This is a genomic window from Sphingomonas panacisoli (assembly GCF_007859635.1).
Taxonomy (GTDB): Bacteria; Pseudomonadota; Alphaproteobacteria; order Sphingomonadales; family Sphingomonadaceae; genus Sphingomonas; species Sphingomonas panacisoli.
This window is the reverse complement of record NZ_CP042306.1, coordinates 2,850,548-2,906,028: the sequence shown is the minus strand read 5'-3', so window position 1 is coordinate 2,906,028 and position 55,481 is coordinate 2,850,548. Positions and strand designations below refer to the sequence as shown.

General features: G+C 66.4%; 52 protein-coding genes, 1 tRNA gene and 1 pseudogene (1 of these 54 cut by a window edge). 21 read left to right on the top strand and 33 right to left on the bottom strand.

The features are described 5' to 3' along the window. Positions 1 to 334: 334 nt before the first annotated feature. The 4 genes from FPZ24_RS14465 to FPZ24_RS14450 form a co-directional block, all read right to left on the bottom strand. Positions 335 to 1,216, bottom strand: a complete 882-nt coding sequence (locus tag FPZ24_RS14465) for an OmpA family protein (protein WP_146573142.1) — start codon at positions 1,214 to 1,216, stop codon at positions 335 to 337. A gap of 284 nt (positions 1,217 to 1,500) precedes the next feature. Next, on the bottom strand, positions 1,501 to 2,043 hold the full coding sequence (locus tag FPZ24_RS14460; RefSeq protein ID WP_146573140.1) for a SixA phosphatase family protein: 543 nt from the start codon (positions 2,041 to 2,043) through the stop codon (positions 1,501 to 1,503). Next, complete coding sequence (locus tag FPZ24_RS14455; protein WP_146573138.1) at positions 2,040 to 4,736, bottom strand: ATP-dependent DNA helicase; 2,697 nt, start codon at positions 4,734 to 4,736, stop codon at positions 2,040 to 2,042. The genes FPZ24_RS14460 and FPZ24_RS14455 overlap by 4 nt, the downstream gene beginning before the upstream one ends. A gap of 70 nt (positions 4,737 to 4,806) precedes the next feature. After that, positions 4,807 to 5,298: a TM2 domain-containing protein gene (locus FPZ24_RS14450; protein WP_240047492.1), complete on the bottom strand. Its 492-nt coding sequence runs from the start codon at positions 5,296 to 5,298 to the stop codon at positions 4,807 to 4,809. A 114-nt stretch (positions 5,299 to 5,412) separates the two neighbouring features. Between FPZ24_RS14450 and FPZ24_RS14445 the strand changes: the two genes are divergently transcribed. Together FPZ24_RS14445 and nhaA are read left to right on the top strand one after the other, a co-directional pair. After that, on the top strand, positions 5,413 to 6,987 hold the full coding sequence (locus FPZ24_RS14445) for a lysine--tRNA ligase (protein ID WP_146573136.1): 1,575 nt from the start codon (positions 5,413 to 5,415) through the stop codon (positions 6,985 to 6,987). 121 nt (positions 6,988 to 7,108) lie between these two features. Beyond that, positions 7,109 to 8,275, top strand: a complete 1,167-nt coding sequence (gene nhaA, locus FPZ24_RS14440; protein WP_146573134.1) for a Na+/H+ antiporter NhaA — start codon at positions 7,109 to 7,111, stop codon at positions 8,273 to 8,275. A 212-nt stretch (positions 8,276 to 8,487) separates the two neighbouring features. Here the strand turns inward: nhaA and FPZ24_RS14435 are convergent, their stop codons facing one another. The 3 genes from FPZ24_RS14435 to sucC all read right to left on the bottom strand — a co-directional run bounded on the left by FPZ24_RS14435 (position 8,488) and on the right by sucC (position 11,496). Further along, positions 8,488 to 9,417, bottom strand: a complete 930-nt coding sequence (locus tag FPZ24_RS14435; protein ID WP_146573132.1) for an electron transfer flavoprotein subunit alpha/FixB family protein — start codon at positions 9,415 to 9,417, stop codon at positions 8,488 to 8,490. Next, positions 9,414 to 10,160 (bottom strand): electron transfer flavoprotein subunit beta/FixA family protein, encoded by a 747-nt coding sequence (locus FPZ24_RS14430; protein WP_146573130.1) that lies wholly within the window; start codon positions 10,158 to 10,160, stop codon positions 9,414 to 9,416. Before FPZ24_RS14430 ends, FPZ24_RS14435 begins: the two co-directional genes overlap by 4 nt. A 136-nt stretch (positions 10,161 to 10,296) precedes the next feature. Beyond that, a complete protein-coding gene (gene sucC, locus FPZ24_RS14425; protein ID WP_146573129.1) occupies positions 10,297 to 11,496 on the bottom strand; it encodes an ADP-forming succinate--CoA ligase subunit beta in 1,200 nt (399 codons plus the stop codon). Between the two features lie 112 nt (positions 11,497 to 11,608). Between sucC and FPZ24_RS14420 the strand changes: the two genes are divergently transcribed. From FPZ24_RS14420 to FPZ24_RS14410, 3 genes are all read left to right on the top strand, one after another. Continuing rightward, complete coding sequence (locus FPZ24_RS14420; protein ID WP_146573127.1) at positions 11,609 to 12,121, top strand: sterol desaturase family protein; 513 nt, start codon at positions 11,609 to 11,611, stop codon at positions 12,119 to 12,121. Then, positions 12,118 to 12,867: a sulfite exporter TauE/SafE family protein gene (locus FPZ24_RS14415; RefSeq protein WP_146573125.1), complete on the top strand. Its 750-nt coding sequence runs from the start codon at positions 12,118 to 12,120 to the stop codon at positions 12,865 to 12,867. The genes FPZ24_RS14420 and FPZ24_RS14415 overlap by 4 nt, the downstream gene beginning before the upstream one ends. A 74-nt stretch (positions 12,868 to 12,941) precedes the next feature. Then, complete coding sequence (locus FPZ24_RS14410; protein WP_146573123.1) at positions 12,942 to 13,277, top strand: PilZ domain-containing protein; 336 nt, start codon at positions 12,942 to 12,944, stop codon at positions 13,275 to 13,277. On the opposite strand, the gene FPZ24_RS14405 is transcribed toward FPZ24_RS14410, so the two are convergent. The 3 genes from FPZ24_RS14405 to FPZ24_RS14395 form a co-directional block, all read right to left on the bottom strand. Next, the gene (locus FPZ24_RS14405) at positions 13,274 to 14,209 is read right to left on the bottom strand and encodes a ribose-phosphate pyrophosphokinase (protein ID WP_146573121.1); all 936 of its coding nucleotides are present in this window, start codon (positions 14,207 to 14,209) and stop codon (positions 13,274 to 13,276) included. The genes FPZ24_RS14410 and FPZ24_RS14405 overlap by 4 nt on opposite strands. A gap of 244 nt (positions 14,210 to 14,453) precedes the next feature. Continuing rightward, a tRNA-Leu gene (locus FPZ24_RS14400) sits at positions 14,454 to 14,540 on the bottom strand. Positions 14,541 to 14,630: 90 nt separating this feature from the next. Then, positions 14,631 to 15,326, bottom strand: coding sequence for a zinc-ribbon domain-containing protein (locus FPZ24_RS14395; protein WP_146573119.1), 696 nt, complete (start codon positions 15,324 to 15,326; stop codon positions 14,631 to 14,633). Between the two features lie 120 nt (positions 15,327 to 15,446). Here FPZ24_RS14395 and ftsE point away from each other — a divergent pair, with 120 nt between their 5' ends. From ftsE to FPZ24_RS14375, 4 genes are read left to right on the top strand one after another with little or no spacing between them, the layout of a single operon-like run. After that, positions 15,447 to 16,157, top strand: a complete 711-nt coding sequence (gene ftsE / locus FPZ24_RS14390) for a cell division ATP-binding protein FtsE (RefSeq protein WP_146573117.1) — start codon at positions 15,447 to 15,449, stop codon at positions 16,155 to 16,157. Further along, entirely contained in the window at positions 16,154 to 17,047 is an 894-nt protein-coding gene (locus tag FPZ24_RS14385; RefSeq protein ID WP_146573114.1) for a cell division protein FtsX, read from the top strand. The genes ftsE and FPZ24_RS14385 overlap by 4 nt, the downstream gene beginning before the upstream one ends. Further along, positions 17,047 to 17,583: a YdcF family protein gene (locus FPZ24_RS14380; protein WP_420853405.1), complete on the top strand. Its 537-nt coding sequence runs from the start codon at positions 17,047 to 17,049 to the stop codon at positions 17,581 to 17,583. The genes FPZ24_RS14385 and FPZ24_RS14380 overlap by 1 nt, the downstream gene beginning before the upstream one ends. Then, positions 17,580 to 18,269, top strand: coding sequence for a lysophospholipid acyltransferase family protein (locus FPZ24_RS14375; protein ID WP_146573110.1), 690 nt, complete (start codon positions 17,580 to 17,582; stop codon positions 18,267 to 18,269). Before FPZ24_RS14380 ends, FPZ24_RS14375 begins: the two co-directional genes overlap by 4 nt. 252 nt (positions 18,270 to 18,521) lie before the next feature. On the opposite strand, the gene FPZ24_RS14370 is transcribed toward FPZ24_RS14375, so the two are convergent. After that, complete coding sequence (locus tag FPZ24_RS14370) at positions 18,522 to 19,430, bottom strand: prephenate/arogenate dehydrogenase family protein (RefSeq protein WP_146573108.1); 909 nt, start codon at positions 19,428 to 19,430, stop codon at positions 18,522 to 18,524. Then, a complete protein-coding gene (gene hisC, locus FPZ24_RS14365) occupies positions 19,430 to 20,530 on the bottom strand; it encodes a histidinol-phosphate transaminase (RefSeq protein WP_146573106.1) in 1,101 nt (366 codons plus the stop codon). Before hisC ends, FPZ24_RS14370 begins: the two co-directional genes overlap by 1 nt. Before the next feature lie 64 nt (positions 20,531 to 20,594). Between hisC and FPZ24_RS14360 the strand changes: the two genes are divergently transcribed. The 5 genes from FPZ24_RS14360 (at position 20,595) to FPZ24_RS14340 (ending at position 25,002) form a co-directional block, all read left to right on the top strand. Then, entirely contained in the window at positions 20,595 to 22,166 is a 1,572-nt protein-coding gene (locus tag FPZ24_RS14360) for a flavin monoamine oxidase family protein (protein WP_146573104.1), read from the top strand. Between the two features lie 200 nt (positions 22,167 to 22,366). Beyond that, entirely contained in the window at positions 22,367 to 23,470 is a 1,104-nt protein-coding gene (gene metX, locus FPZ24_RS14355; protein WP_146573101.1) for a homoserine O-acetyltransferase MetX, read from the top strand. Further along, a complete protein-coding gene (locus FPZ24_RS14350; RefSeq protein ID WP_146573099.1) occupies positions 23,467 to 23,898 on the top strand; it encodes a GNAT family N-acetyltransferase in 432 nt (143 codons plus the stop codon). The genes metX and FPZ24_RS14350 overlap by 4 nt, the downstream gene beginning before the upstream one ends. Beyond that, on the top strand, positions 23,895 to 24,482 hold the full coding sequence (gene metW / locus FPZ24_RS14345; protein ID WP_146573097.1) for a methionine biosynthesis protein MetW: 588 nt from the start codon (positions 23,895 to 23,897) through the stop codon (positions 24,480 to 24,482). The genes FPZ24_RS14350 and metW overlap by 4 nt, the downstream gene beginning before the upstream one ends. A 109-nt stretch (positions 24,483 to 24,591) precedes the next feature. Continuing rightward, on the top strand, positions 24,592 to 25,002 hold the full coding sequence (locus FPZ24_RS14340; RefSeq protein ID WP_146573095.1) for a response regulator: 411 nt from the start codon (positions 24,592 to 24,594) through the stop codon (positions 25,000 to 25,002). Here the strand turns inward: FPZ24_RS14340 and FPZ24_RS14335 are convergent. From FPZ24_RS14335 to FPZ24_RS14310, 6 genes are all read right to left on the bottom strand, one after another. Next, a complete protein-coding gene (locus FPZ24_RS14335) occupies positions 24,989 to 26,527 on the bottom strand; it encodes a PAS domain-containing protein (protein WP_240047490.1) in 1,539 nt (512 codons plus the stop codon). The genes FPZ24_RS14340 and FPZ24_RS14335 overlap by 14 nt on opposite strands. Before the next feature lie 36 nt (positions 26,528 to 26,563). Beyond that, on the bottom strand, positions 26,564 to 27,100 hold the full coding sequence (gene ssb, locus FPZ24_RS14330; RefSeq protein WP_146573093.1) for a single-stranded DNA-binding protein: 537 nt from the start codon (positions 27,098 to 27,100) through the stop codon (positions 26,564 to 26,566). Between the two features lie 14 nt (positions 27,101 to 27,114). After that, positions 27,115 to 28,974 carry a ferrous iron transporter B gene (gene feoB, locus FPZ24_RS14325; RefSeq protein WP_146573091.1) on the bottom strand — a complete coding sequence of 620 codons (1,860 nt, stop codon included), beginning with the start codon at positions 28,972 to 28,974 and terminating at the stop codon, positions 27,115 to 27,117. Further along, the gene (locus FPZ24_RS14320; protein WP_146573089.1) at positions 28,974 to 29,234 is read right to left on the bottom strand and encodes a FeoA family protein; all 261 of its coding nucleotides are present in this window, start codon (positions 29,232 to 29,234) and stop codon (positions 28,974 to 28,976) included. The genes feoB and FPZ24_RS14320 overlap by 1 nt, the downstream gene beginning before the upstream one ends. Before the next feature lie 38 nt (positions 29,235 to 29,272). After that, the gene (locus tag FPZ24_RS14315; protein WP_420853404.1) at positions 29,273 to 29,824 is read right to left on the bottom strand and encodes a COQ9 family protein; all 552 of its coding nucleotides are present in this window, start codon (positions 29,822 to 29,824) and stop codon (positions 29,273 to 29,275) included. Between the two features lie 112 nt (positions 29,825 to 29,936). After that, positions 29,937 to 30,875, bottom strand: a complete 939-nt coding sequence (locus FPZ24_RS14310; RefSeq protein ID WP_146573085.1) for a DMT family transporter — start codon at positions 30,873 to 30,875, stop codon at positions 29,937 to 29,939. A 51-nt stretch (positions 30,876 to 30,926) separates the two neighbouring features. On the opposite strand from FPZ24_RS14310, the gene FPZ24_RS14305 reads away from it, so the two are divergent. Continuing rightward, positions 30,927 to 31,997 carry an alkene reductase gene (locus FPZ24_RS14305; protein WP_146573083.1) on the top strand — a complete coding sequence of 357 codons (1,071 nt, stop codon included), beginning with the start codon at positions 30,927 to 30,929 and terminating at the stop codon, positions 31,995 to 31,997. Positions 31,998 to 32,029: 32 nt separating this feature from the next. Next, positions 32,030 to 32,632, top strand: coding sequence for a DUF4126 domain-containing protein (locus FPZ24_RS14300; protein WP_146573082.1), 603 nt, complete (start codon positions 32,030 to 32,032; stop codon positions 32,630 to 32,632). Here FPZ24_RS14300 and FPZ24_RS14295 read toward each other — a convergent pair. The 8 genes and pseudogenes from FPZ24_RS14295 to FPZ24_RS14265 all read right to left on the bottom strand — a co-directional run bounded on the left by FPZ24_RS14295 (position 32,629) and on the right by FPZ24_RS14265 (position 40,102). Beyond that, positions 32,629 to 33,051, bottom strand: a complete 423-nt coding sequence (locus FPZ24_RS14295) for a glycine zipper 2TM domain-containing protein (RefSeq protein WP_146573080.1) — start codon at positions 33,049 to 33,051, stop codon at positions 32,629 to 32,631. The genes FPZ24_RS14300 and FPZ24_RS14295 overlap by 4 nt on opposite strands. Before the next feature lie 80 nt (positions 33,052 to 33,131). Continuing rightward, positions 33,132 to 33,485 (bottom strand): hypothetical protein, encoded by a 354-nt coding sequence (locus FPZ24_RS14290; protein ID WP_146573078.1) that lies wholly within the window; start codon positions 33,483 to 33,485, stop codon positions 33,132 to 33,134. A 176-nt stretch (positions 33,486 to 33,661) separates the two neighbouring features. After that, entirely contained in the window at positions 33,662 to 33,838 is a 177-nt protein-coding gene (locus tag FPZ24_RS17275) for a hypothetical protein (protein WP_186728884.1), read from the bottom strand. A 172-nt stretch (positions 33,839 to 34,010) separates the two neighbouring features. Beyond that, positions 34,011 to 34,448 (bottom strand): hypothetical protein, encoded by a 438-nt coding sequence (locus tag FPZ24_RS14285; RefSeq protein WP_146573076.1) that lies wholly within the window; start codon positions 34,446 to 34,448, stop codon positions 34,011 to 34,013. A 176-nt stretch (positions 34,449 to 34,624) separates the two neighbouring features. Continuing rightward, on the bottom strand, positions 34,625 to 35,977 hold the full coding sequence (locus FPZ24_RS14280) for an AAA family ATPase (RefSeq protein ID WP_146573074.1): 1,353 nt from the start codon (positions 35,975 to 35,977) through the stop codon (positions 34,625 to 34,627). Between the two features lies 1 nt (position 35,978). Then, positions 35,979 to 36,431: an AAA family ATPase gene (locus FPZ24_RS14275; RefSeq protein ID WP_146573072.1), complete on the bottom strand. Its 453-nt coding sequence runs from the start codon at positions 36,429 to 36,431 to the stop codon at positions 35,979 to 35,981. Positions 36,432 to 36,439: 8 nt separating this feature from the next. After that, positions 36,440 to 39,474, bottom strand: a pseudogene (uvrA, locus tag FPZ24_RS14270) (excinuclease ABC subunit UvrA). 112 nt (positions 39,475 to 39,586) lie between these two features. Next, a complete protein-coding gene (locus FPZ24_RS14265) occupies positions 39,587 to 40,102 on the bottom strand; it encodes a PilZ domain-containing protein (RefSeq protein ID WP_146573070.1) in 516 nt (171 codons plus the stop codon). Between the two features lie 168 nt (positions 40,103 to 40,270). On the opposite strand from FPZ24_RS14265, the gene FPZ24_RS14260 reads away from it, so the two are divergent. Further along, a complete protein-coding gene (locus FPZ24_RS14260; protein ID WP_146573068.1) occupies positions 40,271 to 41,071 on the top strand; it encodes a hypothetical protein in 801 nt (266 codons plus the stop codon). A gap of 11 nt (positions 41,072 to 41,082) precedes the next feature. Here FPZ24_RS14260 and FPZ24_RS14255 read toward each other — a convergent pair whose 3' ends face one another. Next, the gene (locus tag FPZ24_RS14255) at positions 41,083 to 42,642 is read right to left on the bottom strand and encodes a LytR/AlgR family response regulator transcription factor (protein ID WP_146573066.1); all 1,560 of its coding nucleotides are present in this window, start codon (positions 42,640 to 42,642) and stop codon (positions 41,083 to 41,085) included. Between the two features lie 77 nt (positions 42,643 to 42,719). Between FPZ24_RS14255 and FPZ24_RS14250 the strand changes: the two genes are divergently transcribed. After that, complete coding sequence (locus FPZ24_RS14250) at positions 42,720 to 44,048, top strand: serine hydrolase domain-containing protein (RefSeq protein ID WP_146573064.1); 1,329 nt, start codon at positions 42,720 to 42,722, stop codon at positions 44,046 to 44,048. Between the two features lie 126 nt (positions 44,049 to 44,174). Here the strand turns inward: FPZ24_RS14250 and yczR are convergent, their stop codons facing one another. After that, on the bottom strand, positions 44,175 to 45,629 hold the full coding sequence (yczR, locus tag FPZ24_RS14245) for a MocR-like transcription factor YczR (protein WP_146573062.1): 1,455 nt from the start codon (positions 45,627 to 45,629) through the stop codon (positions 44,175 to 44,177). A 73-nt stretch (positions 45,630 to 45,702) separates the two neighbouring features. On the opposite strand from yczR, the gene FPZ24_RS14240 reads away from it, so the two are divergent. The 3 genes from FPZ24_RS14240 (at position 45,703) to FPZ24_RS14230 (ending at position 49,476) form a co-directional block, all read left to right on the top strand. Then, on the top strand, positions 45,703 to 47,067 hold the full coding sequence (locus FPZ24_RS14240) for a pyridoxal phosphate-dependent decarboxylase family protein (RefSeq protein WP_146573060.1): 1,365 nt from the start codon (positions 45,703 to 45,705) through the stop codon (positions 47,065 to 47,067). A 190-nt stretch (positions 47,068 to 47,257) separates the two neighbouring features. Further along, entirely contained in the window at positions 47,258 to 49,012 is a 1,755-nt protein-coding gene (locus FPZ24_RS17355; RefSeq protein ID WP_205012843.1) for a hypothetical protein, read from the top strand. After that, positions 49,009 to 49,476, top strand: coding sequence for a GFA family protein (locus tag FPZ24_RS14230; RefSeq protein WP_146573058.1), 468 nt, complete (start codon positions 49,009 to 49,011; stop codon positions 49,474 to 49,476). The genes FPZ24_RS17355 and FPZ24_RS14230 overlap by 4 nt, the downstream gene beginning before the upstream one ends. Positions 49,477 to 49,490: 14 nt before the next feature. Here the strand turns inward: FPZ24_RS14230 and FPZ24_RS14225 are convergent, their stop codons facing one another. The 5 genes from FPZ24_RS14225 to FPZ24_RS14205 all read right to left on the bottom strand — a co-directional run. Further along, positions 49,491 to 50,402 (bottom strand): hypothetical protein, encoded by a 912-nt coding sequence (locus tag FPZ24_RS14225; protein WP_146573056.1) that lies wholly within the window; start codon positions 50,400 to 50,402, stop codon positions 49,491 to 49,493. A gap of 103 nt (positions 50,403 to 50,505) precedes the next feature. Beyond that, on the bottom strand, positions 50,506 to 51,900 hold the full coding sequence (gene lpdA, locus FPZ24_RS14220; protein ID WP_146573054.1) for a dihydrolipoyl dehydrogenase: 1,395 nt from the start codon (positions 51,898 to 51,900) through the stop codon (positions 50,506 to 50,508). 88 nt (positions 51,901 to 51,988) lie between these two features. After that, positions 51,989 to 52,252, bottom strand: coding sequence for a GIY-YIG nuclease family protein (locus tag FPZ24_RS14215; RefSeq protein ID WP_146574572.1), 264 nt, complete (start codon positions 52,250 to 52,252; stop codon positions 51,989 to 51,991). A gap of 117 nt (positions 52,253 to 52,369) precedes the next feature. Beyond that, positions 52,370 to 53,596 (bottom strand): 2-oxoglutarate dehydrogenase complex dihydrolipoyllysine-residue succinyltransferase, encoded by a 1,227-nt coding sequence (gene odhB / locus FPZ24_RS14210; protein ID WP_146573052.1) that lies wholly within the window; start codon positions 53,594 to 53,596, stop codon positions 52,370 to 52,372. 89 nt (positions 53,597 to 53,685) lie between these two features. Beyond that, positions 53,686 to 55,481 carry the 3' portion of a 2-oxoglutarate dehydrogenase E1 component gene (locus tag FPZ24_RS14205; protein WP_146573050.1) on the bottom strand. Its footprint extends 1,132 nt past the window's final position, so only the last 1,796 of its 2,928 coding nucleotides appear in the window; its start codon lies off the right edge, out of view; its stop codon occupies positions 53,686 to 53,688.

Here is a 55,481-nt window from a genome sequence, read left to right as displayed (position 1 = left end):
ACCGCGTTGTCCGGCCGATCCCGGAAGTCCTGCGCGGTATCGGATTCGATAGTGCAGGCAGACCGGGCCCCCGCGTTCCTGCGAAGGCAGGAACCCAGGGTCGTGCAGCCATAACTATCCTGGACTCCTGCCTTCGCAGGAGCACGGAGATGGGAGCGTCACGATATCAAAGAGCCCGACGACGCTGTCAGGCGAAATCCTACATTGCAAGGATTGGCTGCGATGGCGGGCCGTGACCCGACAATCGCGCAAAAAGAAAAGGGCTCCGGCGTATCCGCCGAAGCCCTTTCGAATTGTCGGAACGCGGGGCAGGCGCGAGGCCCACCCCGTACACTTACATCCCGTCGACGGCCTTGCTGACCATCACGTTCACCGCGACGCGGCGGTTCTGCGCCTTGCCTTCGGGGGTCGAATTGTCCGCCGCGGGATCGGCGGTCGCCATGCCCGTCGGGGTCAGCATGCGATACGGCTTCCAGCCGCACTTCTGCTGCAGATAGTTCACCACCTTGGCGGCGCGCTTCTCGCTGAGCGCCTGATTGGTGTCCTCGCTGCCGGTCGAATCGGTGTAACCGAGAACCAGGAGCAACGAATTGTTGGTCGCCTGCGCCGACGCGGCCGCCGCGCAGAGATCGGCGCGTGCCTGCGGCGACAGGTCGGCCTTGCCGGTGTCGAAGTTCACGTTGGTCGTCGCCTTGACGATGTAATTGTCGATATCGGCGACGCGGCCGCGCAACGCTTCGGTCGCGGCGGTCTGTTCGTCGAAGCGCTGGTCGGTGCCGTTGCGGATCATCGACGCGGTCTTCAGGTCCTTGGTCTTGAGCGTCACCTGGCTCGCCACCAGATTGCTGTCCCATTGGACCGTCTTGACGGTGACCGGCAGGCCGTTGAGCAACTGATCCTGGCCGAGCTTCTTGGTGCTGGCGCCCAGGAAGCCGCCGCTCGACTTGATGCTGGTCGCATCGCTCACGAAGACGATCGTCTTGCCGCCCGCGGTGGTGACCTGCAGCTTGTTGCCCTTGCGCGCCGAAATGAAGCCTTCGATCACGGGGCCGGCCGGCATGCCGGCGAGATCGGCGGGCACGGGGATCGTGTCGGTGATCGTGATGTCGCGGGGTTGCGCCGGGGCGGTCTGCGCGTCCTGCGCATACAGGCTGCCCGATGCCGTCGCGGTGGCGAGCAGGAACAGGATCTTGGAACTTCTGGACATCAAACGCATCGCGTTCTCCTCTCAATAGTGACGCGCCGGGGCTGCGGGGGTCACAGCGGTCTTCCGACGGTCTTTCCGTTTGCCGTGAAACGGCAGGTTGAACTCGGTGTGCCGGCGCCATCAGATAAGCGGCGCGCGGCCATACTCGAACACCCGGAAGGGACCGGGTGTTCTGGCCTACCTTTCACGGGCATTAACGTTCCCGAGGACTCAAGTGCTGTGGGGATGATCGGAGCGCATTGTGCGGCGAGTTGAGCAACTCGCGCCGAATATCTCCGAAACGCGCCGAAGGTTTAGTCGGCGTCCGGACCGAGTCCTGGGTCGAGATCGCGGGGGCGCGTGAACACCGTCAGCGAACATTTGCCCGCTATTATCGCACCCCAGTTTTCGCCGTCGCACGTCATTACCGCGAGACTGGCGGTAGGGAATTTCGTCTCGACTTCGTCACGCAAGCCATCGCCGGCGCGGTCGGGGACGAGCATCAGCACCAGTTCCTCGAGTCCCGGATTGTGGCCGGACATCAGCAGCGTGTCGGCCTCGGCCGGCGCGGCGTGGATCAGGTCGAGCAGCATGCTCGCCGAGGCGAGATAGGCGCGGCGGTCCCATTCGGGTTCGATCGTGCGGCCATAGCCTGCCGACACCTGTTCCAGCGTCTCGACCACGCGCGCGGCCGGGCTGGCGATGGCATGGTCCCAGCTCAGCCCGCGGTCGCGCATGTGCTGGCCCATCGTTCGTGCGGCGCGCTCGCCCTTGGGGTTGAGGCGCCGGTCGAAGTCGCGCGCGCCGTGATCGTCCCAGCCCGATTTGGCGTGGCGGAGGAGGATCAGCGTCTTCATGCGCCGGTTTCTTGCACGACCCGCGTGACGGAAGAAAGACGTGATTGCACGCGCGCGACGGCCTCGTCGAGCGGGACGCGCGCGACGGGCACGCCGGGCGGGAAGGCGGCGAGCAGGCGGCTGGGCATCGCGGCGGACAGCAGGACGAACGCGCCGCGATCGTCGGCGCGGCGGATCAGGCGGCCGAATGCTTGGGCCAGCTTGGCGCGGACCAGGCGGTCGTCGAACGCGGACCCGCCACCGGCGAGGCGACGCGCTGCGTGGAGGACGGTCGGCTTCGCCCAGGGGACGCCCTCCAGGATGACCTGGCGCAGGCTCTCGCCGGGGACGTCGACGCCGTCGCGCAAGGCATCGGTGCCGATCAGCGAGGCGCGCGGCTCGTCGCGGAACATGTCGACCAGGGTGCCGGGGTCGATCGGATCGACATGCTGGGCGTACAGGGGGAGCCCGTCGCGGGCCAGGCGGTCGGCGATCCGGGCGTGGACACCCCGCAACCGCCGGATCGCGGTGAACAGCCCGAGCGTCCCGCCGCCCGCCGCCGCGATCAGACGGGCATAGGCGTTGGCGAGCGCGGCCAAGTCGCCGCGCTTGACGTCGGTGACGATCAGCACCTCGGACTGGCTCGCATAATCGAACGGGCTGGCGACGTCGAAATGCCCGGCGGCGCGGTCGAGATGGGGCACGCCGGCGCGGGCATCGGCGATCTGCCAGTCGGGGTCGCCGCCCTTGAGCGTCGCCGAAGTGACGAGGACCCCGTGCGCGGGTTTGAGCACGGTGGCGGCGAGCGGGCGGGTCGGGTCGAGCCAGCGGCGGTGGAGGCCGATGTCGAACTCACGGCCCTCGATGCGGTCGACCGCGAGCCAATCGACGAAATCGGGATCGGCCGGGCCGCCGATGCGGGCGAGCAGGCTGATCCACGCGCCGACCGTTTCGGTGCGCCACGCGAGCGACGCGACCGCGCCCTCGACTCGCGCGCGGGCCTGGCCGTCGAGCCAGTCGGGGCCTTCCGCCAGCACCGCCTCGAGCCGCTGGCCGAGCGTCATGAGGGGGCGGAGCAGCGCCTCCAACCCTTGCGCGGCGGCAGCGGCGGCTTCGATCAGCGCGGGAAGCGGTTCGGCGAGTTCGGTCTCCAGGCCATAACCCGCATCGCCGTCCTGCGCCGCGCGGGCATAGACCATCCCGCGCGCGGCGCTGAGCAGCTTCTCGACCGCGCCGAAAGGCTCGCCTTCCGCAACGCGCTGCAGCCAGCCGTCGCTGGCCAGCGCGCGCGCCGCCTCGACCGCGTCCTGGATCGCGACGCCGCCCGCTTCGTCATAGCTGGCGACGTCGGACAGCCGCGCCGCCAGGCCCCGTCGTCGTCCGCGCGCGGTGCTTTCGGGGCCGACGATCCAGCGGCGCAACTCGATCGATTCCTGTCCGGTCAGCGCGACGCCGAACATCGCGTCGGCGGCTTCGAACAGGTGATGCCCTTCGTCGAAGACGTAGCGCGTCGGGCGGCTGTTCGCCTCGCGCCCGCGTACGGCGTTGACCATCACCAGCGCGTGGTTGGCGATGACGATGTCGGCCTGCGCGGAGGCGCGGGCGGCGCGTTCGATGAAGCATTTGCGATAGTGCGGACACCCGGCATAGACGCACTCGCCGCGCCGATCGGTCAACGCCGTCGACCCGTTGCGGCGGAAGAGCGTGGGAAGCCAGCCGGGCAAGTCGCCGCCGATCATGTCGCCGTCCGCGCTATACGCCGCCCAGCGCGCGACGAGATGCGCGAGGACGGCGGCGCGGCCGGCGAACCCGCCCTGCAGCGCGTCCTCCAGGTTGAGGAGGCAGAGGTAATTCTCGCGGCCCTTGCGCGTCACGACGCGGCGGCGGCGCTCGGCCGCGTCGGGGATCAATCGCGCGGTTTCGTGATTGAGCTGGCGTTGCAGCGCCTTGGTGAAGGTCGAGATCCACACCGCGCCGCCGGCTTGTTCGGACCACAAGGACGCCGGGGCGAGATAGCCGAGCGTCTTGCCGATCCCGGTGCCCGCCTCGGCCAGCAGCATGTTGGGATTGTCGCGCATCATCCGTGGCGCGAAGGCGGATGCGGCGGCTTCGGCGAAGGCCCGCTGGCCGATGCGTTGCTCGGCGTTGCTGCCGGTCAGGAAAGCCAGACGGTCGGCGATATCGCCGTCGTCGAGCGTGACGGACTTGGGCGCGGGCCGCGGCGCGACCTCATCCCATTCGGGCAGCTTGGAAAACAGCCAGCGTTCGTTTTCTTGCGGTCGCGCGAGGCGATCGGCGAGCAACGGCGCCCAGGGCCAGCGTAGGCGCGCCAGGCTCTGCGCCGCGGTCCAGGCGCCCTCGCGCTCGGGCCAGTCGCCGGCGGGGATGGCGAGCAACGCGCTCGCCGCGTCGCGCAGGAACGCGGCGATGCCCGCCTCGTCCTCGGGCGGCGCCAGCCCCAGCATCCGCGCCAGGCCGCGCGGCGTCGGCGGCAGGAAGGTCGCGGGGCGCAGGAACGCGAACAGCTCCAGCAGATCGAGTCCCGACAGTTCGGCATAGCCCAGCCGCTGGCCCACCAACGGCGCGTTGAGCACGATCATCGGGGTGTCGGCCGCTCGCCGGATCGCTTCGCCCCGCCCGACCGCGCGCGACCCTTCGGCATCGGCGATCCAGACGCCGGCATGGCTGGCGTGAAGGGCGGGGTAGGGGATCACGCCCCATCAAGTAACGCCGTGGAACAGATTGGCAACGGCGATCGCCGCTGCCCCTGGTTTTACCGACGGTTCATAGCGCGCTGGGCGTCTTGCACATGCCGGGGATCAGGAACAGATCGATGAAGCGCCACAGGCCATGCACGATGAGCAGCGGCCCCCAGGTCGAGATGTTATAGGGCTCCGTGAACAGGAACCCGAACCCGAGCAGCCCGGTCGCCGCCTGGAACACGCCCGAACCATAGCGCCCGCAATAGAAGCGATGCGCCGCCAAGGGGCCAGCGAATATCCACAGCACGTACGCGACCAGGATCGATCTGTCCGCTGCCCGTCGGACTGCGGCACCACCATAGCTCACGCCGTCGTCATCGAAGTCCGGTCGCGACGCGAAATCGAACCCGCCGCTCGAGCGTTCCTGCGCCAGGAAAGCGGCGCGTTGCGCGGCGTAGGGATCGTCGGCGACGGGCGGCGAGGCGACGTTGCGCGGCGGCATGCCGTTACCGAACGATGGGGCGGGCGGCGTCGTCGCGCCTGCCGGTACGCCCTTGCGACCGAAACCTTCCATGAAGCCGCTCCCCTTGAGGTTTGGCCGGAAAGGGTAGCGCGAGCGGCTTAAACCGGGGTAAACGCCACCCAGAGCTTGCGCAACGCGCCCCGCTTGGCGAAAGGCTCGGACGTCATGACGAATACCGACCTCCGCTCCGCCGCTTTCGAATCCAAGGCCTGGCCGTACGAAGAAGCGCGCAAGCTGTTGAAGCGCTATCCGGACGGCGCGCCGGCGAAGGGGCATGTCCTGTTCGAGACCGGCTACGGTCCGTCGGGCCTGCCGCATATCGGCACGTTCAACGAAGTGCTGCGCACGACGATGGTGCGCCGCGCGTTCGAGACGCTGTCCGACATCCCGACTCGGCTGATCGCATTCAGCGACGACATGGACGGGCTGCGCAAGGTGCCGGGTAACGTTCCGAACGGCGACATGCTGGCGCGCTATATCGGCAAGCCGTTGACCAAGGTGCCCGATCCGTTCGGCACGCACGATAGCTTCGCCGCGCACAACAATGCGCTGTTGCGCGACTTCCTCGACCGGTACGGGTTCGACTACGAGTTCGTGTCGTCGACCGATTACTACACGTCGGGCAAGTTCGACGACGCATTGCGCGGGGTGCTGCGCAACTACCAGGCGGTGATGGACATCATGCTGCCGACGCTCCGCGCCGAGCGCCAGGCGACCTATTCGCCGGTCCTGCCGATCAGCGCGAAGTCGGGCATCGTGCTCCAGGTACCGGTCGAGGTGGTCGATGCCGAAGCCGGGATCGTGCGGTTCGAGGATGAGGGCGAGACGGTCGAGCAATCGATCCTGTCGGGCGGCGCCAAGCTGCAATGGAAGGTCGACTGGGCGATGCGCTGGGTTGCGCTCGGCGTCGATTATGAGATGGCCGGCAAGGATTTGATCGACTCGGTCATCCAATCGGGCAAGATCACGCGTGCGCTCGGCGGCCGCCCGCCCGAGGGGTTCAATTACGAGATGTTCCTCGACGAAAAGGGCGAGAAGATCTCGAAGACCAAGGGCAATGGTCTCTCGATCGAGGAATGGCTGACCTACGGCCCCGACGAGAGCCTGGCCTTCTACATCTATCGCGAGCCCAAGAAGGCGAAGTCGCTGCACCTCGGGCTGATCCCGCGCGCGGTGGACGATTATTGGCAGTTCCGCGCGAACTATCATGGGCAGGAGGCGAAGGAGCGGCTCGGCAACCCGGTACACCATATCCATAACGGCCAGGTGCCGCAGGATGCGTTGCCGGTGACGTTCGGGCTGCTGCTCAACCTGGTCGGAGTGATGGGCGGCGATGCGACCAAGGACCAGGTCTGGGGGTATCTCGCCAATTATCTGCCCGGCGCGACCGCGGCGGACTATCCCGAGCTCGACAAGCTGATCGGCTATGCGCTGGCCTATGCCCGCGATTTCGTCGCGCCGACGCTGGTGCGGCGCAAGCCGGAGGGCGTCGAGGTCGCGGCGCTCGAGCGGCTCGACACCGATCTTGCGGCGTTGCCCGCAGACGCGAGCGCCGAGGACATCCAGAACATCGTCTACGAGATCGGCAAGAGTGGCGGGTTCGCCGAGCTGCGCGACTGGTTCAAGGCACTGTACGAGACGCTGCTCGGGTCGAGCCAAGGGCCGCGCATGGGCAGCTTCATCGCGCTGTACGGCGTGGCGAATACGCGCAAGCTGATCGCCGAGGCGCTGGCGAAATAAGCGCCGCTTCCAATTGCCGTCACCCTGAACTTGTTTCAGGGTCCATGCGGGCCGAGTGACCCTGGCGAACGGCTCGCATGGATGCTGAAACAAGTTCAGCATGACGGTTTGGAGGATGCAGATGGCAGCACGAGAGCCGCAACCCTCCATCCTCCAACGCTTCCTCCAGGACGAGGCGGCGGGCGGGATCGTCCTCATCGCGGCGGCGGCGCTGGCGATGATCGCCGCCAATTCGCCGTTTGCCGAGGCCTATTTCCACCTGCTCCACGCCGAGACCGGGCCGGTGTTGTCGCCCAAGCTCGGGCCGATGACGGTGCATCTGTGGATCAACGATGCGCTGATGGCAGTGTTCTTCCTGCTGGTCGGACTGGAGATCAAACGCGAACTGGTCGGTGGCGAACTCGCTAGCGCCGAGAAACGCCGTCTGCCGGTGATCGCCGCGGTCGCCGGGATGGCGGTGCCGGCGTTGCTCTACCTCGCCGTCACGGGCGGCGCCACGGAGGTGCGGAGCGGCTGGGCGATTCCGGCGGCGACCGACATCGCCTTCGCGATCGGCGTCCTCGCGCTCGCGGGGCCGCGCGTGCCGGCGTCGCTCAAGTTGTTCCTGACGACGGTCGCGATCGTCGACGACATGGGCGCGGTGGCGATCATCGCCTTGTTCTACACGCACGGCCTGGCGCTCGCGGCGCTCGGTGGGGCGGCGGCGGTTGCGGTGGCGATGGCGACGCTCAACCGGTTTGGCGTGAAGATGCTGTGGCCCTATCTGATCGGGTTCGCCGCGCTCTGGTATCTGGTGCTACTGTCGGGAGTCCACGCGACGATCGCGGGCGTGATCGCGGCGATGACGATCCCCGGCGGCGCGGATGAGAGCTCGCCGCTCCACCGCCTCGAACACGCGCTCAGCCCGTGCGTGGCGTTCGCGATCGTGCCGCTGTTCGGGTTCGCCAATGCCGGCGTGTCGCTCGCCGGGATGAGCCTCGCGACGCTGACGCAGCCACTGGTGCTCGGCATCGCGCTCGCGCTGTTCTTCGGTAAGCAGATCGGCATCTTCGCCGCCGTCCGCCTGGCCGCCGCATCCAGGATCGCACAACCGCCGGAGGGCGCAAGTTGGCGCCAGGTCTATGGCGTCGCATTGCTTTGCGGGATCGGCTTCACGATGAGCCTGTTCATCGGCGGCCTCGCATTCCCGGGCAACGAGGCGATGATCGATCAGGTCAAGATCGGCGTGCTGCTGGGGTCGCTGGCGTCGGCACTGACCGGGTTCGTGGTGTTGAAAACGTCCCCTTGAAGGAACAATCTACAGGCGTCCTGCGTTATTACCTGGCTTGAACGAGAGATTGAGCATTTTGGACGATCGGAAGCCTTGTGCGGATGATCGACCATTGGAGCCCCGCCGCGCCCCGCGCGACGGGGCTTACTCGTTTGTGGCCTCAAGCCTGCCGCAACGAAAAAGGGCGACATCTCGCGATGCCGCCCTTTCGTGCTCGTGTTTAATCGCAATCACAGCTTCTCGGTGAGCTCCGGCACGATCTTGAACAGATCGCCGACCAGGCCGATGTCCGCGACCTGGAAGATCGGGGCGTCCTCGTCCTTGTTGATCGCGATGATCGTCTTGGAGTCCTTCATGCCCGCCAAATGCTGGATCGCACCGGAGATGCCGACCGCGATATAGACTTCGGGGGCGACGATCTTGCCGGTCTGGCCGACCTGATAGTCGTTGGGGACATAGCCCGCATCGACCGCCGCACGGCTCGCGCCAACCGCGGCGCCGAGCTTGTCGGCGAGCGGTTCGATGATCGAGTGGAAGTTCTCGCTGTTCTGCAGCGCGCGGCCGCCCGACACGATGACCTTGGCGCTGGTCAGTTCGGGCCGTTCGAGCTTGGCGATCTCGGCGTTGACGAAGGACGACACGCCCTTGTCGCCGGTCGCCGCGACCTTCTCGATGGTGCCCGATCCGCCCGAAGTGTCGGCCTTGTCGAACGCGGTGCCGCGCACGGTGATGACTTTCTTCGCGTCCTTGGTCTGAACCGTCGCGATCGCGTTGCCGGCGTAGATCGGACGCGTGAACGTGTCGTCGCTTTCGACCGACAGGATGTCGCTGATTTGCATGACGTCGAGCAGGGCGGCGACGCGCGGCGCGATGTTCTTGCCGTTCGACGTGGCGGGCGCGAGGAAGGCGTCGTGGCTGTCCATCAGCGACACGACGAGCGGTGCGACGTTTTCCGCCAGCGCGTGGGCGTACGCCGCGTCGTCGGCGACATGAACCTTGCCGACGCCGGCGATCTTGGCGGCCTCGGCGGCGACGCCGTCGACGCCCTGGCCCGCAACCAGCAGATGGACTTCGCCGAGCTTCGCGGCGGCGGTGACCACGGCGAGCGTGGCGTCCTTGACGGTCTTGCCGTCATGTTCGACCCAGATGAGCGTCTTCATTTCGCGACTCCCATCGCCTTGAGTTTGGCCACGAGTTCGTCTGTGTCGGCGACCTTGACGCCGGCGGTGCGCTTGGGCGGCTCGACGACCTTGAGCGTGGTGAGGCGGGGTGCCACGTCGACGCCATAATCGGCGGGCGTCTTCTGATCGAGCGGTTTCGACTTCGCCTTCATGATGTTGGGCAGCGACGCGTAGCGCGGCTCGTTGAGGCGGAGATCGGTGGTGATGATAGCGGGGAGCGAGAGCTTGTCGGTCTCAGACCCGCCATCGACTTCGCGCGTCACGGTGACGCTGTCGGCGGCGAGTTCGACCTTCGACGCGAAGGTCGCCTGGCCGACGCCGAGCAGGCCCGCCAGCATCTGGCCGGTCTGGTTGTTGTCGTCGTCGATCGCCTGCTTGCCGAGGATGATCAGCTGCGGCTGTTCGGCCTCGACGATCGCCTTCAGCAGCTTGGCGACGCCGAGCGGCTCGACCTTGTCGTCGGTCTGGACCAGGATCGCGCGGTCGGCGCCCATCGCGAGCGCCGTGCGCAGCGTCTCCTGGCACTTCGCCTCGCCGATCGACACCGCGACGATCTCCGTCACGCCCTTGTCCTTCAGGCGGATCGCTTCCTCGACCGCGATCTCGTCGAACGGGTTCATTGACATCTTGACGTTGGCCAGATCGACCCCCGTCCCGTCCGCCTTCACGCGGGGCTTCACGTTGTAATCAAGCACGCGCTTGACCGGCACCAGCACCTTCATCGCATTCTCTCCGTCAAACGAACCATCCCTGGGGAGGCTGGTTCATCGTCGTCCCGGCGGAGGCCGGGACCGGCCAGTGGATAGGGCAACCCTCCCCACCTCGCGGCCCCGGCCACCGCCGGGGCGACGGTTGAATTTAGGCCGCCTTCTTCACCTCGGCCACGATCTTCTGCGCCGCGTCGCCCAGGTCGTTGGCGGCGACGATCGGCAGCCCCGAATTGGCCAATATGTCCTTGCCCTGCTGAACGTTCGTGCCTTCCAGGCGAACCACCAGCGGGACCGAAAGGTTCACTTCCTTCGCCGCCGCGACGATGCCGTCGGCGATGATGTCGCACTTCATGATGCCGCCGAAGATGTTGACCAGAATGCCCTTCACGTTCGGGTCGGCGAGAATGATCTTGAACGCCGCGGTGACCTTTTCCTTCGATGCGCCGCCGCCGACGTCCAGGAAGTTCGCCGGGAACATGCCGTTCAGCTTGATGATGTCCATCGTCGCCATCGCGAGACCGGCGCCGTTGACCATGCAGCCGATATCGCCGTCGAGCTTGATGTACGCGAGGTCGTACTTGCTGGCTTCGAGCTCGGCCGGATCTTCCTCGGTCTCGTCGCGGAGTTCCATCAAATCCTTGTGGCGGAACATCGCGTTGCCGTCGAAGCCGACCTTGGCATCGAGCACCATCAGTTTGCCGTCGTCGGTGACCGCGAGCGGGTTGATCTCGATCTGCTCGGCATCGGTGCCGAGGAACGCGTCGTAGAGCTTCGAGGCGGTCGACGAGGCCTGCTTGGCGAGGTCGCCTTCGAGGCCCAGCGCCGCCGCGACCGCACGGCCGTGGTGCGGCATGAAGCCGGTCGCGGGGTCGATGTCGATCGTGGTGATCTTCTCCGGCGTGTCGTGCGCGACGGTTTCGATGTCCATCCCGCCCTCGGTCGAGACGACCATGCCGATCTGCCCGCTCGCGCGGTTGACGAGCAATGCGAGATAGAATTCCTTCGCGATGTCGACGCCGTCGGTCACGTACAGACGGTTGACCTGCTTGCCATGCTCGCCGGTCTGGATCGTCACCAGCGTGTTGCCGAGCATCTCGGCCGCTGCGGCACGAACGTCGTCGAGCGTCTTGGCGAGCCGCACGCCACCCTTCGCGTCGGGACCGAGTTCCTTGAACTTGCCCTTGCCGCGGCCGCCGGCATGGATTTGCGCCTTCACGACATAGAGCGGCCCGGGCAATTTCTTGGCGGCCTCGACCGCTTCCTCGACCGAGAGCGCGGCGAAGCCCGCGGGGACGGGAACGCCGAACTTGGCGAGCAATTCCTTGGCCTGATATTCGTGAATGTTCATGGGAAGGCTCGGGCCTTTCGAATGATGGGAATGGAAAGGCCTTAAGCACAAGGGGGCGGGCGAATCCACCCCCGCTCGCCTTGCTTCGGCGCAGCGCCTATATGCATCCGCGATGAGTTGGCTTCTTGGTATCGCGATCTTTCTTGCCACCGTGCTGGGCATGGAGGGATTCGCGTACGTCATGCACCGCTGGGTGATGCATGGGCCGGGCTGGTTTCTCCACGCAAGCCACCATCGGCCGCGCACCGGCAATTGGGAGCTCAACGACCTCTACGCGGTGATCTTTGCGGTGCCGTCGATCGTGCTGCTGCTGGGCGGCGTGCAGCTCGGCTGGTGGGTTGGTTGGGCGTGGATCGGGGCGGGGATCGCGGCCTATGGCGCGATCTATTTCGGGTTTCACGACGTCATCGTCCATCGCCGCATCGCGACGCGGTACCTGCCCAAGTCGAACTACATGAAGCGCATCGTTCAGGCGCACCGGCTGCATCATGCGGTCGAGACCAAGCACGGCACGGTCAGCTTCGGATTCCTGTGGGCGCCACGCCCGGAGTTGCTCAAGGCCGAACTCAAGCGCCGCGACCGCGCCGGGGTCCGCAGCCCGCGCATTACAACCGCCGTCGATTGAACGAGTCCGCGCTTTTCTTCGCGCTGGCGATTCCGGCGGTGATCCTGCTCGGCCTGTCGAAGGGCGGGTTCGTCGGGATGGGCGCGCTGTCGCTGCCGATCATGGCGCTGGCGGTGTCGCCGGTGCGCGCGGCGGCGATCCTTTTGCCGGTGCTGATCGTCCAGGACGTGGTCGGCGTCTGGGCGTTCAGGCGGTCGTGGAACGGCTACATTCTTGCCTGGATGCTGCCCGGGTCGGTGATCGGCATCGCGCTCGGCTGGTGGTATGCGGCGAGCGTCTCCGAAGATGCGGTCCTGGGTTTGGTGGGTGCGATTTCAGTCGTGTTCGGACTGTATCGGCTGTGGGTGGAGCGCGGTGGACGGATCGCCGCACCGGCGCGGTCGCCGGGGTGGGTCGGCACGTTGCTCGGAGTCGCATCGGGATTCACCAGCCAGATCGCGCATGCCGGCCAGCCGCCGTATCAGGTCTGGGTGCTGCCGCGCGGGCTCGACCGTGATACGCTGGTGGGGACGACCGCTATATTCTTCGCGGCGACCAACTGGTTGAAAGTGCCGGCTTATTGGAAGCTCGGCCAGTTCACGCAGGCGAATCTGCTCGCCTCGGCCAGTCTGGTGCCGGTCGCGATCGGCTCGACACTGGCGGGCGTCTGGCTGGTGCGGCGCGTGTCGCCGGCACGGTTCTACACGGCGATCTATGTATTGATGGTGCTGGTCGGCGCCAAATTGGTATTCGACGCCCTGATCTAGGTTAACGGGAAAATAGGCATTCAAGTTGCCGTATTTGCGGAAATTTAACGCCTGATCACCCACTATCCGCCGCCATGGACGCGCGTACATTTGGTTTCGATGCCCCGATCGCGAGCCGGGACGACAATCGGCGTCAGCCACGGCTGCCGGTGATCCTGCGCGCGCACCTGCGCAATCGTACCGCCGCGAAGTTCGATATCCGCATCCTCGACATGTCGGTGACGGGCTTCCGCGCGGAGGCGCATTACGGGCTGGACGTGGGCGATCTGGTCTGGGTGACCTTGCCCGGACTGCAGGGGCTCGAGGCCAACGTCGCGTGGCGGCGCAAGGACATTATCGGCGGCCGGTTCCGCCAGCCGCTGCATCCCGCCGTGCTCGATCATTTGATCATGCACGGCTCGCGTTACTAGTCGAACAAGCTCGATACCGAGCTTTCCTCCGCCGTCCGGCGGATCGCCTCGGCGAGCAGCGGCGCGATGGTCAGGTGGCGGACGCTCGACGACTGGCGGATGATGTCGTGATTGCCGATCGAATCGGTGATTACCAGTTCTTCGAGTACCGACCCTTCGACCCGCGCGATCGCGCCGCCGGACAGCACGCCGTGGGTGATGTACGCGACGACGCCCTCGGCACCCGCTTCCTTCAGCGCGGCGGCGGCGTTGCACAGCGTCCCGCCCGAATCGACGATGTCGTCGATCATGATGCAGAAACGGCCCTCGACGTCGCCGATGATGTTCATCACTTCCGATTCGCCGGCGCGCTCGCGGCGCTTGTCGACGATCGCCAGCGGGGCGTTGTTGAGCCGCTTGGCCAGCGCGCGGGCGCGGACCACGCCGCCGACGTCGGGCGAGACCACCATCAGGTTCTTGGTGGCGTAGCGAGCCAGGATGTCCGCCGACATGACGGGGGCGGCGAACAGATTGTCGGTCGGGATGTCGAAGAACCCCTGGATCTGCCCGGCGTGCAGGTCGACCGACAGCACGCGATTGGCGCCGGCTTGGGTGATCAGGTTCGCGACGAGCTTGGCCGAGATCGGCGTGCGCGATCCCGACTTCCGATCCTGTCGGGCATAGCCGAAATAGGGGACGACCGCAGTGATCCGCTTGGCCGACGCGCGACGCAGCGCGTCGATGCAGATCAGCAATTCCATCAAATTGTCGTTGGCGGGATAGCTGGTCGATTGCAGGACGAACACGTCCTCGCCGCGGACATTCTCGTTGATCTCGACGAAGATTTCCTCGTCGGCGAAACGGCGGACCAGCGCGTCGGTCAGCGGGATTTCGAGATAGTCGGCAATCGCCTTGGCCAGCGGCAGGTTGGAATTGCCGGTCATCAATTTCATCGCACGCGCCCCTTCCGATGGTGCGGCTTCCCTTAGGGGTGTCATGGAAGTTTCGCAAAGGGGGAAGGTGAGGGCAGCGGCGCGAAATGAATTCGCGCCGTCGGTCGAGCGGCGGGCTGCCCGCCGTCCGAGCAGAGCACTGTTCGCTCAATAGCTCAGCTATTTCACTGTGCTTTGGCCCTTCGCTTTCGCTCGGGAGTTTTTCGGGAAATCGTCCCCCGGACGATTTCTTCGTCCGAAAAACTGGTGCGGCCGAGAAGACTCGAACTTCCACGGGCTTTCGCCCACAACGACCTCAACGTTGCGCGTCTACCAGTTCCGCCACGGCCGCACGTGTTAGAATTGCCGCCGGACGAGGCCGGTGGCTGGCAGGCGAGCGCCCCTAGCAGTGGCGTTCGGCGATGGCAATGCGGTTGTTATATTAGTTCGCGGGCGAGGCGGCGGTGAAGCTGAGTTTCACCGTTTTCGAACTCGACGGCACGTCGAGCTTCGCGCTGTCGAAGTTCATCGATCCGCCGGGGGGCAGCGTGCGCTGGTCTGGCTTGATCGTCCAGCTGAAGACCAGGCGGTCGGACGCGTCGCGGAGTTCGGCGCGAATGTCGGGGACCGACTGACGCTGCGCGGTCGGGTTCTTCACCTGACCGCCGATCGCGAACAATTCGCTGCCGTTGGGCAAGTCGCGGCGGTCGGGCTTCTTGAGATTGACGAACTTGAGCGGCGTGTCGCCGCCGCCGAGCGGCAGGCCGAGCATCGTCGCGAAATTGGGGAGGTTGCCGAACACTAGGGCGAGCGTCGCGATCAGCATCAGCGCGCCCGCGGTCACCGCGGCGATCGTCCAGCGGCGCGCGGGGTTGCGGCGCGGGCGGAACGGCGGCTCGTGCGCGAACGCGTCGTAATCGTGATCGACGCCGGCATAGGCCGGGGCCGGTTCGGCCTTCGGCACGGTAACCGGCACGGGCGCCGTGACCGGCATTTCGAGTTCGAGCGGCGGCGCGCCGGGCGGTTGCTGGAACCAGCTATGCCGGCAATTGGCGCACCGCACGGTGCGGCCGGTCGCCCCGACGGCGGTGTCGGGGACCAGGTATCGCGTGTGGCATTGGCTGCATTCGAGGATCATGGTGCCGTCCCGAAAGGCCGCGTCCCCTTGGCCCCATTTACCGTTTCCTAAGCATCAGCCCGACTCGCGGCAAGTCTCCTGCCTTGATGTAGCGCAGCGTTACATGCCATTGCTCCCGCGATGGCGAATATCGTGCAGTTCGAGGATGTGGGGCTGCGCTATCCCAACAGCGACGGCGAGACGCTGTCGGGACTGCATTTCACGTTGGTTTCGGGCGGCTTCTATTTCCTGACCGGCGCGAGCGGGGCGGGCAAGACGTCGCTGTTGAAGCTGCTGTACCTCGCACAGCGCCCAACGACGGGGACGATCCGATTGTTCGGCGAGGATGCGGGGACGCTGGCGCGCGTGCGGCTCCCGGGGTTCCGGCGGCGGATCGGCGTGGTGTTTCAGGATTTTCGGCTGGTCCCGCATCTGTCGGTGTTCGACAATATCGCGTTGCCGCTACGGCTGTCGGGTGTCCCCGAAGGCGATATCGATGCGCCGGTGCGCGAGATGCTCGAATGGGTCGGGCTGTCGGAAAAGGGCCAATCGACCCCGCCTACGTTGTCGGGCGGGGAGCAACAGCGCGTCGCGATCGCCCGCGCGGTGATCGGGCGTCCCGAAATCCTGGTCGCCGACGAACCGACCGGCAACGTCGATCCCGACATGGCGGCGCGATTGCTGCATCTGTTCGAATCGCTCAATCGGCTCGGCACGACGGTGGTGGTGGCGACGCACGACTTCCACCTGCTCGGCCGGATTCAGAATGCGCACATGATGCGGTTGGAGGCCGGGCGGCTGATGGATCCGACCGGTGCGCTGCGCAATCCGCCGGCGAGGCCGTCCGCATGAGCGTCGATGTCGTCGCCGGCGCCGCGGACCGCCGCATCCTCGACGAGCGCGGGGGGACGCGCGCGATGACGTGGATCATGGCGATCATGCTGTTCCTGACCGTGCTCGCGGCCGCGCTGGGGCTCGGAATGGTCAACGCGGCGGGGTCGCTTGACCGCCAGCTTGCCGGTCGGCTGACGGTGCAGATCGTCACCGCCGACGCAGCGCAACGCGACCGCGATACGCAGGCCGTGATGACCGCGCTGAACAACATGCCCGCGGTCAAGCGGGCGGTGCCCGTCGATCGCGCACGGCTCGACGAATTGCTCAAGCCTTGGCTGGGCAAGGTGTCGAGCGACGCCGACGTGCCGATCCCGACGTTGATCGACGTCGATATGAGCGTGCCGAGCGAGGAATCGGCGATGCTGGTGGCGAAGGGCGTGCGCGCGGCAGCCACGACTGCGCGAGTCGATTCGCAGTCGCGTTGGCTGTCGCCGGTCGCCAGCTTCATGCGGACGATGATCGCGGGCGCGGCGGCGCTCGTGCTGCTGATGGCGTTGGCGACAACGGCGGTCGTGTTGCTCGCCGCGCGAGCGGGGCTGGAGACGCACCGCGACACGATCGCGATCCTGCACATGCTGGGATCGACCGACGTCCAGGTCGCACGGCTATTCCAGCGCCGCATCGCGCTCGACACCGTCATCGGCGGCGCGATCGGCGCGGTCGCGGCGATGCTGGTGGTCTGGCTGATCGCGCGCGAGGTGAACGGGCTGGGCTCCGACCTGGTCGGCGGCGCGGCGCTGACGCTGCGCGACTGGCTGATCCTGGCGGCGCTGCCGCTGCTGTTCGCGATCGTCGCGACGGGCGCCGCGCGAGTCGCGGTGCTGCGGCGGCTGAGGGTGATGCAATGATCGTCCGGCGGCTGATCGGCTTTCTCGTCCTGGCGTACATCCTGGGCTTTGCGGCGTTCATGCTGATGCTGCCGCGCCCGGTCGACGGCCAGCCGACCGACGCGATCGTCGTGCCGACCGGGGCGCCGGGTCGGATCGACCGCGGGCTCGACCTGATCGCGAAACACCAGGCCAAGCGGATGCTGATCACCGGCGTCGCCCCTAGCGTGCGCCCGATCGAGCTGGCGAAGACCAACCGCGCGCCGATCGCCCTGTTCGCGTGCTGCGTCGATCTCGGCCACGAAGCGGTCGATACGCGGTCGAACGCCAAGGAGACCGCGGACTGGGTCAAGGCACACGGCTACAAGTCGGTGCGGCTGGTGACGTCCGACTGGCACATGGCGCGCGCGGCGATGGAATTGCGCGCGGCGCTCGACGACGACGTGACGATCGTCGCGGACGGGGTGCGGAGCGAAGCGCCGCTCGGGCTGCTGATCGTCGAATACAACAAGCTGTTGCTGCGCCGTATCGCGCTGTGGACCGGGATCGGCGTGTGACGCTGATCCGGAATATCGCGTTCATGATCGTGTTTTACGGCCTGTCGGTGCCGATCGTGCTGATCGTGCCGTTTTCGGCACTGTTCGGGCGGAACGCGCTGATCGCCTATTCGGTCGGCTGGACGCGGTTCCACCGTTGGTGCGCGCGATACCTGCTCGGCGTCCGCTCGCGCTACAAGGGGCCACGGCCGAGCGGACAGGTGTTCTACGCCGCCAAGCATCAATCGATGTTCGAAACGCTCGACCTGATGGTGGAGATGGGGGCGCCCGCCATCATCATGCGCCGCGAGTTCGCCCGCATCCCGATCTGGGGCTGGGCGACGCAGGTCTACGGCATCATCCTGGTCGATCGCGCCGCGTCGGCGACCGCGCTGCGGGCGCTGATGCGCGAGGCGAAGGCGGCGCGCGAAAGCGGGCGGTCGGTGATGATCTTCCCCGAAGGAACACGCGTGAAACCGGGCGAGCAGCCCGAACTCAAATCGGGGTTCGCCGGCCTGTACAAGATGCTCGACCTGCCGGTCGTGCCGATCGCGACCGATGTCGGGCGGCTATGGCCGAAGAAAGGGCTCAAGCGCGCCGGCATCGCGACCTTCCGCTTCGGCGAACCGATTCCGCCCGGCCTGCCGCGAGCCGAGATCGAGGCGCGGGTGCACGAAGCGATCAACGTGCTGGAGCCCCGAAGTTGACAAAGGTTGCACTATAGGCGGCGGTTAGGCCCAAACGCGGCGGGTTGGCCTCCGCGACGCGCCGCTCAGACCCCCTCAGTCATCATGATCGCGACACCGACGCAACACCGACGCGACACCGACGCATCCACAACGCGACCGCTACGCTTCGCCGACGCCCCACTTATGCTCCAGCGAAATAGGAGCTTACGCCACTGCCGACCATGTCAAAGAGCCCGCCGACGCTGACAGGCCAAATCCTACATTGCCAGCCTAATCGTGCGTGCGGCCGAAGTCGGGCGCGGCGTCGTCCTGGCCCTGTTCGATGATCGATCGGCGGACGGCGCGGGTGCGCGTGAACAGATCGAACAATTCGTCGCCCTTGCCCCAGCGGATCGCGCGCTGGAGGGCGGTGAGATCCTCCGAGAAGCGCTGGAGCATGTCGAGCACGGCGTCCTTGTTCGACAGGAACACGTCGCGCCACATCGTCGGGTCGGACGCCGCGATGCGGGTAAAGTCGCGAAAGCCGCCGGCGGAATATTTGATGACTTCGGATCGCGTGACTTCTTCCATGTCGCTCGCGGTTCCGACGATCGTGTAAGCGATCAGGTGCGGCAGATGGCTGGTGATCGCCAGCACGCGGTCGTGATGGTCGGGCGCCATCGTCTCGACCTCGGCGCCCAGCCGCCGCCAGAACTCGGCGACGCGCTCGACCGTCGCCTCGGCGGCGTCCTCGGGCGGAGTCAGGATGCACCAGCGGCCGTGGAACAGGGTGGCGAAGCCTGCTTCCGGGCCGCTGCGTTCGGTGCCGGCAACGGGGTGCGCGGGGATCACCGCGACGCCTGGCAATGCGGCTTGCAGCGCGGCGAGCACGGTCCCCTTCGACGACCCCACGTCGCTGACGACGGCATCGATCGGCAGGTCGAGCGCGATCGAATCCGCCGCGGCGCGCATCGCCCCGACGGGGACGCACAGGATGACGAAATCGGCGTCGGTAACCGCCGCGCCAGGGGTGTCGGTCACGTCGTCGCAGAATCCGAGCGCGGTCGCCGCGGCGCGCACGCCGGGATCGGCGTCGTGGCCGGTCACGCGGACGCTCGGCATATGCGCCTTCACCGCGCGTGCGATCGACGAGCCGATCAGGCCCAATCCGATGATCGTGACGCGCGCGAAGGGCAGCATCAGTCCGCCTTGGCGACCATCGCGCGCAACGCGGCGATTACGCCTCGGCACTCGTCCTCGGTACCGACGGTGATGCGCAGCCCGTGCGGTAAGCCTTGGCCGGGCAGCCAGCGGACGATGTAGCCGGCGTCCATCAGGCCCTTGTACGCGGCCTCCGCGGTCAGCGCGCCTTCGAACAGGACCAGCACGAAATTGGCCTGACTCGGCACCGCGCGCAGACCCGCATTGCCCATCTTGGCGATCTCGGCCGAGAACCATGCGCGCCATTCGGCATTGTGCGCCTTGGTATGCGCGACGAAATCCTGGTCGCCGAGCGCCGCGACCGCCGCCGCCGTCCCGGCAATGGTGATCGAGAAGGGCAGGCGGATGCGGTGCATCGCGGCGATGATCTCCGGCGAAGCATAGCCCCACCCGATCCGCTCGGCGGCGAGGCCGTACATCTTCGAAAAGGTCCGCGTGACCAGCACGTTCGACGCGGTCTCGGCCAGCGCCATCCCGCCGTCCTCGGCATCGCCCTCGATATATTCGGCATAGGCGTGGTCGAGCACGAGCAGGATGTCGTTGCGCAACCCTGCATGGAGCCGCGCGATTTCCTCGCGGCTGGCATAGGTGCCGGTCGGGTTGTTGGGGTTCGCAATGTAGACGATCTTGGTCTTGTCGGTGACGCAGGCCAGGATCGCATCGACGTCGGTAGCATAGTCGTTGTCGGGCGCGATGACCGGCACCGCGCCGACGCGCCGCGCGGCGATCTCATACACCGCGAAACCGTATTTGACGAAGATGACTTCGTCGCCCGGGCCGGCGAAGGCGCCGGCCGCGAGGTGAAGCACCTCGTCCGATCCGTTACCGTAGATGATCCGCGCCGGGTCGAGGCCATGCTTGGCGGCGAGCACCTCGCGCAGTTCGCTGCCGCTCGCATCGGGATAGCGTTCGAGGTTGGTCGATGCGGTCAGGAACGCGTCGCGCGCCTTTTGGCTCGTGCCGAGCGGGTTCTCGTTGGAGGAGAGCTTGGCGACCTTGCGGCCGTCGTCGGTGGTCGAGCGCCCGGGCACATAGGGGGCGATCGCCATGATCCATGGCTTGGGTTCTGGTGCGGACATGCGCGCGGCTATTGCTGGCGGCGCTCGGATTGGCAAGTTATGGCGGACGCAACAGGAGGGGACGATGCGGGGACCGACGGCATTCTGGCAGGCGTTGGAGAAGGCACGCGAGGAGAATCTGAAGGCGGCAGGCGAGGCAGCGCCGGTGCCGGGCAGCGACGGCCAGACTCGGCGCCAGGTGCTGATGGCGTTGGCCGCGACGGCGGCGACCGCCGCTTTGCCGCGACAGGCGCGGGCGCTGACGACCAGCGGTGCGCCGGTGGTGATCATCGGCGGCGGCATCGCGGGACTGTCGGCATTGTGGCAGCTGACCAAGGCTGGGGTCGATGCGCGGCTGTACGAAGCGCGTACGCGGACCGGCGGCCGGATGTACACTGCGAAGGCCAAGGGCCAGCCGGCGATCGAGGTCGGCGGCCAACTCGTCAACACCGATCATGCCGACATGCACGCGCTGTGCAAAGAATTCGGCGTGGCGCTGATCGATCGCAAGGTCGGCGCGTATCGCACGATGATCCTCGACGGCGCGACCGAGGTGCCGCGGGACACGCTCGTCGCCGGACTGCGTGGGATCGCCGGGCAGATCGATGCGGATTCCGCGCGGCTGGACAAGGATTACGAGAAGGTCGCGGCCGAGCTCGATCGGATGTCGTTCACCGGCTATCTCGACAAGCACGCCAAGCTGATCCCCGAGCCCTGGGTGCATCGCCTGATGGAAGCGACCGCGCGCACCGAATATGGCAGCGAGCCGGGCGACTGCTCGGCGCTTGAGCTGGTGTTCAACCTGCCGACGATCGAGGGACAGCGGATCGACGTCCTCTCGCGCAGCGACGAACGCTTCCTGATGGCGGGTGGCAGCTCGTCGCTGATCGAGGCGATGACCGCGCGGCTGGCAAGCCGGATCACGACGTTCCGTCGTGCGACGCGGATCGACCGGATCGGATCGGGCGCGCGCGTGACCTTTTCCAATGGCGAACGGATCCAGGCATCGGCGGTGATCGTCACCGTCCCGATCTCCATCGTCAGCCGCATCGCATTCGGCACGCCGCTGCCGCCGCTGTGGCGCCAATACAATGCCGAGGTCGGGCTGGGCCGCAACGGCAAGGTCCAGGCGGTGACGACCGCGCGGCCATGGGAAGCCTCGGTCGGGCGCGGCGGCGAGGTGTGGCAGACGGATCATGGGGTGGGTTCGTCGCTCGGCTGGGACGGCGGCATTCGGCCGTCGGAGGCTGCGGGCAGCGTGTGGACCTGGTTCACCGGCGGCAACGAAACGCTCGCCGCGGACGCCGCTGATCCGCACGCATTGGCGCTCAAGTTCGCGCGGATGGCGGAGGGCGGGGTCAAGGGCATGGCCGCCGCGACGAGCCCGACGGTGCGGCGGACCAACTGGCACCTCGATCCGTTCACGCGAGGCGCCTACGTGAATTATCGCCCCGGCCAGCTGACCAAGTTCGCGCCGTTGATCTGGACCGAAACCGATGGCGTCGCGTCGCGGCCGATCGACTCCGGGCCGGTGCATTTCGCGGGCGAGCACCTCTCGGATGCGTATCCCGGTTACATGAACGGCGGCGCGCAGACCGGGCGGCTCGCGGCGCAAGCGGTGATGGCGGCGATGGCGCCGGTGCGGAAGGCGGGGTGAGAATATTCCTCCCCAAGCTCGCTTGGGGAGGGGGACCATCGCGCAGCGATGGTGGAGGGGCGTGAGCACAGCGAGCGTGGCACGATCCTCGCCGCTGCGCGGCTGCGGCCCCTCCGTCAGCGCTGCGCGCTGCCACCTCCCCATCTGCGATGGGGAGGATTGAGTTGATGCTCGCCGAATTTCCTCTAACGCCCGCTTCCATGACCGACGATCAGCGCTTCGGCCTGTCGCGCCACGTGAGCTTGCCGGGGCCGCTCCGCCTCGACGGGGGCGTGCTGCTGTCGCCGGTCGATATCGCGTACGAAACCTATGGCGACCCCGCGAGCCCCGCGATCCTGATCTGCCACGCGCTGACCGGCGACCAGCATGTCGCGAGCGAGCATCCCGTCACCGGTAAGCCCGGCTGGTGGGAACGGATGGTCGGTCCGGGCAAGCCGATCGACCCGGCGCGCTATTTCATCGTCTGCGCCAACGTGCTGGGCAGCTGCATGGGGTCGTCGGGACCGGCGACGGTCAATCCGATGACCGCGTGTCCCTATGCGATGGCGTTCCCGGTCATCACGATCCGCGACATGGTGCGCGCGCAGGCGATGCTGCTCGACCATCTCGGCATCGACAGGGTCACGGTCGTGGGCGGATCGATGGGCGGGATGCAGGCGCTAAGCTGGGCGGCGACCTCTCCCGAACGCGTGACCAAGGCGGTGATCATCGCCTCGACCGCCCGCCATACCGCGCAGAACATCGCGTTCCATGAGGTCGGGCGTCAGGCAATCATGGCCGATCCCAAATGGGCGGGCGGCGACTATTACGGCAAGGGCGAGCCGCCCGCGGCCGGCCTCGCGGTCGCGCGGATGGCGGCGCACATCACCTATCTGTCGGAAGCCGGGCTGACCGAGAAATTCGGACGGCGGCTGCAGGCGCGCGAGGCCAAGTCGTTCGGGTTCGACGCGGACTTCCAGGTCGAGAGCTATCTGCGGCACCAGGGGCTGAGCTTCACCGACCGGTTCGACGCCAACAGCTATCTCTACATCACGCGTGCGATGGATTATTTCGATCTCGCCGAGGAGCATGGCGGGCTGCTGGCCAACGCCTTCAAGGGCACCGCGACGCGGTTCGCGTTGGTCAGCTTCGACACCGATTGGCTCTATCCGACCGCGGAGTCGCGGATCATCGTCCATGCCCTCAACGCGGCGGGCGCGGCGGTCAGTTTCGTCGAGCTGACATCGCCGTTCGGCCACGACGCGTTCCTGCTCGACTCGCCCGAACTGAACCGGGTGGTCGACGGTTTCCTGAGGGCGGCATGATCGAGCTCGACGACGACAAGGCGCGGCTGCAGATCGATCGCGTCCATCAATGGCTGGCGTCGAGCTATTGGTCGCCGGGGATCGACCGCGATACGGTCGAGCGCGCGATCTTCGGGTCGCATTGCCTGGGCGCCTATGACGGTGGCGAGCAGGTCGGCTTCGCGCGGATGATCACCGATCACGCGACCTTCGCCTGGCTGGCGGACGTGTGGGTCGAGGAAGAGGTGCGCGGGCAGGGGATCGGGCACAAGCTGGTCGGCTGGTTCCTCGACCATCCCGACTTCCAGGGGCTGCGGCGCATGGCGCTGGTCACCGCCGACGCGCATGGCGTGTATGAGAGCCTGGGGTTCCACACCTTGCTGCGGCCGGAGCGGTACATGGAGCGGCTGTCGTCCGATTTCGCGCAGATGCTGAAGGTCGCGCCATGAGCCTGCGCCCCGACCTCGCGGTGATCGCCGCCAACGTCGCTAAGGGCAGCCGCGTGCTCGATATCGGGTGCGGCGACGGCGCGTTGATGGCGGCGCTGCGTGACGAGAAGCAGGTCGATGCGCGCGGGCTGGAACTCGATGCGGGTGATGTAGCAAGCGCGGTCGGGCGCGGGCTGTCGGTGGTTCAGGGCGACGCCGATGTCGATCTGGCGGGCTATCCCGACCAGAGCTTCGACTATGCGATCCTCAGCCAGACGCTGCAGACGACGCGTGCGCCCGACGTGGTGCTCGAGCATCTCCTGCGGATCGGGCGGCGCGCGTTCGTGTCGTTTCCCAACTTCGCGCACTGGCGCGTGCGGGCCAGCCTGTTGTGGGGCGGGCGGATGCCGGTCACGCGGCTGCTGCCGGTGGCGTGGTATGCGACGCCCAACATTCACCACGTCACGGTCGACGATTTCCGCGCGCTGGTGAAGGAGCGCGGCATCACGGTCGAGGGCGCATGGTTCCTGTCGGGCGACAAGCGTACCAGCGACCTGATGGCGAACTTGCTCGCCGAGCATGCCGTATTTCTACTGCGGCGATGACTGTTGCGCGATGGTCACACGCATGATGAGCGATGTCGTTACCATCCTATATCGACTGGAACAGAATCGGGCAGAGTAGGTTTTTCCAAGCGATACTGATTTGGATTAGCTGGTTTTGCCCACTGCATTGATCGTCGAAGACGAGATCTTCGTCGCTTTAGATTTGGAAAGAATACTCACCGACGCCGGTTACCAGGTGACGGGGATCGCGGCCGACCGCGCGAGTGCGCTCGCGGCGGCGCCGACCGCCCAATTCGCCTTCGTGGACATCAACCTTCGCGACGGACCGACAGGTCCGGAGATCGGCACCGCGCTGGCGCGCGACTATGGCGTGAAGGTCGTGTTCGTGACCGCCAATCCGGGGCAGATCGGATTGCCGTGCGATGCGTTGGGCTATGTCCGCAAGCCGTTCAGCGAGCGCGCGATCCTGACCGCGGCTGCGGTCGCCGCGGGGAAGGAACACGCAGCAGCGGCGAACGACGACCTCGTATTGCTGAACTACGGCGTCAACGACGCCTGAACGCCGCGAGCGGGACCGTCACCGTTACGTCGAGTCCGTCTGCCTTCCAGTCGCGGGCGACCGTCCCGCCGAGCTGACGCACCGCGCTCAATTCCATCAGTTGCGTGCCGAAGCCGCTGCCTCCCGGCGGCGTTACGGCCGGGCCGCCCTGTTCGCGCCAGTCGAGCGTCACCGCTTCGCCGTCGCTGTTCATCGTCACGGTGACCCAGCCGTCGGGAACCGACAGCGCGCCGTACTTGGTCGCGTTGGTCGCGAGTTCGTGGAACAGCAACGCGAGCGGTGTCGCGGAGCGATCGTCGATCGCGACGTCGTCGCCTTTCAACGATACGCGATCCTGCCCGGTGACCTGATACGGTTCGAACAATTCGCCGAGCAGACCGATCAGGCTGTTAGGCTGGTTCGCCGGCATCGAGGCGGGGCTATGCGGACGGACGAAGTCATGCGCGCGGCCGAGCGCGGTGATGCGGTCGCGCAGGTCGCCGGCGATGTCCCTGAACTCCGGGTGCGCGCGCGCCGAGAAGGCGATGAGCCCCGACACCACCGAGAAGATGTTCTTGATGCGGTGGCTCAGCTCCTGGCTGATCACTTCGCGCTCTTCGAGCGTCAATTTCTGTTCGTGGATATCGGTGCAGGTGCCGAACCAGCGGACGATCTTGCCCTCGTCGTCGCGGATCGGGAGCGCGCGGCCCAGCACCCAGCGATAGGTGCCGTCGCGATAGCGCAGGCGATATTCGATCTCGTACGGATCGCCGCTGGTCAGCGACTGCCGCCATCGCGCCCAAGCGCGCTCCTGATCGTCGGGGTGGAACATGCCGTTCCAACCCTCGCCGTCGGTCGATCCGTCGGGCATGCCGGTATATTCGTACCAGCGGGCGTTGAAATAATCGTGATAGCCGTCGGGCAGCGTCGACCACACCATTTGCGGCATCGTATCGGCGAGCGTGCGGAAGCGGGTGTTGCTGTCGGTCAGCGCTATGCGCGCATCGCGTTCGGCATTGCGTGACACTGCGGCATCGCGATTGTCGCGCAGCCGCGCCATGACGTTATCGGCAAGCGTTTCTAAGCCCTGACGTTGCAGATCGGTCAAGCCTTCGGGATGCGGCACGGTATCGATCACGCACAGCGACCCCAACGGAATGCCGTCCTCGGTCACCAGCGGTGCGCCGGCGTAGAACCGGATATTGGTCTCGCCGGTCACCAAGGCATTGCAGGCGAAACGCGGATCGTCGGTCGCGTCGGGGACGACCATGATTTCGTCGCCCAGCATGGCGTGCGCGCAGAAGGACACGTCGCGCGGGGTCTCGGTAATGTCGATGCCGGATCGCGCGATGAAGGTCTGGCGCGTTTCCTCGACCAGGCTGACCAGCGACACCGGGCAGCCGCACAGAGCGGCGGCGAAATCGGTGATCTTCCTGAGCGCCGCCGTGTCGCGCAGCGTCTCCAGCTCGTACGCCGCCATGATCGCGGCGCGCGCCGATTCGTCGACTTTCCAGCCGGAGGCGGTGTGGGTCGGCGGGCTAGTCATGCAGAGGGAACCGATCGGAAACGGTTTCGCTCCCGATCAGAACGGAACGTCGTCGTCGAGGTCGTCCGAATAGCCGCCGCCGAAGCCACCCTTGCCACCGTTGCCGCCACCGCCGCTCGATGCGCCGGCGAACTCGTCGCGACCGCCGCCCGACGATCCGCCCCAATCGTCACGGCCGCTCGACACGTTGCCGCCGCCACCGCCACCGCCGCCCTGGCCGGGTGCGCCGTCGAGCATCGTCAGCACGGCGTTGAAACCCTGCAGCACGATCTCGGTCGAATAGCGGTCCTGGCCCTGCTGATCCTGCCATTTGCGGGTCTGCAACGCGCCCTCGATATAGACCTTGCTGCCCTTGCGCAGATAGCGCTCGGCGACATTGGCGAGGCCTTCGCTGAACACCTTGACGGTGTGCCACTCGGTGCGCTCCTTGCGCTCGCCGGTGTTGCGGTCCTTCCAGTTTTCCGACGTCGCGATGCGCAGTTCGACGACCTTGCCGCCGTTCTGGAAACTGCGGCTTTCGGGGTCACGCCCCAGATTGCCGACGAGAATGACCTTGTTGACGCTGCCCGCCATGTGTTCGCCTTTGCCTAGAGGCCGGCGAGCGTCGCCAGCCAGTATGTGATTCCCGCCATGATGTAGGCGAGGGCAAACAGATAGCCAACCATGAAGGCCGGCCATTTCCACCCGTTTGTTTCTCGCCGGGTGACGGCAATTGTGGAGATGCATTGCGGCGCGAACACGAACCACATCAGGAAAGCGAGGGCGGTCGCGAGGGTCCAGCGCTTGCTGAGCGTCGCCTCCATCTTCGCATCGCTGTCGTCGCCCGACGTGTCGATCGCGTAGACGGTGCCCAACGCCGCGACCGAGACCTCGCGCGCGGCCATCGCCGGGATCAGCGCGAGAACGATGTCGCGGTTGAAACCGATCGGGCGGAACACCGGTTCGATCGTGTTGGCGATGCGCCCCGCCACCGAATAATTGACTTGGCTGACCGGGGAATCCTTGGGTGCTTGCGGGAACGTCAGTAATGCCCACAACACGATCGTCGTGAACGCGATCGTCGTGCCTGCGCGCTTCAGGAATATTTCCGCGCGCGCCCACAGGCCGATCGCGAGGTCGCGGACGTTCGGCAGCTGGTACTTGGGCATCTCCATCATGAAGCCCGACGACGCGCCCTTGGTCACCGTGCGGCGCAACACCAACGCGACGACGAACGCGCCGATCACGCCCATCACATAGAGGCCGAACATCACCAGCCCCTGCAGCCCGACGAACGGCAATACGCGAACGTTCGGAATCAGCGCGCCGATCACCAAAGTATAGACCGGCAGCCGTGCCGAGCAGGTCATCAGCGGCGCGATCAGGATCGTGGTCAGCCGGTCTTTCTCGTCCTCGATCGTCCGCGTCGACATGATGCCCGGCACCGCGCAGGCGAAGCTCGACAGGAGAGGGATGAACGCGCGGCCCGACAGCCCGACGCTGGCCATGACGCGGTCCATCAGGAAGGCGGCGCGGACCATGTAGCCGCTGGCTTCCAGCACCAGGATGAAGAAGAACATGATCAGGATCTGCGGCAGGAACTTCACCACCGCACCGACGCCCGCGATCACGCCATCGGTGATCAGCGAGCGCAGGATCGAATCCGACATCTCCTGCTTCACCAGCCCGGCCAGATCGTCGAACCAGCCGCCGACCATGTCGGCCGGTCCGGCGCCCGCGAAGAATACCGCCTGGAACATCACGAACAGGACGGCGAACAGCAGAAACAGACCCCAGACCGGATGAAGCGCGACCGCATCGAACGTATGCGTCCAGCGCCGCACCGGAGTTTCGGAGATGGTCGCCGCGACCGCGATCTGGCGGGCGCGACGCTGGAGCGTGGCGATGTCGGCGTGGAGCGTCGGATCGCTGCGGCGCAGCGCCACCGCGCCGGGACTGACCAACGCGTCGAGCGCTTCCTTCAGCTCGTCGATCCCGCGTTTGCGCACCGCGACGGTCGGCACCACCGGCACGCCGAGTTCGCGGGCCAGCACGTCGGCGTCGAGCTTGAGCCCATCGCGCTCGGCCATGTCGATCATGTTGAGCGCGATCACCACCGGCAGGCCGAGCGCGATCAGCTGGAGCGTGAAGCGCAAATGATTGTCGAGGTTCGACGCATCGACCACCACGATGATCGCATCGGGCAGCCGCTCGCCCGCCTGCGCGCCGGTGACGACATCGCGCGTCACGCGCTCGTCGGGGCTGGAAGGCTCGAGGCTGTAGGTGCCGGGCAGGTCGAGCAGTTCGACCGGGCGCCCGTCGTTCAGCGTCATCCGCCCCGCGTGACGCTCGACGGTCACGCCGGGATAATTGCCGACCTTCTGCCGCGCACCCGTCAGCGCGTTGAACAGCGCGCTCTTGCCGGCATTGGGGTTGCCGACCAGCGCAACCAGCGGGGCGGGGTGCATTACTCGGCGGGCTGAACGATGGACACGCGAACGGCGCTGGCGACGCGACGGCGCAAGGCGACGGTCATGCGTCCGATGCGGCACGCGATCGGCCCGCCGCCGAGCCGGGCGCGGTGCAGCACTTCGACCCCGACGCCTTCGTCGAACCCGAGTTCGCGCAGGCGTCGTGCTTCGGGAGCGGCGAGCTGGTCCCAGGCGATATCGGCCACGGTCGCGTGAGTGCGCTGGGGGAGCTGTTCGAGGCTGAGCGGAGTCGCCATACCAGTCAGCTAGGCCAACTGCGACTGATTATCAATAACTAGATCGCCGGATAGCGTAGCCGTCCGATGAACCGCGACAGGCTAGGGCGGTGGCTGGTGCGCGCGAGGAACTGGCCCTTGGCCTTTTCGAACGCCATGATCCCCGCGATCCGTCGCGCGAGGAAGGCGCGGGTGTCGGCCTGGCCCTCGCTCTCGTCGTCGAGGAACACGGTCATCGTCGCAGCGTAGACCGCGCCTAGCATCGCGCGCTTGGTATAGTGATTGTAATCCGTCGCGGTATCGCCCGCCGCGCGCCACATCGCGTCCGCCGCGCGCCAGCCGAGCTTGGCGCCGTTGGCGACGTTCTGCGGCATGGCGAGGATGGCGAGCGCGCGGCGCAGCGTCTCGCGGTGCGCGGCGAGCAGGTCGAGCCGGGTTTCGACGAGCGCGGTGATCTTCTCGCGCACCTTCATCGGGCCAAGCTTCTCGGGCGGGAGCGCCGCCGCCATCTCGCGGTCGATATAAGCGAACCACGCATCGATCATCGTCGCCGCATCGGGCAGCGCCAGCAGCGCGACGTCACGGTCCACGCCGAGCGTATCCGCCGCCATGTCGCGCGCCGCGGCCTTCCAGCCGTCGAACGCGGCATTGTCGGCGACCAGCGGCGCCAGCGCCTCGCGAAGTTCCGGGATGGTCGGGTCGGCGGGAAGCGTCATGGCGTGCTTATGCGCCCGCCACGCCTTCGGGGGCAAGCGGCGCCGTGTCCTTGCGCTCGCGCCGGACGAGCACCAGCGCGATCGCCACCGCGACGGCGCCGAGCAGATCCCAGCCGTCGAGCCGCTCGTTGTACCACAGCCAGCCGACGGTCGCGGCGATCACGGGCTGGGTCAGGAGTCCGATCCCGATCACCATCGGCGACAGCTGGCCGAGCGCGAAGGTCATCAGGCCCTGGCCGAATACCTGACTCGCGAGCGCTAGGCCGATGAGCGGCCACCAATCGGTCGGCATGATCTTCTCGCCCAGCGCCCAGGCGAAGATCAGCAGCGGCAGCATGCTCGCCAGCGTCGACATGGTCAGCGCAGGGACCGGCGCCATCGTGTCGCGTGCCTTCGCCATCGCCGCGAAATAGACCGTGTAGAGGATGCCCGCGGTCAGGCAGAGCAGGTCGCCATAGAACTGATCCGCCCGCACTTGCAGCGACCGCCCCATCAACAGCCCCGCGCCGAACAGCGCCAGCAGCAATGCGAACCCCTGACCCTTCGACGGCCACGCCCGCGCGACGAGGAAGCCGTAGATCGGGAAGAACAACGTCGCCGAATTGCCGAACAAGGTGGCGTTGGCGAGCTGCGTCTTCTTGATGCCAATGTGCCAGCTCGCCAAATCGGCGGCGAAGCACAGCCCGCCGATGGCCAGCGCGATCCATACCCCGCGGCTCAATCCCCTGGCCCGCCAGCCGCTGCCGACCGTCACTGCCAGCAGGATCGGCACTGCGAGCGCGATCCGCCAGAAACCGGCGGCGACCGGCCCGACATCGGTCATCCGTACGAACACCGGCCCGAACGCGAGCAGCACGTTGGCGATGACCAATGCCGCGAACGCCAGCGGGTGCGCGGTCACGCTTTGCGCGCTGGAAGCTTTTCTTGGGGCCTCGTCCTGGTGCATGCCGCCCCATAACACCTATCTCGCCCGCGTCATTTACAAAGGGAGGCCCGTTTGCCCACGCTGTTCGATCCCATCCAGCTTGGCGATATTGACGCCAAGAACCGCATCCTGATGGCGCCGCTGACGCGCGGCCGCTCGACCGACGAGCATGTGCCGACCGATATCATGATCGATTACTACACCCAGCGCGCAGGCGCGGGCGTGCTGATCACCGAGGGGACGGGCGTGAGCCGGCTCGGGCTCGGCTGGCCCAACGCGCCGGGGCTGTGGACCGACGCGCAGGTCGAGGCGTGGAAGCCGGTGACGGATTCCGTGCATAAGGCCGGCGGCAGGATCGTCGCGCAGATCTGGCATATGGGGCGCTTGGCGCGGCCCGATGTGACGGGGCTGACCCCGCTGTCGTCGTCGCAGACGCGGGCGCCGTATCACAAGCCGGAGAACCCCTATGCCGAGGCGCGCGCTGCGACGCTCGACGACATCAAGCAGGCGATCGAGGATTACGCCACCGCCGCCCGCGCCGCTATAGCCGCGGGGTTCGACGGGGTGCAGCTGCACGGCGCGAACGGGTACCTGATCGACCAGTTCCTGCGCGACAACACGAACCTGCGCGACGACGATTACGGGGGCTCGCCGGAGAACCGCATCCGCTTCATGAAGGAAGCGGTGTCGGCCGTGATCGCCGAGGTCGGCGCGGGGCGCACCGCGATCCGCCTGTCGCCCAATGGCGAAACGCAAGGGGCGGACGACAGCAACCCCGCGGCGGTATTCGTCCCCGCCGCGAAGGCGCTCAACGACCTCGGTATCGCGTTCCTCGAACTGCGCGAACTGTCGCCCGCCGGCACGTTCGGCGCGTCCGAAGTGCCCAAGCTCAGCCCGAAGATCCGCGAGGTATTCACCGGCCCGCTGATCCTCAATCAGGACTATACGCTGGAGGCGGCGCAGGCGGACGTCGCGAGCGGCTTGGCCGACGGCATCTCGTTCGGGCGCAAGTTCATCTCCAACCCCGATCTGGTCGAACGCTTTCGTACCGGGGCCGAACTGGCGCCGGACAATTTCAAGACCTGGTACACGCCGGGACCGGAAGGGTATTCGGACTATCCGGCGCTTCAGCCCGCCGAGTGACGCCGGCGCGCTAGCCTGATACGCTCGCCGCCATGGACGCGGTCGGGATGATCGGGCTGGCGGCGAGCATCAGCCTGTTGAGCGGATGGCGGTTGTACCTGACCGTCTTCGCGGTCGGGCTGGCGATGCGGTTCGGCTGGGTGCCCGAGCCGGCGCGGCTTCACGGGCTCGACGTGCTGGCCAATTGGTGGGTGATCGGGATCGCAGGTGTCGGCGCGCTGGCCGAATTCTTCGCCGACAAGGTGATGTGGGTCGATAGCGCGTGGGACGCGGTGCACACCTTGGTGCGGCCGGTCGGCGGCGCGTTGCTGGCGCTCGCGATCGTCGATCCCAAGGACGGCGCGTGGCAAGTCGCGGCGCTGCTGCTCGGCGGCGGCGCGGCGTTGCTGACGCATGGCGCCAAGGCGGGGACGCGCGCCGCAGTGAATGTCAGCCCGGAGCCGTTCAGCAACATCGCGGTGTCGAGCGGCGAGGACGTCGTGACCGGCGGATTGCTGGTACTCGTCCTGGCGCATCCCGCGGTCGCGGGCGTCGTAGCGCTGGTGCTGATCGGGCTCGCGGTGTGGGCGATCCTGGCGTTGCGCAAGCTGGTGAGGCGGCTCAGGCCGAAGCCCAAGCCGCCCGCATCAGCTTAACGACAGCGGACGTTGTCCTTGTCCACCGCATTACCCACCGCAGCACCGGCGGCGGCGCCGAGCAGGATGCCGAGCGGCTCCGACCGGCCCGAGGTCAGCGCCGCGCCCAGCGCGCCGCCCGCGATCCCGCCGACGATCAGCCCCGTCGTGCCGTCCGACCGGCGGCAATAATAGCGCCCGTCGCGGCCCTGATAGATGCGGTCGTTGCGGCTCAGCCGGCGCTCGCGATAGCGCTGATTGTCGACATAATAGCGGTCGGCGTCATAGCTGCCATATTGCGGATCGGGCCGGTCGTAATCGTAGTTTCGGTAGCTGCGATAATCGCTCGCATAGCCCGGCCGGCCGCCATCGTCGGCACAAGCGGTCAACCCGGTCATCGCGGCCGCCGCCGCCAGCAACCCCATCGTCACGGTGCGCATGTCATCTCTCCTGTTTGACCCCGTTCGCTCAATGCGCGGGCAGGACAATGGTTGCGCGGACGAATCGATTATCCGGCCGATTATCCGGTGGTCAGTTCCTCGACGCGGCGATCGTCGGCCATGAAGCCCTTGTCGACGCCCGGGGGCGGGCGGAGGCTTTCCCGTTCGCCCGCGGTCGGCGTCGCGGTCGGATCGGGACGGAAAGCGTCGGGCGCGCGGTCGGTGCCGGGGGTGTCGGCGTCGAGCGCCAAATCGGGCGCGTCATGCCCCTCCTTCGCGGGAAAGAAGCGGTCGAGCAGCCCGGCCTTCAGCGCGCCGACCACGGCGGCCGCGCCGACCCCGACGATTGTCGCGGCGCCGATCGCCAGGTTGCGGGTGCGGTGGTCGGGCTTGAAGCGACCGTGGCTGTCGCGGCGCTGGCTGGGGTTGGACATGACGGGTCTCCCGTGGATTGAGGTCTCGTGCTTCAACGGCGCCGCTGCCCGAAGGTTGCGACGGCGTCGCCAAGACCGGCATCCGGCGCGCTGGACCGAGCGTAAGCGGCGCCTAAGGTGACACCAGGGTTACACTAGCGGCGTCGCCCCGGCGCCGACGGAAGGGTAGGCGAAAGTCAGGCCAATCGCGCATCGTCGGCCGGCGCGCGGGCGGCGGGGATGAGCCGTCCGGCCGCCAGATGCGCCAGCCAGTCGCGGACGGCATCGGGCTGGTCGCGATCGGGTGTCGCCAGCGGGCGCACGACGCGGCCGGGATCGAGCGCGATCCGGGTGTGGATGAGGGGACTGGGCATGAGGGCGTCCTTCGATCGGAGGACGGTCCATATATCGCATGGGATCGCTTGTAGGAAAGCACCGGCGGCGACGTGGTTAGCGCGCGCTCATCGCAAGCGAACTAGCCGGGGCCGGCCGGCGGCGCTGCGAGCGCCGACCGACGACGCGGGATTTACTCCCGCGGCGCTGCCCTCAGCCGGTTATCGTGCACTGTTGCTTCTGTCTCCTATGCGCCTTCCACACGCGCTCGGCCTCGCCCTGTTCGCGGATGATCCGCGCCATCGCTTCCCGCTCGGTTTCGCGGGGGCGGGCGGCGGCGAGGCGGCGGGCGAGGTCATCGGTCTGCTCGACCTCGAGCGTCGTGCAGATGCGGTTCCAGCACTTGCGCAGCTCGGTCGTGCGGATGTGGTTGGCCATATATTCGGTCAGCCGCTCGCTGGGCGCGAGCCGACAGGTGCGCCAGACCTCGACGAACACGCGCCGGTCGCGCCCGTCCGACAATTGGTAGAGCATCGCCAGCACGACCCGCAGCGCCGGGGTAGGCTTGGCCGGCGCGGTCGCGCACCCGCGCATCACCTCGTCGAGCGCGACGAGTCCGAGGAAGATGAGCCGGTCGCGGGGGATTCGCATGGGTAGAACGTAGCGAGAACAAGCCCCGGCGGCGAGGTGATTAGCGCAAGCTAATCACGAGCGAACTAGCCGGGGCCGGCCGGCGCGGCGGAGAGCCGCGACCGACGACGCGGCTTTGCCGCGGCGGACCTTTCGCGGCGGGTCCTGGACGTCGCAAACTGGACATCCGCCAGTAGCTAGGGCGGGGTATCACGCAATGCGATTTCAACGATCTTTTTTACAAAATCTTCTAGCTCTGACAACGAATCTGGTGACTGCTCAGCAATCTTTTTCAAAAGACTGATCCCGTCCCGCGTCTTCCTATATTCGACTCGTTTTTCGGTAACTGACGAAAATACGTGTTCCAAAAGTTTCGCGGCATCTACCCGCTTCAACCAGGCAGCGTTCATGAGATCGCCATTCCATTGGCGCGAGGCACCGAAGCGATCTTCGCGACCCGCCATTAAAGCCTCAGCGACAGCGTCCCTGTTTACTGGGCGCCCGTCGAGTTCTTCCAAAACCTCTATAATGGAGGGGACATGGATCAGATAACATTCAAAACAACGCCGAGGGAGAAATCTCAATTTTCTTCGTGATCGTTCTAGCCGGGCTACTTCTCCGTCCGATAGGCGCTCGCGGTCGAGTGCAAACGCCATCCCCTTCAACAACGGCGCTAGTCGCTTTCCAGCGCTTTCATATACTTCCGTGGCCGATCGACTAGCCGAACGACCGGAAAATGCGTCTGTTGCGAACACCGGAGCAAATCCAATTTCTGAACGACTTAGCAGATCACTTCGTCGTGCTATGTACGGGAAACACACCTCTTCGGTTGGCCCTTCCACCCACACAAGTCGTTCATGACCAAAGACGTCCATCATTGAAAAACCAAGAATGGATGAAACTTCCTTGGCGTCTCTGGCTTCCTTTAGTGATATAGAACTAACAGTAGACTTGAAGCCTTCTCGCTTGACTATATAGATTTTCTCCGCGTTACAGCTACCGATAACATCGGCGGAATGCGTTGATATGATATATTGATGATGACTATATTCTGATCGCAGCAAATTTATTAATTTTTTGACTGCTGCAGGATGAAGAAAGGAGTTTATTTCATCGATAACCATTACAGCTTGGTCGCTAGTAACCAGGGCTGTTATTATCGCAAGAAGTTGACCAACACCTGTGCCACTTTCGTTCAAGCCAAATGCCAGTTCTTCATACGTAGCAGACCGCTCCGGCCAAATGAGGATTTCGTCATCATTCTGGCGGCGCGCTACTGTAATTCTGTCAATGCCGCCAAGCACATCTATTGCCAACCTTTCGATCAAATCAAATACAGGTCTTCTAGCTCCTTGCAGGTGCGCTAGCACGGTAGGCAAGTTCCGGGCGTTGGATAAGAGACGCTCGGGAGATTCCCATGGCCCCCTTCCTACGTTCAGTCTTTGAGCGTCAAAGTAGAAGAAATTCTCCGATGCTTGTCCCGAAAATAACTGCGCCAGATTATCCGGCCCGCCTACCCTACTAGAAATCTGAGCTCCTTGCGGCGTCATCTCAATTCGAACTAATTTGATTACTCGGATTTCGGAATTCGGCTATCGATGCTCCTTGGCGCGGAATAGTATCTGCTGATGGTTCGCGACTAAACTCCAATTCAATTGGAGCGTCGGGATTTGACAGAAGCTTTAATAGGCTCGCGCTTTGATGGTCTTCAAAGCTACCAATTGGAAATGTCGGAGAATAATTTAATGAAGAAAACTTATTAAATAATCCAGAAGAAGAAGTCGTTACATCGAATTCAAGATGAGGCTGTTTTAAACCATGTCCCCTGAAAACCTGTATATTCTTATGCGGATTTTGTGATAAAGGAAAACTCAAGCCCTTCAATAAGGCGCTTTTTCCAGAATTATTCTGCCCTATAAATAAATTGATAGCCTTATCTAATTCAATCCAGCCGGAATCCTCAAAAGACGTGAAATTAGTCAGGCGAAATTTAGAAATCCACACGCGTCCCCCTATTCCGCCGCCACAGTCTCCCGTTTGCCGGCAATATTCGCTTCTCTCACCCCCAACAACGGCGCCAGATACCGCCCGGTAAAGCTCCGCGGTTCCTTCGCGACATCCTCCGGCGTGCCGACCGCGACGATCTCGCCGCCCTTGACGCCGCCTTCCGGTCCCAGGTCGATCACCCAGTCGGCGGTCTTGATGACGTCCAAATTGTGCTCGATCACCACCACCGTATTGCCCTGTTCGACCAGCGCGTGGAGCACTTCGAGCAGTTTGCGGACGTCCTCGAAATGCAGGCCGGTGGTGGGCTCGTCGAGGATGTAGAGCGTCTGGCCGGTCGCGCGACGTGACAGTTCCTTGGCGAGCTTCACGCGTTGCGCCTCGCCGCCCGACAAAGTCGTCGCCTGTTGCCCGACCTTGACGTAGCCGAGCCCGACCTCGACCAGCATCGCCATCTTGTCGCGGATGCCGGGGACGGCCTTGAAGAACTCGGCGGCGTCCTCGACCGTCATGTCGAGCACGTCGGCGATCGAGTGGCCCTTGAACTTCACCTCCAGCGTCTCGCGATTGTAGCGCGCGCCGTGGCACACGTCGCACGTGACGTAGACGTCGGGGAGGAAGTGCATCTCGATCTTGAGCACGCCGTCGCCCTGGCACGCCTCGCACCGGCCGCCCTTGACGTTGAAGCTGAAGCGCCCGGGCTTGTAGCCGCGCGCCTGGCTTTCGGGGAGGCCGGCGAACCAGTCGCGGATCTGGGTGAAGGCGCCGGTATAGGTGGCGGGGTTGCTGCGCGGGGTGCGGCCGATCGGCGACTGGTCGATGTCGATGACCTTGTCGAGATGCTGTAGCCCGGCGATCTTCTCATATTTGCCGGCCAGGATGCGCGCGCCGTTCAGTTGCCGCGCGGCGGCGGCGTAGAGCGTGTCGATTGTCAGACTCGACTTGCCGCTGCCCGAGACGCCGGTGATGCAGGTGAAGGTGCCGAGCGGGATGCTGGCCGTCACATCGCGCAGGTTGTTGGCGGTGGCGCCGGTGATGGTGAGCTTCTTGCCGGTGCCGCTGCGGCGGATGAGCGGGACGGGGACCTGGCGGGTGCCGTTGAGATAATCGGCGGTGATGCTGTTCCTGTTCTTCAGCACCTGGTCGAGCGTGCCGTGCGCGACGATCTCCCCGCCGTGCACGCCCGCGCCGGGCCCCATGTCGATGACGTAATCGGCCGTGCGGATCGCGTCCTCGTCATGCTCGACCACCAGCACCGTGTTGCCGAGGTCGCGCAGGCGGCGCAGCGTCTTGAGCAGCATGTCGTTGTCGCGCTGGTGGAGGCCGATCGACGGCTCATCGAGGACGTAGAGCACGCCCGACAGCCCGCTGCCGATCTGCGAGGCCAGGCGGATGCGCTGGCTCTCGCCGCCGGAGAGGGTGCCGCTGGTGCGGTCGAGGTTGAGATAGTCGAGGCCGACGTTGTTCAAGAAGCCGAGCCGTTCGAGGATTTCCTTGAGGATGCGCTCGGCGATTTCCTTCTGCTGGCCGTTGAGGTGGTTGGGCAGGTCCTGGAACCAGGCGAGCGCGTCGACGACCGACAGATGCGTCGCGTAGCTGATGTCGTGCATCGCGACCTTGACCGCGAGCGCCTCGGGCTTGAGGCGGGCGCCGTGGCAGACTTCGCAGGGCTGCGAGCTTTGGTATTTGGAGAGCTCCTCGCGCATCCATGCGCTCTCGGTCTGGAGCAGGCGGCGGTTGAGGTTGCCGATGACGCCCTCGAACGGCTTGCGGACGTCGTACGACTTGCGGCCGTCGATGAAGGTGAGGGTGACGGGCTTGCCCTTGGTGCCGTGGAGGATGATGTCGCGGATGTCCTGCGGCACGTCCTCCCACTTGGTGTCGAGGCTGAAGCCGAATTCGCGCGCCAGGCTGCCGAGGACCTGCATGTAATAGGGCGATGGTGGGTTCGACTTCGCCCAGGGGACGATCGCGCCCTTCTTGATCGTGAGGTCGTGGTTGGGGACGACGAGGTCTTCATCGAAGATCATCTTCTCGCCTAGCCCGTCGCACGCCGGGCAGGCGCCTTGCGGGGCGTTGAAGCTGAACAGCCGCGGTTCGATCTCGGCGATGGTGAAGCCCGAGACGGGGCAGGCGAACTTCTCGCTGAACACGATGCGGTTGGCGGGGACGGATGCGCCCTTCATCGCCCCCCATCCGTCATCCCAGCGAAAGCTGGGATCTCAGGCCGCATCGCGTCATCGCCCGAGACCCCAGCTTGCGCTGGGGTGACGAACTGGGCCGAGGCTTCCTTGACGCGATTGGCGGTCGCCTCCGCCACCGTCGTGTCGACCAGATCGACATAGGCCAGCCCCTCGGCAAGCTTCAGCGCGGTCTCGAAACTGTCCGCCAGCCGCGTCGCCAAGTCCGGCCCGACCACCAGGCGATCGACCACGACCTCGATGTCGTGCTTGTATTTCTTGTCGAGCGCGGGGGCCTCGTCGATCTCGTACAGTTCGCCGTCGATGCGGACGCGCGTAAAGCCCGCCTTCTGCCATTCGGCGAGTTCCTTGCGATACTCGCCCTTGCGCCCGCGCACGACCGGCGCGAGCAGGTACAGCCGCGTCCCCTCGGGCAGCGTCATGACGCGATCGACCATCTGGCTGACCTGTTGCGCTTCGATCGGCAGGCCGGTCGCGGGGGAATAAGGGATGCCGACCCGCGCCCACAGCAGACGCATATAATCGTAGATCTCGGTGACGGTCGCGACGGTCGAGCGCGGGTTACGGCTGGTGGTCTTCTGTTCGATCGAGATGGCGGGCGACAGGCCGTCGATATGATCGACGTCGGGCTTCTGCATCAGCTCGAGGAACTGCCGCGCATAGGCTGACAGCGACTCCACATAGCGCCGCTGCCCCTCGGCATAGATGGTGTCGAACGCGAGCGAGGATTTGCCCGACCCCGACAGCCCGGTGATCACCGTCAGCGTATCGCGCGGGATGTCGATATCGACATGCTTCAGGTTGTGCTCGCGGGCACCCCGAACCGAGATGTGAGTCAGCATAAGCCTAGTTATGTTCCATTGATGTTCCGCTGACAATAGCCGCGGCGAACGCGTGAAATGGGGATGCAGGCATCCCGCTTCAACGCGCGACAATGGAGAAGGTTGGCGCGCGTCAGCGCGCGGCGGCCATCGCGTTGGTGATGCGCTCGGCGGGTTTCGACAAGACGCTGTAGACCGAGCTTGCCGCGATCCACCCGACGAAACCCACGCCGAGTGCGACCACCCCGAACTGGAACAGCCGGGCGAAGGCGCGATTGCGTTCGAGCGAGCGCGCGACCGCGGCATCTTGCTGATAGCGGTCGGCGTGGCGGCGGTCGTTGCGCGGGGCGTTGTCGTTCTGCGCGGGGCCGCCCTGCAGTACCGCGAGGTAGATACGGTCCTGGGTTCGGACGCCGAAGAAGCGGTCCTTCTGCCAAACCGCGCGCCCGATGATCACCGCGCGGCCGCGCCGTATCTCGACATAGGCGCCGGCGCGCGGTGCGTCGTCGGCCGACACGAGCAGGCCGCGTGCGGAAACATTGTGGATGCACGCATCGGACCACGCGGACTCGATCCGCATGCGCGACGGCAGCAATACCGTGGTGCGCGGATCCCGCGCCTTCAGTCCCAATCGGGCGATCATCGCCATCAACACGTTCCTATGTTGCGATGCTCGATCGCGGCCGAGTGGTCCCTTCGACTCCGTCGATGCGGATAAAATGGCACAAAATCAATTAGCTCTTGGTCGTAGCCGGCTCGGGTAACGGAGGCGATGCGCGACGTGGTGTCGTCGCCACGGGTGCGATAGGATCGCGGCATGATCGCCCGGTTCATCCTTCCGCTGCTCCTGCTCGCCGCCGCCGCGCCTGCCGCGCCTGGGCGTGATGTCGCGGGCAATCGAATGCTGGCGCTGGTCGCGGTCAAAGGCCCCGCCTGGTTCGCGGCGAAGGAGGGCGAGCGATCGGCGTTGCGCTGTACCCCCGACCGGCGGCGCTGCATGCGCGTGGTGCAGGCGGACAAGGACTGGGCGGTCGAGATCTATGACGGCGTGCCGACGAAGCCCGAGCCGGCGGTACGGATCGCGATTACCGGCGAGGCGGAGCCCTATTACGTCGCGCCGTGGCAGCACATCGTCGAGGAGGCGAACGGCCATTGGCTGGTCGGGGCGCTGACGACGCAGACGACCGGTTATTCGGGCGGTGGTGCGAGCAACGAGACCCTGACGCTGTACGACCTGGCGCCGGGCGCGAACGCCGATCCGCCGGAAGTGCTGAACACGCTGATCGGCGGCTCGGTGATGATCCACGCCTGTTTCAGCGAGCGGGATATGAAGCAGCGCGCCGGGGCGTGCCATGACCTGTACGAATTCACCTGCGCGCTGACGCTCGATCCCGCTACCCGGAGCGGGCGCCCGCGGTTTCGGCTGGCCACCAAGGCGCGGACCTATCCCGGGTCGCTGATCCGTGCGGACGACAACACGCCCAAGCGGATGACCAAGCGCAACCTCGCCTGGGCACGCGATCCGGCGTGCAGCTATACCCGCACGCTCGCGTGGAACGGCACGACGTACGCCCCCGACCGGCCGGTGCCGGAGTGCAGCGATTATCTGACTTTATAGGCGCGGGGCGGTTACAGCCGCATGTCGGACGGTTGCGGGTTGCGGCCCACACAAGCATCGACCGCCGCCGCAAAGCTGCGACCGACGGGCAGCGTCTTGCCGGTGCTCAGCTGGACCATGCGGCCCGACGCGCCGCGTGCAACGCTGGCGATGTGGACGCGGTTGACTGCGTGACTGCGATGGATGCGCGGAAAGCCCGGCGGTAGCGAGGCGAGCAATCCCGAGAATGTCGAGGAGACGAGCAGGGTGCGGCCATCCGCGAGATGGACTTCGCAATAATCGTCGGCGGCGCTAATCGACAGGATCTGGCCGGGATCGACGCAATGCGTGCGCGCGCCGTCCTTGAGCAGGATCGGCCTGTCCTGCGATTCGAGACTGTGCAGCCGCGCGGACAACCTGGCGGCGTGGCGGCGGACGCGGTTGAAATCGAGCAATTGTTCGACCAGCAAGACGATCAGCGTTCCGGCCACCAGCAGGTACCAGCTCGTGTCGAGGAGCTCGCCCCATTGCGTGACAACCAGCACGAGCGTGGTTCCGGCAATCGCCAGCGCCACCAGCGCGCTGCCGCTGCGTTCTCTGGCAGCGCCGACGGCGGCGCAGATCATTACCGCGACCGCGCCGGCCGTGATCGCACCGAGCGCTCGCCCGTCGAACACGGGTACCAGCACCGCCGAAGCGAGTGCCGCTATCGCTGCCATGCTGACCATCAATCGTCGCCGCGCGGGCCAGAAGCGCCGCGCAGCATAAGCGACGAACAGGACAGAGATCGTCGCGGCAAGCACCGCGATCGCGACGACGCGCGCGAGTTGCCAGGGATAGGGATAGGCGACGAACAACCGTGCGGTCTCGGTCGCGAGCTGAATGCACGCCAGCGCGGCGACGGACGCCAGTATCCGGGCGGCACCGTTGGTGCGGTCCGTCGCGGCCGCAAAGCCGAAATAGGCGAACGCGGCGGCGAGCGTTCCGAACATCAGCAGCGACGGCAAATAGGCGCGAAGCTGCGGATTGTCGCCCGCGCCCGAGGGATCGAGATAAACCAGCCGCACCGGACTATGCACCGGCAGCCATAGATGGTGAAACGACATTCGGATCGACAGCGAATTGACACCGGGCCGGATCAGCGCGGGCGGTATCGCGACAGACGCGACATAATTGCCGGGGACTTCGCCGGCTCGATCCATGGCGGGCGTGCCGTTGCTGCCGATCGGTACGCCGTTCCACCGCACCTCCGAACTGGCCGTTGCGGCGATCCATAACGTCGGCGGGCGCAACGGCGGCAGGGCGCCCGAATCCACGATGATCTGTTGCGACAATATCAGTTCGTCCGACACCGGGCGGATATTCCAGAGCGCGGTTTCGCGGCAGTGCGACCCGTCCGCCGCGCAGACCTGGATCGGCCCCTGGCGCATAGCCGGGGCGGCGTCCGCGGCGACGGCGGGGGTTGCCGCCAGCCAGGTCAGCCAGCACAGCAGCACCACCCACCATCCGGTGCGGGGCCGCGCGCGCGATCGTTCGCCGACGCAGCCGGTCGTTCGCCGATTGGCAATGGAAAAGCGCGTCGCGGCAGGCATGGTGCGGAACGTACCATAGGGAAGCCGCTGGTCGTTGTCGTGCCGAAAGGCGCGTCCGGCAGGCGTGGGGAGGAAATATGAAATTCGTGAAGATCATCGCGCTCGCCCTGATGTCGCAAGCCTGCGCAGTCATGGCGTTCGCGGCGCCCAACAGCATCGAGACGCGGATGGACGCCTTGCTCAACCCCTATGTGGCTTCCGCGCAATTCAACGGCGTGGTCATCGTCACCAAGCAAGGCAAGACGATCTTCGCCAAGGCCTATGGCATGGCCAATTACGAGTTCGGCGTTCCCAATCGTCTCGATACGCGCTTCAAGATCGCGTCGCTGTCCAAGCCGATCACCGATGCCGCGCTGGGCGTTCTGTTGGACGCGGGCAAGATCAGAATGGATACCAAGGTGTCCGAGCTGATCCCCGATTTTCCGCGCGGTAACGAAATCACCGTCCGCCATCTGGTCGAGCATCAATCTGGGGTCGCGCACACCAACAACCTGCCCGAATTCGACAATATCACGCGAATGACGTTGGCGCAGTCGGTCGCGATCCTGAAGACCAAACCGCTCGATTTCACGCCGGGCTCCAAGACCAGCTACAGCAACGGCGGGTTCGACGTGCTCGCAATGATGATGGAACGCGCGGCGGGTATGCCGTTCGAGCAATTGCTGCACAGCGCTGTCCTCGACAAACTGGGGATGCGCGATACCGGCGTCGCCGAGACGTTCAGGATGATCCCGCGACTGGCCGAGGGCTATCAGCCCGGCGACCGGCGTGGCGTGCGTGCCCGGACGCGTTTCTATCCGGTGGAGATGCGGCGGAGCGGCGGTTCGCTCTACTCGACCGCCGGCGACATCGCGACGTTCATGCGCGCGGCCTATGGCGGCACTCTGATCAGCGCCGCGAGCAGGCGCGCGGTGTTCGGCGACGACGCCGTCTTCACGCCGGGTGGTCGTTCGCCGGGTCTTTACTCAGTTACCTACGCAGACCCGGCGCATGACATTTACGTGGTCGCGTTGTCGAACAACTATTCGCCGGTCGATGGGCTGTCGCGCCGGATCTACCGCGCTGTGACCGGAGAGCCGCCGCTTGCAATCAAGCCGATGACGTTAACCGACCGCAAACTCGAGGCCAAGGACGCTGACTATTATGACGGCAGCTTCGTAATCGAGCAGTTCGGCCCGTATTCGCGGATCGGCCTGACGGTGCAGCCCGACGGGCGATTGGTGGCGACAAGCTACTATGGGGAACCGACGATCTTGATCCCGCTAGCGGATGGCGGTTGGTTTTACCCGCTCGTCGACGCGATCTGCAGACCCCAGGGCGAGGCTCGGCTGGAGCGGCTCGACTGCGCCTCGTCGCTCAAGGAGGGCGTCTTCAGCTTCACCGCCACGCGGGTGCCCGCGCCATAGTCGCGACATTCTTTACACATCGAACTTGCATGGCTCGGCGCGACGAGGAAGCGCAAAGCCGAAACGCCCGCATGCGACCTTTATGCGGCCCCACCGCCGATCCTCGTCACGGTCACCGCCGCGCGATCAGACCAGTTCGTCGGCCAGCAGCCACTCCGCCTCCCGTCGTGATGGCGGATCCGCGCGGAGCGTCGCATAACTGCGGGCGAGCCGGGCGATCCCCTCGGTCAGGTCGTCCTCGCTCCGGGTGAACGGCAGGCGCAGAAAGCGGCCGAACGCGCCGCCGACACCGAAGCGCGGGCCTGGCGTGATACGGACGCCGAAGCGTTCCGCGGCAACGGAAAGCGCGATGCTTTCGGCGCGCGGCAGCTCGATCCAGAGCGACACGCCCCCGCGCGGCGGACGCAGCCGCCATTCGGGAAAATCCCGAGCGACCAACGACCGGAGCAGTGCGCATCGGGCGGCGAGCGTCCGCCGACGCGGTTCGAGCGCGGCGTCGCCCCGCGCCAACAGGTCCACGGCGGCAAGCTGTTCGAGCACTGGCGTACCCAGGTCGATCGAGGCGCGTATCCGGGCGATCGCGGAAATGACCGCCGGCTCGGCGCGGATCCAGCCGACGCGCAATCCGCCCCAGAAACTCTTGCCGGTCGACCCCAGCGCGATCGTGCCGCGCGTGCCGAAAGCGGCGAGCGGCGCGGGTGGCGGCGCATCGAACCACAGATCGGCCATGGTCTCGTCGACGATCAGCGGGACGGCGCTTGCCGCGGCTGCGGCGGCGATCGCGGCGCGCGCCGGTGCCTCCATGCACAGGCCGGTGGGGTTGTGGAAATCGGCGATCACATAAGCGAGACGCGGGGCCGTCTGGCTCAGCGTCGCGCGCCACGCCTCCGCGTTCCAGCCCTCGCGTTCGAGCGGGATCGGGACCGGCACGCACGCCGCGCGGCGGATCGCGTCGATCGCGTGCGGGTAACTCGGATGATCGATCACCACGCGGTCGCCCGGCCGCGTCAGCGCACGCAGCACCAGCGCGAAGCCGTGATGCGCGCCGTTGGTGATGAGCACTTGGTCGGCCGTGGTCGGCAGGCCGCGGCGCGCGTATCGCTCCGCCACCGCTGCGCGCAATTCGCCCAGTCCGATCGGCTGGTAGCCGTTGCCGGGCAGATAATAGGCCATGCGTCCCAGCGCCGCGGCATAGGCGGCGTGCACCAGTTCGTTGGCGGCCATCGCCGCGCCGCTGAGATTGATCACGCCGTCGTCGAGGTCGGTCTCGATCGGGCCGGCGGGCCCCGGGTCGGTTTCGCCGGGAACGCGCGTCCAGTTGCCCGCGCCTTGCCGTCCGTCGAGATAACCCTGGTCGCGCAACGTCGCGTAGCACGCGGCGGCGGTCGTCCGGCTGATCCCCAACGCCGCCGCCAGGCTCCGCTCGCCCGGCAATCGCAGCCCCAACGGCAGCCGCCCGTCGAGTATGAGCAGCCGCAGCGCATCGGCAAGGCGGCGGTAGAGGGCCCCGCGCGCAGCGCTTTGGCGCCACCCGGCAAGTTGTAGCGCCAACGCGCCGACGCCGATCCTTCGCGACTCCATAGGGCCAGGATCGCAGAACTGGCCCTTTTTCAAAGGCCAGTTTGGCGGAGACATTTTGACCAAGGAGAAAGCGATGAACGACCATCCCGAACTGGCCGCTGCGGCCGACGCCGCCCTCGCCTATCTGCGCGAACTGCCGGCGCGGCGGGTCGCGCCGGATGCCGACGCCTTGGCCGCGATGGATGCCTATTCGCCGATGCTGCCCGACCAGGGCTGCGCACCCGAAGATGCGGTCCGGGAGCTTGCCGCGCTCGCCGGGCCGGCGACGGTCGCCACGGCGGGACCGCGCTTTTTCGGCTACGTCACGGGCGGCGCCGTGCCGGCGACGGTCGGAGCGAACTGGCTGGCGGCGGCGTGGGACCAGGCGGCGGCGGATTATCGGCTGTCGCCCGCGGCGGTGCGGCTGGAGCAAGTGACCGGCGCATGGCTGCTCGATCTCCTCCGGCTACCCCAGGATTGTGCGGTGAACTATGTCACCGGCACGACGATGGCGAGCTTCGTCGGGTTGGCCGCGGCGCGGAGCGAGATATGCGACCGCCAAGGCTGGGACGTCGCGGCGCTGGGGCTGGCGGGCGCTCCCCCGATCCGCATCGTCGCGGGCGCGGACGCTCACCCGACACTGTTCAAGGCGTTGTCGATGCTGGGGCTGGGAAGCCGGTCCGCGATATTGGTCGACGTGGACGACCAGGGTCGGATGCTGGCCGACGCATTGCCCGAATTGGGGCCGGACACTATCGTCTGCGTCCAGGCGGGCAACGTCAATTCGGGCGGGTTCGATCCGCTCGAGGCGATTTGCGCGAAGGCGTGCGCCGCGGGCGCGTGGGTGCATGTCAACGGCGCTTTCGGCCTGGTCGCCGCGGCGTCGCCCGCGCACGCGACGCAGCTTGCCGGGCACGATCTCGCCGATTCCTGGGCCGTGGACGGGCATAAGTGGCTCAACACGCCCTATGATTGCGGCGTCGCGATCTGCCGGCATCCCAAGGCGCTGCGGCGGGCGTTCGGGTATCAGGCGGCGTATCTGGAGGACGATTTGCGCAACCCGCGCCATCAGATTCCGGAACTGTCGCGGCGCGCCCGATCGTTCGAGATGTGGGCCGCCCTTCGCTCGCTCGGCCGGGAAGGCGTGCGCGACATCGTCGAACGCAATTGCGCTCAGGCGCGGACCATGGCCAGCGGATTGCAGGCGCTGGGGTTGCGGATACTAAACGACGTCGTCCTCAATCAGGTGATCGCGACGACCGGATCGGCCGATCGCGACCGGGCCATCGCCGCCGATGTGACGGCATCGGGCGTGGCGTGGTTCAGCACCACCAACTGGCGAAGGAATACGGCGATCCGGTTCAGCTTCTCGTCCTGGGCGACGCGCGACGAGGATATCGACCTGACCCTGGGCGCGATCGCGGTCGCGCTGGAAAGGACCGCAGAAACGTTCGCCTGACGGCGACGGACGGTCCCATGCCCGTCCGCAATTGACTTGCCCTCGCGATCCGCCACGATGCCGCCCGGGGACGGCCCGTCAGAGGCCGGCTTCGGTCCCGGCAACGGCGGCTGAACGCGCGCGACATTGGGGGTTCATCTCGGATGTGGAACGATCCGCGTCGACGATGACCCGGCTTTTGGGGGTGAGGATGAGCGAGCGTAAACGAGGCTTGGCGGGATCGACGGCGATCGCGGCATTGCTGGCGCTGACAGGGGTGAACGCGACCGCAGCTTCGGCCGCGCCGGCGGCGAAGAAAACCGTGGCGAAGAAGGTTGCAGCGAAGAAACCCGCAAAGAAACCGGTCAAGAAAGCCGCGGCCAAGAAGACCGCGGTGAAGACGGTGATCGTCTACGTCCCGACGCCGGTACCCGCCGCGCCGCCTGCGCCGCCGGCACCCGCCGACTATGACGGCAATCTGGGGTTCGATTCCGCGGCGCCGACCGGCGGGTACGGCGACGTGTCGCGATACCGCTATATCGACGACGCGGATTCGCTGCTCGACACGGTCGGCTCTTCCCCACCCGACTACGCCTTCCGTTTCGACGGAATGGATTGCTGGGCGTGGGAGTTGAGCGGCGGCGACATGGTGCTGGCCGAGCCGGTTGGCGACCATTACCGCTTCTATGCCTTCGGACCGGGCGACCTCTATCCGTTCTACGTCGGCGACGATGCTTATTCGTACGGGTTCGCCGGGCGCGCGCTGGCGGCGGTCTATGACAGCGACGCGCACTTGGTGGCGTGGACCAATGCCGGTTCGATCCCGACCCAGGCCGCGTGGCTGTCCGAGCGCGGGCGCGCGATGAAGGCGTCGGTCGGACGCCGCACGCCGGTGATCGCGTCGGACTGGGCGAACGGCGCCTATTTCTTCAGCGACATCGAATTGCGCTTCGGCGACTGGCGCGGCCAGTCCGGCTGGACGCGCTATCGCACCGGCACGGGGTCGCGCCATCGCCGCGACTGGCGCGCGCGGATCGGCAGCGACGAAGGCAATGTCCGTCGCGACCGCGCCGACCGCTTCGACCAGTGGCGGCGCGACGGCTATCGCGGGACCCCGCCGCAGAACAATGGCGGATGGAGCACGCAGCCCGGCCGCACTCCGGGCAATTGGGGCGGATCGGGCCCGCGGCCCGGCGCCGGCTGGAGCGGCCGGCCGGCCGCTCCGAACGGCAATCCCGGCGTGGTTCCGCCGCCGCCGCCGCGTGGCGATGGCCGGCCGGGCGGGGCAGGGCGCTGGCCCGGTCGCGGCCCGACGCCGCCCGCCACGACCCAGCCGGCAACGCCCACGCCACCCGTCGGCCGCAATCCGTCGAACGGCGGGTGGCGCGGCAATAACGGTCCGGCGGTCACGCCGCCGTCGCCACCACCGGTCGCCAGCAATCCGTTGCCGCCGCCGGTCTATGTCGCGCCGCCCGCGCCGCCGCCTCCCGCGCCGGCGCCGCGGCGTCGGCCGGGCGATACCTGGACGGGCAAGCGCCCCGGCGGCGGGCTCGAGCCGCCGGTGACCGTGGAACCGGTCGAGCAACCGACGCCAAGCGTTGCAGCGCCTGCGCCGATGCCGGAACGGAGCGAGCCGCGGCCGAGCTTCGACGGCGGAAATCGTCCCGGACGCGGTCCCGGCCGGGCGGTGGAGGCGCCCGCTGCCGCACCCCCGCCGCCAGCGCCCGAACCCGTCGCAGCTCCACCGCCGCCGCCTCCGCCGGTCGAAGTAGCGCCGCCGCCGCCGCCTCCGCCGGTCGAAGTAGCGCCGCCCCCGCCGCCTCCGCCACCGGTGGAGGTCGCGCCCCCGCCGCCGCCCCCGCCCCCGCCGCCACCACCGCCGCCACCGCCGCCGCCGCCGCCGCCGCCGCCGCCGGCAGCGGATCAGGGGCAGATCGAGTCCGTGCCCGATGACAAGAAGCAATGAGTGAGGGCGGCTGCGCGTGCGGTGCGGTGCGCTATGCGCTCGGTAGTGCGCCGATGGTGGTGCATTGCTGCCACTGCACCGATTGCCAGACCGAAACCGGCAGCGCTTTCGTGCTCAACGCGGTGATCGAAAGCGATCGCGTCACGCTGCTGAGCGGCGCGCCCGACTATGTCGTGACACCGTCGGCGAGCGGGAAGGGTCAGGAGATCGTCCGCTGCCCCACGTGTAGCGTCGCATTGTGGAGCCATTATGCCGGGTCGGGCCGCGCGACGTCGTTCGTCCGGGTCGGCACGCTCGACGATCCGGGCAGCCAGCCGCCCGACGTGCACATCTTCACGCGGTCGAAGCTGCCCTGGGTCGTGCTGCCGGAGGGCGCGAAGGCGTTCGACGCCTTCTACCCGTCGAGCGAGGGCGTCTGGTCCGACGAAGGCCGCGCGCGGTGGAAGGCGTTGAAGGGCGGCTGACCAAGGCGTCGGCTTCAGTTCTTCACCTTGACGGTGATCCGGCCCATCCCGCGACTTTTGGCGGTCGGCTCGCCTGGCTTGTCTGCCACTTTCGCCGGGATAGCCTGAGGTTTCAGCGCGCCATTCGGTTTTTTGGTCGGCTGCTTGCCGGTGTCGCCCGTTTCACCCGATCCGTTGCCGTCCCCCTCGTCCGGTTTTCCCCAGTTCGGCGCGTTTTCCAGCTGCCCGTTGCGGATCGCGGCCCTGACCATCGTCAGGATGTGCGGCGCTTTGCAGATCGCTTCGTTGTCGAACAATTGCAGCAGGGCTTCGTCGAACGTCTGCGGCTTGATGTCGTCGATCACGCCCTGGCGGTGATCCGCCAGGGTGTTGAGCGTCAGCGTCCGCACGCCGTCCATATTTTCGGCGCCGAACAGAAACCGCTGCTCGTAGATGTTGAGGCCGGCGTTCGTCGCGTTGCTGACCAGCGACAGGATTTCGAGGCGGTCCTTGGTGCGATCGGGATGATCCTTCAGATCGCCGAGCGTCAGCAGGCCGGTGACGATATTCGTGACGGGCGCGACGAGATCGCCGATGACATTGACCCGGCGCTGGTCGCGCGCCGCGCCGTCGAAAAAGTCCTGGCAATTGGCGGTGATCAGCAGGAACCCGCTGCTCAGCATGGCGCCGGCCTTCGTCGCGTTGGTGCGGTCGTTGTACGAGGCCACGAAATCGGTCGCGAAGAACCATTTCATGAACGCCAGCTTGGGGTCGGCGACCTTGCCGATCGGCCGAGGCACCGGCGCGAGCGCGTTCGGTGTGGCGCCACTGTCCGGTGCGGCGGTGATGTCGGGAAAGGCCGCGTCGATCTTGCGCGGCCCGTTGATCGACGCGCAACCGCTCAAGGCCCAAGCGGCCGCCGCCGCAACGATAATCGTCTTTGCCATATGATCCCCCCGGAAACGGCGGGAGGATATCATACGATGCGGACTACGCATTTCATGACTGGTCCAATCCGGTCTTATTGCGCGGATCGGATGGCAAAGATCGTCAGATGTGGATCGGCTTGCCCGTCACCGCCATCGCCGCTTCCTTGATCGCCTCCGAGTGCGTCGGGTGGGCGTGGCAAGTGTACGCGATGTCCTCGCTCGTCGCGCCGAATTCCATCGCTTGGGCGGCCTGCGCGATCATCGTGCCCGCGACGCTGGCGATGCACCAGACGCCCAGCACGCGGTCGGTCTTGGCGTCGGCGATCACCTTCACGAAGCCATCGGGTTCATGGTTGGTCTTGGCGCGGCTGTTGGCCATCATCGGGAACTTGCCGACCTTCACCTCGCCGCGTTCCTTGGCGGCTTCCTCGGTCAGGCCGACGCCGGCGATTTCGGGCCAAGTGTAGACGACCGACGGGATCACGTCGTGGTTCACGATGCCGTGCTGGCCCGCGATGTTCTCGGCGACCGCGATGCCCTCATCCTCGGCCTTGTGCGCGAGCATCGGGCCGGGCGCGACGTCGCCGATCGCCCAAATGCCGGGGACGGCGGTGCGGAAGTCATGGTCGATCTCGACTTGCCCGCGCTGGTTGGTCGAGAGGCCCGCTTTGTCGAGCGCGAGGCCGTCGGTGTTGGGCTTGCGGCCGATCGACACGAGGACGGTGTCGGCCTCGATCGCCTCGGCATCGCCGCCCTTGGCGGGCTCGACCGTCAAGATCGCCTTTCCGCCCTTGACCGTCACGCCGGTGACCTTGGTCGACAGCTTGAACTCGAGACCCTGCTTCTTGAGGATCTTGTTCGATTCCTTGCGGACCTCGCCGTCGAAGCCGGGCAGGATCTGGTCGAGGAATTCGACGACGGTAACCTTGGCGCCGAGCCGCCGCCACACGCTGCCCAGCTCAAGCCCGATCACGCCGCCGCCGATCACGACCATGTGGCCGGGGACCTTCGCCAGTTCGAGCGCGCCGGTCGACGACACGACGATCTTCTCGTCGATCGTGACGCCGGGGAGCGGTGTGACCGACGAGCCGGTCGCGATGACGATGTTCTTCGCGCGCACGCTGCGGTCGCCGACCTGCACCGTATCGGCAGCGGTGAACGCGGCATGGCCCTTGAGCCACTCGACCTTGTTCTTCTTGAACAGGAACTCGATGCCGCCGGTCAGCTGCTTGACCGCGTCCTTGCGCTGGCCGTGCATCGTGTCGAGGTCGAGCGACATCTTATCGATCTTGACCCCCATCTTCGCCATCGCGCCGTTGGCGGCATGGTCGTAGAATTCGGAGGCATGGAGCATCGCCTTGGACGGAATGCACCCGACGTTGAGGCAGGTGCCGCCCAGCGTCTCGCGGCTTTCAACGCAGCCGGTTTTGAGCCCCAACTGCGCCGCACGGATCGCCGCGACATAGCCGCCGGGGCCGGCACCGATCACCAGGACGTCGAAATCATAGTCAGCCATTTTCAGCCTCACTGTGCTCCGGCGAAGGCCGGAGCGTTGGAAATGTTATCGCTCGTTGCCAACGCTCCGGCGTTCGCCGGAGTACGGGCTATGCAAGCTCTTCATATAGGTCGCGCCATTCAGGATTGCGCTCTTCTATCAATCGCAATTTCCAGGCCCGCTTCCACTTCTTCATCCGATACTCGGACGCTCGCGCGTCCTGCAAATCATCGAAATATTCGTACCAAACGAGCAGCACGCAATCATGGTCCTTGGAATGTCCATCGACCATTTTGTTACGATGCTGCCAAACACGTTGGGGCAGGTTGCTCGTTACTCCGAGATAGGTCCGTCCGCGGCGATGGTTCGCCATCAGATAGACGCATCCCGACTTCATCGCGCTCCTTCCAACGCTCCGGCCTTCGCCGGAGCACTTCGGGCTGGCAGTGCTCCGGCGAAGGCCGGAGCGTTGGCCTATTCGCGTCCCCTCTCAAAGGTCGATCAAAATCCGGGTCGGGTCCTCGATCGCATTCTTCAGCGCGACGAGGAAGGTCACCGCCTCGCGGCCGTCGATCAGACGGTGGTCGTAGCTGAGCGCTAGGTACATCATCGGACGCACGACGACTTGGCCGTCGCGGACCACGGGGCGGTCCTCGATGCGGTGGAGGCCGAGAACGGCGCTCTGCGGCGGGTTGATGATCGGGGTGCTCATCAGGCTGCCGAACACGCCGCCGTTGGAGATGGTGAAGGTGCCGCCCTTCATCTCGTCCATCTTCAGCGTGCCGTCCTTGGCGCGCTTGCCGAAATCGCCGATCGTCTTTTCGATGCCCGCGACCGACAGCTGGTCGGCATCGCGGATCACCGGCACGACCAGGCCCTGCGGCGCGGAGACCGCGACGGAGATGTCGGCGTAATCGTGATAGACGATCTCCTCGCCGTCGATCTGGCCGTTGACGGCAGGGACGTCCTTTAGCGCCATGCACGCGGCCTTCACGAAGAAGCCCATGAAGCCGAGCCGGACGCCGTGCTTCTTTTCGAACAGGTCCTTATACTTAGTCCGCGCTTCGATGACGGCGGTCATGTCGACGTCGTTGAACGTCGTCAGCATGGCGGCGGTGTTCTGCGCCTCCTTGAGGCGCTTGGCGACCGTCTGGCGCAGGCGGGTCATCTTGACGCGTTCTTCCTTGCGCGACGTCGAGGCGGCGACCGAGGGGGTCGGGGTCGGCTGGGCCGAGGGAGCGGGCGTGGCCGGCGTCGAGGCCGCCGCCATCACGTCGTCCTTGGTGATACGGCCGTCCTTGCCGGTACCCTTGACCGTGCCGGGATCGACCCCTGTTTCGAGCACGGCGCGGCGTACCGAGGGGCTGAGCGCGGCGGGGGCGTCGCCGGACGCGGGGGCCTGCTGGCCGGCCGTGTCGGCGGGAGCGAGTGCCGGGGCGGCGGCGGGAGCTGGCGTCGGCGCGGGAGCGGCGGCCGCACCGCCGGCCTCGACCGTCGCGAGCAGCGCACCGACCGCGACATTGTCGCCGACCTGCACCGCATGCGCGCCCATCACGCCGGCGACGGGCGAGGGCACCTCGACTGCGACCTTGTCGGTTTCGAGGCTGACGATCGGCTCGTCCTGCTTGACCGGGTCGCCCGGCTGCTTGAGCCATTCGCCGACGGTCGCCTCGACGATCGATTCACCCAGAACGGGGACGGTAACTTCGGTTGCCATTTTCTACCTCGTCATCCCGGCGAAGGCCGGGATCGCTAAGTGTGTCTTTCATTGCCAGCGGCCCCGGCCTGCGCCGTGGCGACGGGCATTCAATTCTTCCGCGTCCGGCGGATTTCTTCGCGCACATTGTGGCCGAGCGCGTCGGCGACGAGCGCGGCCTGTTCCATCTGGTGGCGCTTGGCGAGACCGGTCGCGGGCGATGCCGCCGCCGCACGGCCGGCATAGCGCGCGCGCTTCGGCTTGGCCTTGGCCTGCGCCAACGCTTCCTCGATCATCGGTTCGACGAAGAACCACGCGCCGTTATTTTTCGGCTCTTCCTGTGCCCACACGATATCTTCGAGCGCGGTCATCCGCGCTATCCGCGTCGCCAGCGCTTCGGTCGGGAACGGATAGAGTTGTTCGATCCGGACGATCTGGGCGTCCTTGTCGCCCGCCGCATCGCGTGCGTCGAACAGGTCGTAGGCGACCTTGCCGGTGCACAGGACGAGCCGCTTGGTCTGCGCATCCGCCGCGGCATCCGGGTCGCTCAGGATGCGGCGGAAATGGCTGTCGCCCTGGAAGTCCGCTGCCTTCGACACCGCGCGCTTGTGACGCAGCAGCGACTTGGGCGTGAAGATCACCAAAGGCTTGCGGAACGTGCGATGCATCTGGCGGCGCAGCAGGTGGAAGATGTTGGCCGGCGTGGTGCAGTTCGCGACCTGGATATTGTCGCCCGCGCACAGTTGCAGAAAGCGTTCGACGCGCGCCGAGCTATGCTCCGGCCCCTGGCCTTCGTAGCCGTGGGGCAGCATCATCACCAGGCCGTTGGCGCGCAGCCACTTGGCCTCGCCCGACGCGATGAACTGGTCGATCATGATCTGCGCGCCGTTCATGAAGTCGCCGAACTGCGCTTCCCAGATGACGAGCGTCTTGGGATCGGCGAGCGCGTAGCCGTATTCGAAACCGAGCACGCCATATTCGCTCAAGGGGCTGTCGAGCACCTCGAAATTGCCGTGTTCGACATTCCACAGCGGCACGTATTTGTGCTCGTCATTCTGGTCGACCCAGACCGCGTGGCGCTGGCTGAACGTGCCGCGGCCCGAATCCTGGCCCGACAGGCGAACGCCGTATCCTTCCGACAGCAGCGACCCGAACGCGAGCGCTTCGCCGGTCGCCCAGTCGAAATTCTCGCCGGTCTTGAACATGTTGGCCTTGGCGTCGATCACGCGGGTCAGCGCCTTGTGGACCGTGAGATCGTCCGGCACGGTGGTTAGCGTGCGGCCGAGGCTGTCGAACAGCTTCTTCTCGATCCCGGTCTCGACGTTGCGGCGCGAACTCTCGGCATCGGCCGGCGCATGCAGCCCCGACCAGCGGCCCGCGAACCAGTCGGCCTTGTTCGCCTTGTAGCTCGCGCCCGCCTCGAACTCGCCTTCGAGCAAGGTGTCGAATTGATTGGTGATCTTGTCGACCCATGCCTGGTCGATCACGCCCTCGGCGATCAGGCGCTTGCCGTATACTTCGCTGACCGGCGGATGCTGCTTGATCCGGGCGTACATCAGCGGCTGGGTGAAGCTCGGTTCGTCGCCCTCGTTATGGCCGAAGCGGCGGTAGCACCACATGTCGATGACGATGTCGCGGTGGAACTTCTGGCGGAACTCGATCGCCATCTTGGTCGCGAAGGTGACCGCTTCGGGATCGTCGCCGTTGACGTGGAAGATCGGCGCCTGGACGCCCTTGGCGACGTCCGACGGATAGGGTGACGAGCGCGCGAATTGCGGGCTGGTGGTGAAGCCGATCTGGTTGTTGATGATGAAGTGCAGGCAGCCGCCGGTATTGTACCCGCGGATGCCGGAGAAGCCGAGGCATTCCCAGACGATCCCCTGGCCCGCGAACGCGGCGTCGCCGT

Excerpts from the sequence above, each read along its gene's own strand:
- FPZ24_RS14445 (WP_146573136.1), top strand. The coding sequence starts at position 5,413 with ATGACGAATACCGACCTCCGCTCCGCCGCTTTCGAATCCAAGGCCTGG.
- FPZ24_RS14300 (WP_146573082.1), top strand. The coding sequence starts at position 32,030 with ATGGACGCGGTCGGGATGATCGGGCTGGCGGCGAGCATCAGCCTGTTG.
- FPZ24_RS14435 (WP_146573132.1), bottom strand. The coding sequence starts at position 9,417 with ATGAAGACGCTCATCTGGGTCGAACATGACGGCAAGACCGTCAAGGAC.
- FPZ24_RS14420 (WP_146573127.1), top strand. The coding sequence starts at position 11,609 with ATGAGTTGGCTTCTTGGTATCGCGATCTTTCTTGCCACCGTGCTGGGC.
- FPZ24_RS14260 (WP_146573068.1), top strand. The coding sequence starts at position 40,271 with ATGATCGCCCGGTTCATCCTTCCGCTGCTCCTGCTCGCCGCCGCCGCG.
- FPZ24_RS14320 (WP_146573089.1), bottom strand. The coding sequence starts at position 29,234 with ATGGCGACTCCGCTCAGCCTCGAACAGCTCCCCCAGCGCACTCACGCG.
- FPZ24_RS14350 (WP_146573099.1), top strand. The coding sequence starts at position 23,467 with ATGATCGAGCTCGACGACGACAAGGCGCGGCTGCAGATCGATCGCGTC.
- FPZ24_RS17355 (WP_205012843.1), top strand. The coding sequence starts at position 47,258 with ATGAGCGAGCGTAAACGAGGCTTGGCGGGATCGACGGCGATCGCGGCA.
- FPZ24_RS14465 (WP_146573142.1), bottom strand. The coding sequence starts at position 1,216 with ATGCGTTTGATGTCCAGAAGTTCCAAGATCCTGTTCCTGCTCGCCACC.
- metW (WP_146573097.1), top strand. The coding sequence starts at position 23,895 with ATGAGCCTGCGCCCCGACCTCGCGGTGATCGCCGCCAACGTCGCTAAG.
- FPZ24_RS17275 (WP_186728884.1), bottom strand. The coding sequence starts at position 33,838 with ATGCCCAGTCCCCTCATCCACACCCGGATCGCGCTCGATCCCGGCCGC.
- yczR (WP_146573062.1), bottom strand. The coding sequence starts at position 45,629 with ATGGAGTCGCGAAGGATCGGCGTCGGCGCGTTGGCGCTACAACTTGCC.
- FPZ24_RS14280 (WP_146573074.1), bottom strand. The coding sequence starts at position 35,977 with ATGACGCCGCAAGGAGCTCAGATTTCTAGTAGGGTAGGCGGGCCGGAT.
- FPZ24_RS14255 (WP_146573066.1), bottom strand. The coding sequence starts at position 42,642 with ATGCCTGCCGCGACGCGCTTTTCCATTGCCAATCGGCGAACGACCGGC.
- hisC (WP_146573106.1), bottom strand. The coding sequence starts at position 20,530 with ATGTCCGCACCAGAACCCAAGCCATGGATCATGGCGATCGCCCCCTAT.
- FPZ24_RS14335 (WP_240047490.1), bottom strand. The coding sequence starts at position 26,527 with ATGACTAGCCCGCCGACCCACACCGCCTCCGGCTGGAAAGTCGACGAA.
- FPZ24_RS14295 (WP_146573080.1), bottom strand. The coding sequence starts at position 33,051 with ATGCGCACCGTGACGATGGGGTTGCTGGCGGCGGCGGCCGCGATGACC.
- FPZ24_RS14360 (WP_146573104.1), top strand. The coding sequence starts at position 20,595 with ATGCGGGGACCGACGGCATTCTGGCAGGCGTTGGAGAAGGCACGCGAG.
- FPZ24_RS14240 (WP_146573060.1), top strand. The coding sequence starts at position 45,703 with ATGAACGACCATCCCGAACTGGCCGCTGCGGCCGACGCCGCCCTCGCC.
- FPZ24_RS14250 (WP_146573064.1), top strand. The coding sequence starts at position 42,720 with ATGAAATTCGTGAAGATCATCGCGCTCGCCCTGATGTCGCAAGCCTGC.
- FPZ24_RS14370 (WP_146573108.1), bottom strand. The coding sequence starts at position 19,430 with ATGCTGCCCTTCGCGCGCGTCACGATCATCGGATTGGGCCTGATCGGC.
- FPZ24_RS14450 (WP_240047492.1), bottom strand. The coding sequence starts at position 5,298 with ATGGAAGGTTTCGGTCGCAAGGGCGTACCGGCAGGCGCGACGACGCCG.
- FPZ24_RS14230 (WP_146573058.1), top strand. The coding sequence starts at position 49,009 with ATGAGTGAGGGCGGCTGCGCGTGCGGTGCGGTGCGCTATGCGCTCGGT.
- feoB (WP_146573091.1), bottom strand. The coding sequence starts at position 28,974 with ATGCACCCCGCCCCGCTGGTTGCGCTGGTCGGCAACCCCAATGCCGGC.
- FPZ24_RS14290 (WP_146573078.1), bottom strand. The coding sequence starts at position 33,485 with ATGTCCAACCCCAGCCAGCGCCGCGACAGCCACGGTCGCTTCAAGCCC.
- FPZ24_RS14430 (WP_146573130.1), bottom strand. The coding sequence starts at position 10,160 with ATGAAGGTGCTGGTGCCGGTCAAGCGCGTGCTTGATTACAACGTGAAG.
- FPZ24_RS14395 (WP_146573119.1), bottom strand. The coding sequence starts at position 15,326 with ATGATCCTCGAATGCAGCCAATGCCACACGCGATACCTGGTCCCCGAC.
- FPZ24_RS14310 (WP_146573085.1), bottom strand. The coding sequence starts at position 30,875 with ATGCACCAGGACGAGGCCCCAAGAAAAGCTTCCAGCGCGCAAAGCGTG.
- lpdA (WP_146573054.1), bottom strand. The coding sequence starts at position 51,900 with ATGGCTGACTATGATTTCGACGTCCTGGTGATCGGTGCCGGCCCCGGC.
- FPZ24_RS14215 (WP_146574572.1), bottom strand. The coding sequence starts at position 52,252 with ATGGCGAACCATCGCCGCGGACGGACCTATCTCGGAGTAACGAGCAAC.
- FPZ24_RS14225 (WP_146573056.1), bottom strand. The coding sequence starts at position 50,402 with ATGGCAAAGACGATTATCGTTGCGGCGGCGGCCGCTTGGGCCTTGAGC.
- FPZ24_RS14410 (WP_146573123.1), top strand. The coding sequence starts at position 12,942 with ATGGACGCGCGTACATTTGGTTTCGATGCCCCGATCGCGAGCCGGGAC.
- metX (WP_146573101.1), top strand. The coding sequence starts at position 22,367 with ATGACCGACGATCAGCGCTTCGGCCTGTCGCGCCACGTGAGCTTGCCG.
- sucC (WP_146573129.1), bottom strand. The coding sequence starts at position 11,496 with ATGAACATTCACGAATATCAGGCCAAGGAATTGCTCGCCAAGTTCGGC.
- FPZ24_RS14385 (WP_146573114.1), top strand. The coding sequence starts at position 16,154 with ATGAGCGTCGATGTCGTCGCCGGCGCCGCGGACCGCCGCATCCTCGAC.
- ftsE (WP_146573117.1), top strand. The coding sequence starts at position 15,447 with ATGGCGAATATCGTGCAGTTCGAGGATGTGGGGCTGCGCTATCCCAAC.
- FPZ24_RS14265 (WP_146573070.1), bottom strand. The coding sequence starts at position 40,102 with ATGGCGATGATCGCCCGATTGGGACTGAAGGCGCGGGATCCGCGCACC.
- FPZ24_RS14315 (WP_420853404.1), bottom strand. The coding sequence starts at position 29,824 with ATGGCGGCGGATACGCTCGGCGTGGACCGTGACGTCGCGCTGCTGGCG.
- FPZ24_RS14405 (WP_146573121.1), bottom strand. The coding sequence starts at position 14,209 with ATGAAATTGATGACCGGCAATTCCAACCTGCCGCTGGCCAAGGCGATT.
- odhB (WP_146573052.1), bottom strand. The coding sequence starts at position 53,596 with ATGGCAACCGAAGTTACCGTCCCCGTTCTGGGTGAATCGATCGTCGAG.
- nhaA (WP_146573134.1), top strand. The coding sequence starts at position 7,109 with ATGGCAGCACGAGAGCCGCAACCCTCCATCCTCCAACGCTTCCTCCAG.
- FPZ24_RS14460 (WP_146573140.1), bottom strand. The coding sequence starts at position 2,043 with ATGAAGACGCTGATCCTCCTCCGCCACGCCAAATCGGGCTGGGACGAT.
- ssb (WP_146573093.1), bottom strand. The coding sequence starts at position 27,100 with ATGGCGGGCAGCGTCAACAAGGTCATTCTCGTCGGCAATCTGGGGCGT.
- FPZ24_RS14285 (WP_146573076.1), bottom strand. The coding sequence starts at position 34,448 with ATGCGAATCCCCCGCGACCGGCTCATCTTCCTCGGACTCGTCGCGCTC.